The 56,981-nt window shown below is 73.0% G+C and carries 49 protein-coding genes (2 of these 49 cut by a window edge); 38 read left to right on the forward strand and 11 right to left on the reverse strand.

Going from position 1 to position 56,981, the window contains the following annotated elements; all coding sequences use genetic code 11:
* Positions 1 to 402: the final stretch of a YafY family protein gene (locus tag TNCT1_RS24415; RefSeq protein ID WP_143635800.1), read on the forward strand. 600 nt of this gene lie to the left of the window's left edge; only the last 402 of its 1,002 coding nucleotides appear in the window; its start codon lies beyond the left edge, outside the window; the stop codon is at positions 400 to 402.
* Positions 403 to 413: 11 nt separating this feature from the next.
* Here TNCT1_RS24415 and TNCT1_RS24420 read toward each other — a convergent pair whose 3' ends face one another.
* Positions 414 to 1,040: a TetR family transcriptional regulator gene (locus TNCT1_RS24420; protein ID WP_143635802.1), complete on the reverse strand. Its 627-nt coding sequence runs from the start codon at positions 1,038 to 1,040 to the stop codon at positions 414 to 416.
* Positions 1,041 to 1,185: 145 nt separating this feature from the next.
* Between TNCT1_RS24420 and TNCT1_RS24425 the strand changes: the two genes are divergently transcribed.
* The 3 genes from TNCT1_RS24425 (at position 1,186) to TNCT1_RS24435 (ending at position 2,952) form a co-directional block, all read left to right on the forward strand.
* A complete protein-coding gene (locus TNCT1_RS24425; RefSeq protein ID WP_143635804.1) occupies positions 1,186 to 1,380 on the forward strand; it encodes a hypothetical protein in 195 nt (64 codons plus the stop codon).
* A gap of 5 nt (positions 1,381 to 1,385) precedes the next feature.
* Positions 1,386 to 1,664: a DUF4190 domain-containing protein gene (locus tag TNCT1_RS24430; protein WP_143635806.1), complete on the forward strand. Its 279-nt coding sequence runs from the start codon at positions 1,386 to 1,388 to the stop codon at positions 1,662 to 1,664.
* A 118-nt stretch (positions 1,665 to 1,782) separates the two neighbouring features.
* Complete coding sequence (locus tag TNCT1_RS24435) at positions 1,783 to 2,952, forward strand: cysteine desulfurase family protein (RefSeq protein WP_143635808.1); 1,170 nt, start codon at positions 1,783 to 1,785, stop codon at positions 2,950 to 2,952.
* 263 nt (positions 2,953 to 3,215) lie between these two features.
* Here the strand turns inward: TNCT1_RS24435 and TNCT1_RS24440 are convergent, their stop codons facing one another.
* Positions 3,216 to 3,869 (reverse strand): N-acetylmuramoyl-L-alanine amidase, encoded by a 654-nt coding sequence (locus tag TNCT1_RS24440; protein WP_143635810.1) that lies wholly within the window; start codon positions 3,867 to 3,869, stop codon positions 3,216 to 3,218.
* 93 nt (positions 3,870 to 3,962) lie between these two features.
* On the opposite strand from TNCT1_RS24440, the gene mnmA reads away from it, so the two are divergent.
* Positions 3,963 to 5,087 carry a tRNA 2-thiouridine(34) synthase MnmA gene (gene mnmA, locus TNCT1_RS24445; protein ID WP_143635812.1) on the forward strand — a complete coding sequence of 375 codons (1,125 nt, stop codon included), beginning with the start codon at positions 3,963 to 3,965 and terminating at the stop codon, positions 5,085 to 5,087.
* A gap of 51 nt (positions 5,088 to 5,138) precedes the next feature.
* On the opposite strand, the gene TNCT1_RS24450 is transcribed toward mnmA, so the two are convergent.
* From TNCT1_RS24450 to TNCT1_RS24460, 3 genes are all read right to left on the reverse strand, one after another.
* Positions 5,139 to 6,074, reverse strand: a complete 936-nt coding sequence (locus tag TNCT1_RS24450) for a hypothetical protein (RefSeq protein ID WP_235902876.1) — start codon at positions 6,072 to 6,074, stop codon at positions 5,139 to 5,141.
* Between the two features lie 979 nt (positions 6,075 to 7,053).
* Positions 7,054 to 7,833, reverse strand: a complete 780-nt coding sequence (locus tag TNCT1_RS24455) for an alpha/beta fold hydrolase (RefSeq protein ID WP_143635814.1) — start codon at positions 7,831 to 7,833, stop codon at positions 7,054 to 7,056.
* Between the two features lie 63 nt (positions 7,834 to 7,896).
* Positions 7,897 to 8,229 carry a DUF427 domain-containing protein gene (locus TNCT1_RS24460; RefSeq protein WP_143635816.1) on the reverse strand — a complete coding sequence of 111 codons (333 nt, stop codon included), beginning with the start codon at positions 8,227 to 8,229 and terminating at the stop codon, positions 7,897 to 7,899.
* Between the two features lie 50 nt (positions 8,230 to 8,279).
* Here TNCT1_RS24460 and TNCT1_RS24465 point away from each other — a divergent pair, with 50 nt between their 5' ends.
* From TNCT1_RS24465 to TNCT1_RS24530, 14 genes are all read left to right on the forward strand, one after another.
* Entirely contained in the window at positions 8,280 to 8,819 is a 540-nt protein-coding gene (locus tag TNCT1_RS24465) for a TIGR00730 family Rossman fold protein (protein WP_143635818.1), read from the forward strand.
* A 7-nt stretch (positions 8,820 to 8,826) separates the two neighbouring features.
* Positions 8,827 to 9,525 (forward strand): SDR family oxidoreductase, encoded by a 699-nt coding sequence (locus TNCT1_RS24470; RefSeq protein WP_143635820.1) that lies wholly within the window; start codon positions 8,827 to 8,829, stop codon positions 9,523 to 9,525.
* A gap of 44 nt (positions 9,526 to 9,569) precedes the next feature.
* A complete protein-coding gene (locus TNCT1_RS24475; protein ID WP_143635822.1) occupies positions 9,570 to 10,571 on the forward strand; it encodes a methionine synthase in 1,002 nt (333 codons plus the stop codon).
* A 15-nt stretch (positions 10,572 to 10,586) separates the two neighbouring features.
* Positions 10,587 to 12,782 (forward strand): NAD-dependent DNA ligase LigA, encoded by a 2,196-nt coding sequence (gene ligA, locus TNCT1_RS24480; protein WP_143635824.1) that lies wholly within the window; start codon positions 10,587 to 10,589, stop codon positions 12,780 to 12,782.
* A gap of 259 nt (positions 12,783 to 13,041) precedes the next feature.
* A complete protein-coding gene (locus tag TNCT1_RS24485) occupies positions 13,042 to 15,267 on the forward strand; it encodes a bifunctional diguanylate cyclase/phosphodiesterase (protein ID WP_143635826.1) in 2,226 nt (741 codons plus the stop codon).
* A gap of 306 nt (positions 15,268 to 15,573) precedes the next feature.
* Entirely contained in the window at positions 15,574 to 15,870 is a 297-nt protein-coding gene (gene gatC / locus TNCT1_RS24490) for an Asp-tRNA(Asn)/Glu-tRNA(Gln) amidotransferase subunit GatC (protein WP_018531282.1), read from the forward strand.
* Positions 15,871 to 15,875: 5 nt separating this feature from the next.
* Positions 15,876 to 17,375: an Asp-tRNA(Asn)/Glu-tRNA(Gln) amidotransferase subunit GatA gene (gene gatA / locus TNCT1_RS24495; protein WP_143635828.1), complete on the forward strand. Its 1,500-nt coding sequence runs from the start codon at positions 15,876 to 15,878 to the stop codon at positions 17,373 to 17,375.
* The gene (locus tag TNCT1_RS24500) at positions 17,372 to 17,611 is read left to right on the forward strand and encodes a hypothetical protein (protein WP_143635829.1); all 240 of its coding nucleotides are present in this window, start codon (positions 17,372 to 17,374) and stop codon (positions 17,609 to 17,611) included. The genes gatA and TNCT1_RS24500 overlap by 4 nt, the downstream gene beginning before the upstream one ends.
* 16 nt (positions 17,612 to 17,627) lie before the next feature.
* A complete protein-coding gene (gatB, locus tag TNCT1_RS24505) occupies positions 17,628 to 19,142 on the forward strand; it encodes an Asp-tRNA(Asn)/Glu-tRNA(Gln) amidotransferase subunit GatB (RefSeq protein WP_143635831.1) in 1,515 nt (504 codons plus the stop codon).
* 244 nt (positions 19,143 to 19,386) lie between these two features.
* Positions 19,387 to 19,863 carry a hypothetical protein gene (locus TNCT1_RS36835; protein ID WP_373920504.1) on the forward strand — a complete coding sequence of 159 codons (477 nt, stop codon included), beginning with the start codon at positions 19,387 to 19,389 and terminating at the stop codon, positions 19,861 to 19,863.
* A gap of 69 nt (positions 19,864 to 19,932) precedes the next feature.
* Entirely contained in the window at positions 19,933 to 20,508 is a 576-nt protein-coding gene (locus TNCT1_RS24515) for a GNAT family N-acetyltransferase (RefSeq protein WP_143635833.1), read from the forward strand.
* A 35-nt stretch (positions 20,509 to 20,543) separates the two neighbouring features.
* A complete protein-coding gene (locus tag TNCT1_RS24520; RefSeq protein WP_143635835.1) occupies positions 20,544 to 21,224 on the forward strand; it encodes a hypothetical protein in 681 nt (226 codons plus the stop codon).
* A 195-nt stretch (positions 21,225 to 21,419) separates the two neighbouring features.
* Positions 21,420 to 21,611, forward strand: coding sequence for a hypothetical protein (locus TNCT1_RS24525; RefSeq protein WP_143635837.1), 192 nt, complete (start codon positions 21,420 to 21,422; stop codon positions 21,609 to 21,611).
* 125 nt (positions 21,612 to 21,736) lie between these two features.
* Positions 21,737 to 24,781: a helix-turn-helix transcriptional regulator gene (locus tag TNCT1_RS24530; RefSeq protein ID WP_143635839.1), complete on the forward strand. Its 3,045-nt coding sequence runs from the start codon at positions 21,737 to 21,739 to the stop codon at positions 24,779 to 24,781.
* Between the two features lie 123 nt (positions 24,782 to 24,904).
* On the opposite strand, the gene TNCT1_RS24535 is transcribed toward TNCT1_RS24530, so the two are convergent.
* Both TNCT1_RS24535 and TNCT1_RS24540 read right to left on the reverse strand, forming a co-directional pair.
* A complete protein-coding gene (locus tag TNCT1_RS24535) occupies positions 24,905 to 26,077 on the reverse strand; it encodes a sorbosone dehydrogenase family protein (RefSeq protein ID WP_143635840.1) in 1,173 nt (390 codons plus the stop codon).
* A gap of 98 nt (positions 26,078 to 26,175) precedes the next feature.
* Positions 26,176 to 27,174, reverse strand: coding sequence for an aldo/keto reductase (locus tag TNCT1_RS24540; protein WP_143635846.1), 999 nt, complete (start codon positions 27,172 to 27,174; stop codon positions 26,176 to 26,178).
* Between the two features lie 73 nt (positions 27,175 to 27,247).
* Between TNCT1_RS24540 and TNCT1_RS24545 the strand changes: the two genes are divergently transcribed.
* The 6 genes from TNCT1_RS24545 to serA all read left to right on the forward strand — a co-directional run bounded on the left by TNCT1_RS24545 (position 27,248) and on the right by serA (position 37,180).
* Positions 27,248 to 28,201, forward strand: a complete 954-nt coding sequence (locus TNCT1_RS24545) for a 2-hydroxyacid dehydrogenase (RefSeq protein WP_143635848.1) — start codon at positions 27,248 to 27,250, stop codon at positions 28,199 to 28,201.
* A gap of 372 nt (positions 28,202 to 28,573) precedes the next feature.
* Positions 28,574 to 31,600 (forward strand): EAL domain-containing protein, encoded by a 3,027-nt coding sequence (locus TNCT1_RS24550; protein ID WP_174266434.1) that lies wholly within the window; start codon positions 28,574 to 28,576, stop codon positions 31,598 to 31,600.
* 243 nt (positions 31,601 to 31,843) lie between these two features.
* Positions 31,844 to 33,691, forward strand: a complete 1,848-nt coding sequence (locus TNCT1_RS24560) for an acetolactate synthase large subunit (RefSeq protein ID WP_174266435.1) — start codon at positions 31,844 to 31,846, stop codon at positions 33,689 to 33,691.
* Between the two features lie 28 nt (positions 33,692 to 33,719).
* Positions 33,720 to 34,244 carry an acetolactate synthase small subunit gene (gene ilvN, locus TNCT1_RS24565; protein WP_030216544.1) on the forward strand — a complete coding sequence of 175 codons (525 nt, stop codon included), beginning with the start codon at positions 33,720 to 33,722 and terminating at the stop codon, positions 34,242 to 34,244.
* 118 nt (positions 34,245 to 34,362) lie between these two features.
* Positions 34,363 to 35,361 carry a ketol-acid reductoisomerase gene (gene ilvC, locus TNCT1_RS24570; RefSeq protein WP_143635857.1) on the forward strand — a complete coding sequence of 333 codons (999 nt, stop codon included), beginning with the start codon at positions 34,363 to 34,365 and terminating at the stop codon, positions 35,359 to 35,361.
* 229 nt (positions 35,362 to 35,590) lie between these two features.
* Positions 35,591 to 37,180: a phosphoglycerate dehydrogenase gene (serA, locus tag TNCT1_RS24575; RefSeq protein WP_143635859.1), complete on the forward strand. Its 1,590-nt coding sequence runs from the start codon at positions 35,591 to 35,593 to the stop codon at positions 37,178 to 37,180.
* An 89-nt stretch (positions 37,181 to 37,269) separates the two neighbouring features.
* Here the strand turns inward: serA and TNCT1_RS24580 are convergent, their stop codons facing one another.
* Entirely contained in the window at positions 37,270 to 38,817 is a 1,548-nt protein-coding gene (locus tag TNCT1_RS24580; protein WP_143635861.1) for an MFS transporter, read from the reverse strand.
* A 98-nt stretch (positions 38,818 to 38,915) separates the two neighbouring features.
* Between TNCT1_RS24580 and TNCT1_RS24585 the strand changes: the two genes are divergently transcribed.
* Positions 38,916 to 39,488, forward strand: coding sequence for a TetR/AcrR family transcriptional regulator (locus TNCT1_RS24585; RefSeq protein WP_143635863.1), 573 nt, complete (start codon positions 38,916 to 38,918; stop codon positions 39,486 to 39,488).
* A gap of 4 nt (positions 39,489 to 39,492) precedes the next feature.
* Here TNCT1_RS24585 and TNCT1_RS24590 read toward each other — a convergent pair whose 3' ends face one another.
* Positions 39,493 to 40,710: a PucR family transcriptional regulator gene (locus tag TNCT1_RS24590; RefSeq protein WP_373920502.1), complete on the reverse strand. Its 1,218-nt coding sequence runs from the start codon at positions 40,708 to 40,710 to the stop codon at positions 39,493 to 39,495.
* A 165-nt stretch (positions 40,711 to 40,875) separates the two neighbouring features.
* On the opposite strand from TNCT1_RS24590, the gene TNCT1_RS24595 reads away from it, so the two are divergent.
* From TNCT1_RS24595 to cimA, 11 genes are all read left to right on the forward strand, one after another.
* On the forward strand, positions 40,876 to 41,802 hold the full coding sequence (locus tag TNCT1_RS24595; RefSeq protein WP_143635867.1) for a proline dehydrogenase family protein: 927 nt from the start codon (positions 40,876 to 40,878) through the stop codon (positions 41,800 to 41,802).
* 39 nt (positions 41,803 to 41,841) lie between these two features.
* Positions 41,842 to 43,473 (forward strand): L-glutamate gamma-semialdehyde dehydrogenase, encoded by a 1,632-nt coding sequence (gene pruA / locus TNCT1_RS24600; RefSeq protein WP_143635869.1) that lies wholly within the window; start codon positions 41,842 to 41,844, stop codon positions 43,471 to 43,473.
* Between the two features lie 111 nt (positions 43,474 to 43,584).
* Positions 43,585 to 44,127: a GNAT family N-acetyltransferase gene (locus TNCT1_RS24605; RefSeq protein ID WP_143635871.1), complete on the forward strand. Its 543-nt coding sequence runs from the start codon at positions 43,585 to 43,587 to the stop codon at positions 44,125 to 44,127.
* 316 nt (positions 44,128 to 44,443) lie between these two features.
* Complete coding sequence (locus TNCT1_RS36710; RefSeq protein ID WP_143635873.1) at positions 44,444 to 44,575, forward strand: hypothetical protein; 132 nt, start codon at positions 44,444 to 44,446, stop codon at positions 44,573 to 44,575.
* A 142-nt stretch (positions 44,576 to 44,717) separates the two neighbouring features.
* On the forward strand, positions 44,718 to 45,761 hold the full coding sequence (locus tag TNCT1_RS24615) for a 3-isopropylmalate dehydrogenase (RefSeq protein WP_143635876.1): 1,044 nt from the start codon (positions 44,718 to 44,720) through the stop codon (positions 45,759 to 45,761).
* Between the two features lie 247 nt (positions 45,762 to 46,008).
* A complete protein-coding gene (locus tag TNCT1_RS24620; RefSeq protein WP_143635878.1) occupies positions 46,009 to 47,097 on the forward strand; it encodes a branched-chain amino acid aminotransferase in 1,089 nt (362 codons plus the stop codon).
* A 238-nt stretch (positions 47,098 to 47,335) separates the two neighbouring features.
* Entirely contained in the window at positions 47,336 to 48,046 is a 711-nt protein-coding gene (ureA, locus tag TNCT1_RS24625) for an urease subunit gamma (RefSeq protein WP_143635880.1), read from the forward strand.
* Positions 48,043 to 49,767: an urease subunit alpha gene (locus TNCT1_RS24630; RefSeq protein ID WP_143635882.1), complete on the forward strand. Its 1,725-nt coding sequence runs from the start codon at positions 48,043 to 48,045 to the stop codon at positions 49,765 to 49,767. The genes ureA and TNCT1_RS24630 overlap by 4 nt, the downstream gene beginning before the upstream one ends.
* A gap of 15 nt (positions 49,768 to 49,782) precedes the next feature.
* Complete coding sequence (locus TNCT1_RS24635; protein WP_143635884.1) at positions 49,783 to 50,802, forward strand: agmatine/peptidylarginine deiminase; 1,020 nt, start codon at positions 49,783 to 49,785, stop codon at positions 50,800 to 50,802.
* Positions 50,803 to 50,811: 9 nt separating this feature from the next.
* Positions 50,812 to 51,417, forward strand: coding sequence for a TetR/AcrR family transcriptional regulator (locus tag TNCT1_RS24640; protein ID WP_143635886.1), 606 nt, complete (start codon positions 50,812 to 50,814; stop codon positions 51,415 to 51,417).
* Between the two features lie 367 nt (positions 51,418 to 51,784).
* On the forward strand, positions 51,785 to 53,395 hold the full coding sequence (cimA, locus tag TNCT1_RS24645) for a citramalate synthase (protein WP_143635888.1): 1,611 nt from the start codon (positions 51,785 to 51,787) through the stop codon (positions 53,393 to 53,395).
* Positions 53,396 to 53,566: 171 nt separating this feature from the next.
* On the opposite strand, the gene TNCT1_RS24650 is transcribed toward cimA, so the two are convergent.
* Positions 53,567 to 54,169 (reverse strand): GPP34 family phosphoprotein, encoded by a 603-nt coding sequence (locus TNCT1_RS24650; protein ID WP_143635890.1) that lies wholly within the window; start codon positions 54,167 to 54,169, stop codon positions 53,567 to 53,569.
* Between the two features lie 297 nt (positions 54,170 to 54,466).
* Complete coding sequence (locus TNCT1_RS24655; protein ID WP_143635892.1) at positions 54,467 to 56,335, reverse strand: ricin-type beta-trefoil lectin domain protein; 1,869 nt, start codon at positions 56,333 to 56,335, stop codon at positions 54,467 to 54,469.
* Positions 56,336 to 56,571: 236 nt separating this feature from the next.
* Between TNCT1_RS24655 and TNCT1_RS24660 the strand changes: the two genes are divergently transcribed.
* Positions 56,572 to 56,981 carry the start of a glycoside hydrolase family 3 N-terminal domain-containing protein gene (locus TNCT1_RS24660; protein WP_143635894.1) on the forward strand. The gene runs 2,599 nt beyond the window's last position, so the window shows 410 of its 3,009 coding nt (coding positions 1-410); it begins with the start codon at positions 56,572 to 56,574; the stop codon falls past the right edge of the window.

Genomic DNA, 56,981 nt, shown 5'->3' on the forward strand with positions numbered 1-56,981 from the left:
GTGCGCTCGGCCCGGCTGCTCGACGATCCCGTGCGGCGGCGGCCCGGGGTCGAACTCGCCGACGCCTGGGAGGTGCTGCGCCGTCAGGTGGAGGACCGGCCGGGGGACGGCGTGGACGTCACCGTACGGGTCCGGCGCGAGCGCCTCGACATGTTCCGGCGCATGGCCGCCGCCCAGCTCACCGAGGTCTGCGACGACGACGGGGCGAGCGACTGGGTCACCGCCCGGCTGACGTACCCGGTGCTGCGCGCGGTGCGCCAACTGCTCGGGTTCTCCGACCAGGTGGAGCTCGTGGGACCGCCCGAGGCGCGCGCGGAACTGCTCCGGGCGGTCCGCTCCGTGACGGCCCTGTACCAGCAGCCCCGGCAGGACGGCCCGGACGGCGGCCCGGCCGCCGGGTGAGGCCGGGCGGGTCAGTCCAGCCAGTGGCGGCGGCCGACGCTGATGAGCCGCAACTGCCGCCGGGCGAGCGCGGTGACGCGCTCCCGCTCGTCCGCCGGGGCCTCCTGCGCCTCCAGGAAGAGGGAGGCGGTCAGCAGCATCTGGTCGACGTAGAGGTGCGCGAGCATCCCCAGGTCCTCGTCGTTCCAGCCGTGCGCCTGCGGGTCGTCGGCCAGCTCGGCCTTCACCTCCTCGGCGAAGCGGGCCAGTTGGTCGCGGATGGCCTCGCGCACCGGCTGGACTCCGCCATGCCGTTCACGGGCGATGAAACGGACGTGCGCGGGGTACCCGTCGACGTGGCGGGCGATCAGTTCGACGGCGCGCTTGATGCGTTCCTCGCTGTCGCCGGCCGCGGACACCGTCGTCCGCACCATCGGATGCAGGCTGCCCAGCGCCTCGTCGACCAGGGCCACACCGAGGTCGGCGGTGGAGCGGAAGTGCCGGTAGAAGGCGGTCGGAGCGACCCCGACGGCACGGGTGACCTCGCGCAGGCCGAGGCTGCTCAGGCTCTGCTCCTCCAGCAGCGCGAGCGCCGCGTCCAGGAACGCCTGCCGGGTCTTCTGCTTCTGGGCCTGCCGGACGCCGAGGGTGTGACTCATGTCATCCAGTTAACAACTGTTCTCCGGAATTGGAAAGCCGCGGGAAGCGCTAGACTCGAAGTCGGTGAACAACTGTTACTACAACTGTTCACCGAAAGTTCACAAGAGGACAACACGAGGCATCTCGGAGGGGGGATCTGATCCCATGCTGTTCCTCGTCGCCGCACTCATGCTGCTCGGTGTCGTGCTGGGCACCGTCGCTCACGCGCCGCTGACCGTCACCGCCGCGGCGGCCGCCGTCATCGCCGTCTGGCTCGGCGTCTTCGCGATCCGCGAGCGCCACGGCCGCCGCCGCCACACCTCGGCCGACTGGCCGTCCGCACCGACTTCCAGGAGCTGAGCACCATGCAACTCACCGCGCCGGCCTCGGGTCGCACGGAGAACCGCCCGCGCACCCGGGACGCCGACGGCATGGCCGTGGCGTCCTTCATCCTCGGCCTGCTCGGGCTGCTCGTCCTCAACATCGTCCTCGGCCCGGTCGCCATCGTCCTGGCCGCCGTCGCCCTGTGGCGCGGCACGTCCCGCCGCGGCCGCGCCTTCCTGGGCCTGGCCCTGGGCGTCGCCGACCTGGCGGTCCTGGGCCTCGCGATGGACCTGTCCCACACGGTGTCCTGGAGCCTGTGAGGCGTCCGGCCCGCCGCCGGCGCCGGCGTGTCGCCGCCCGGCGCGGACCCGGTGGGCGCTGGGGCGCACCCGGTGGCAGCCGAGGGAGCCGTACGGGAGCCGTAGAATCGGCGTCACCATGGCTTACCTCGACCACGCCGCGACGACCCCGATGCTCCCGGAGGCGGCAGAGGCACTGACCGCCCAGCTGAGCATCACGGGCAACGCCTCCTCCCTCCACGCGTCCGGCCGCAGGGCCCGCCGCACGGTGGAGGAGTCCCGCGAGACCCTCGCGGAGGCGCTGGGCGCCCGCCCCAGCGAGGTGGTGTTCACCTCGGGCGGCACCGAGGCCGACAACCTCGCGGTGAAGGGCCTGTACTGGGCCCGCCGCGCCGCCGACCCGGCCCGCACCCGGATCCTCGCCAGCCCCGTCGAGCACCACGCCGTCCTCGACGCCGTGCACTGGCTCGGCGAGCAGGAGGGCGCCACCGTCGAGTACCTGCCCGTCGACTCCCACGGCCGCGTCCACGCCGAGGCGCTGCGCGAGGCCATCGCCCGCGATCCCCGGGACGTCGCCCTGGCCACCGTGATGTGGGCCAACAACGAGATCGGCACCATCATGCCGGTGCGTGAACTGGCGGACGTCGCGGCCGAGTTCGACGTCCCGCTGCACGCGGACGCGGTGCAGGCCTTCGGCCAGGTGCCGGTCGGCTTCTCCGCCTCCGGACTCGCCGCGCTCACCGTGTCGGGCCACAAGATCGGCGGCCCGTACGGCATCGGCGCGCTGCTCCTCGGCCGCGAGTACACCCCGGTGCCCGTCCTGCACGGCGGCGGTCAGGAACGCCATGTGCGCTCCGGCACCCTCGACGTGCCCGCCGTGGCCTCCTTCGCGGTGGCCGGCCGGCTCGCCGCCGAGCGGCGCGAGTGGTTCGCCCGGGAGATCGGCGCCCTGCGGGACCAGTTGGTGGACGCCGTCCGTACGGCCGTGCCGGACGCGATCCTCGGCGGCGACCCGGCACCCGGCGGCCGCCTCCCGGCCAACGCCCACTTCACCTTCCCCGGCTGCGAGGGCGACTCCCTGCTGCTGCTGCTCGACGCCCAGGGCATCGAGTGCTCCACCGGCTCCGCCTGCACCGCCGGCGTCGCCCAGCCCAGCCACGTCCTGCTCGCCACCGGAACCGACCCGGACCTGGCGCGCGGCACCCTGCGCTTCTCCCTCGGGCACACGTCCACGGAGGCGGACGTGGAAGCGGTCGCCGAGGCCATCGGCCCCGCGGTGAAACGCGCCCGGGCGGCCGGACTCAGCTGAGGGGCGGGGCCCCGGCCCGGCGCACGCGAAAGACCTACGAAACGGGTTCCCTTCGCCGGCATTGTCCGGATCAGGTGGCTGGGGGTCGCCTTCCGGTCCAGTCCCTGCGACCTTCAGGCCTCTCAGTCCTAGCGCCGACGTCGGCCCCGGCGGAAGCATCCTGCCTCTCGCGGAAGTCGGCTACGCCGCTGTGACTCCCTCACTCGTTCCGTAGGCCTCTCTCAGGATAGAACCTCACCTGCCGGGCGAAAAAGGGGGCGAACCTAGATTTTTCCGGACGTCTGCCGCGCCCGTTCCACCAGCCCCATATAGCGCCGCCAGTCCCAGTGCGGCCCCGGATCCGTGTGGTCCGTCCCCGGCACCTGCGCGTGCCCGATGACGTGCTCACGGTCGGCGGACATGCCGTACCGGGCGCAGATCGCGGCCGTCAGCCGCGCCGACGCCGCGTACATCGCGTCCGTGAAGGACGAGGCGTCCTCCACGAAGCCCTCGTGCTCGATGCCGACGCTGCGCTCGTTGTACTCACGGTTGCCGGCGTGGAACGCCACGTCCAGCTCCCGTATGAGCTGGGTGACCCGCCCGTCCCGGCGCACGATGTAGTGCGCCGCCGCACCGTGCGCCGGGTCCTGGAAGGCCCGCACCGCGCTCTGATAACCGCCCTGCGTGACATGGACGACGACCCGGTCGACGGGGTAGTCGTCGGGGCGGTCCGCGCCGCGGTAGTTCGCCGGGGAGGCCGCCGCCCAGCGCGCGCCCCGGAAGTCCACCGCACCCGCTACCCGCGGCTTCTCCACCCCGGGCAGCCGCCACCACGCGTGGGACAGCTCCTGCCGGGCCAGCGCGGCGGTGCCCACGGCGGCCGCCAGCCCGCCGATCAGCAGCGCCCGCCGCCCCGGCCGCCGGTCCGTGTCGGTCATGGCCACCCCCGCCTCGTGCCTGTCCCGTCCGCTGTGATCGTCAACGGATGCGCGACGGCCGGGGTTCCCGCGGCCCCTTACCCTGGAAGGGTTATGACTGAGACCTCGCAGCGCCCCCTCCGCGTCCTCGCCGCCATGTCCGGCGGCGTCGACTCCGCCGTCGCCGCCGCGCGCGCCGCGGAAGCCGGGCACGACGTCACCGGCGTCCACCTCGCGCTCTCCGCGAACCCGCAATCCTTCCGCACCGGCGCGCGGGGCTGTTGCACCATCGAGGACTCGCGCGACGCCCGCCGCGCCGCCGACGTCATCGGCATCCCGTTCTACGTCTGGGACCTCGCCGACCGTTTCCGCGAGGACGTCGTCGAGGACTTCGTCGCCGAGTACGAGGCCGGCCGCACGCCCAACCCCTGCCTGCGCTGCAACGAGAAGATCAAGTTCGCCGCGCTGCTGGACAAGGCGCTCGCCCTCGGCTTCGACGCCGTCTGCACCGGTCACTACGCCCAGGTGATCACGCGCGCGGACGGCTCGCGCGAGCTGCACCGCGCCTCCGACATGGCCAAGGACCAGTCGTACGTCCTCGGTGTGCTGGACGAGCGGCAGCTCGCCCACGCGCTGTTCCCGCTCGGCGACACCGTCACCACCAAGGACGAGATCCGCGCCGAGGCCGAGCGGCGGGGCCTCGCCGTCGCCAAGAAGCCCGACTCGCACGACATCTGCTTCATCGCCGACGGCGACACCCAGGGCTTCCTGGCGGGCCGGCTCGGTAAGGCCGAGGGGGACATCGTCGACGAGTCCGGCGCGGTCGTCGGCACCCACGAGGGCGCGTACGGCTTCACCATCGGCCAGCGCAAGGGCCTGCGCCTCGGCACCCCGGCCCCCGACGGCAAGCCGCGGTACGTCCTCGACATCTCCCCGGTGAACAACACGGTGACCGTCGGCCCGGCCGCCGCCCTGGACGTCACCGCGCTCACCGCGGTCAAGCCGCGCTGGTGCGGCACCGCCCCGGCCGGCCCCGGCACCTACACCGCGCAGCTCCGCGCCCACGGCGGCGAGACCGAGGTGACGGCGGAACTCGCCGACGGCGCCCTGGAGGTGTCGTTCACCGAGCCGGTACGCGGCGTCGCCCCCGGCCAGGCGATCGTGCTGTACGACGGCACCCGCGTGGTCGGCTCGGCGACGATCGCCTCGACGGTGCGGGCGAAGGCCCCGGTGGCCTGAGCCCGCACGCCCCCGGGCGCCCGGCGGCGTGTCGGGCCGGCCCCGCCGGCCCTACTCCCAGTCCCAGGTCACGCCCACGTGCCCGGGGCGGATCTCGGGCTCCACGATGTGCACCGTGCCGTGCGCGTTCAGCGTGAGGTCGCCGAGGAACTCGGGCGGCGCCTGCACGCTGGTCCGCCCGGACCGCCGGCACCGCACCGGCAGGGCCGCCCGGTCGAAGGCGACCTGCAGCACGTAGGCGCCGCCCGCGTAGGTGAAGCCCCGGTAGTACTCGTTGCTCGGCCCGCCCGTGCCGTCCTCGAAGCGGTACCGCAGCACCGCCGTCTCACCCGCCGCGAGCCGTGCGTCGAACAGCAGCTCCACGGCCAGCATTCCGGCGTCCGGCGCCCGCCGAACCCGCCCGACCCGGCAGTTCTCCAGACCCACCGCCCGCATCCGCGCGGTGTCGCAGCCCCGCTCGCCGCAGTGGATGGCGACGTAGCGGTCCATGCCGTCGCGGTGCGCCCGCACCACGTGCTCGGCCTCGCGGCTGGCCAGCCGCCGGTCGGCGCCGATCCGCACCCGCTCGTACTGCAGCACGGTGTGCAAGCCGCCGTCGCTCGGCGCCTCCAGCTCGGCGAGCAGCCGTTCCAGCGCCGAGTCGGGGCCGAGCAGCATCCGGAACGGCCGGGCCACCGGCTGGTCGGCCGGGGCTCGCGGTCCGAGCAGCCGGGTCAGGGCGTGCTCCGGCAGTTCCAGCACCTCTTCCAGCGCGGTCACCGCGCGCAGCGACTCGGGCCGTTCCGGCCGGCGGACGCCGCGCTGCCAGTAACTGAGGCTGGTGACGCCCACGCTGACGCCGCGTTGCTCCAGCCGGTGGCGCACCCGGTGCAGCGCCAGCCCGCGGGCCGCCAGCGCCGCCCGCAGGGCCACCGCGAAGGGGCCGGTGCGCAGCGCCTCGGCGAGCCGTGCCTCCGCGTCCGATCCGGCGGGCTGTGCCTTCACCAAGGGAGCCTCCCTCCGCTCCGTCGTGAACGTTCACTTCCCGGACCGCGGCCGGGCCGAGGGCGCCGCGATGTTACCAGCGGCGAGAGCCGTGCCGTTCACAGTCGTACGCGGTCCGTTCACACGGGGGTCCGGAGGGAGACGGCGGGCGTTGACCATGGGCCGGTGCTCCCCGATGCTCGTCGGCGAGCGCCAGGACGGGCTCCCTCCGCCCGCCCCGACCTCTCAGCAGGGAGGAAACGCCGTGCACCGGTTCCACGTCCTGATCCGCCCGGTCGCCGCCGGATCGCTCGCCGCCGCCGTGCTCCTGCTGAGCGGCGCCGGCACCGCCAAGGCCGCCCCGGCCGGACCCCATGCCCGCGGCGACGGCCGGACCGCCGCCGCCCGCGGCATGGCCGACGGCGCTGGCGGCCCGTCCGGCCGGTTCTCCGCCGGCGCCCCGGACCGTGCGAACCGGGGAGCGGCTCTCCCGCGATCGAGGCCGTGCCGCACCTCGACGGCGGGGACGCCGACGAAGACCCCGGAGCGCGGTGACCTGGCCGCCCGCGTTCCGACGGGTGCGCGCGGGCGACGGCCCCACACGTCGCCCTCCACGCACCGGGGAGTGGGCCCGGGGAACGGCCCCCACGGGGTCCGGACCCGCTCCGAAGCTGCCCGGACCCACCTCGGGGGGTGGGTCCGGGCAGCGACCCCGAAGACGGGGACGGGCCCGGTACACCGCCCCACCGGGCCGGGCCCGTTCTCACGCTCATCGGGTCGGACCTGTCCTCGCGTCACCGGGCAGGATCCGTCCTCGCGTCACCGGGTCGGGCCCTTCCTCACGTCGCTGGTCCGGGTCCGTCCCCACGCTCACCGGGCCGGACCTGTCCTCGTGTCACCGGGCAGGATCTGTCCTCGCGCCACGGGGTCGGACCCGTCCTCCCGCCACCCTGCCGGGCCCGTTCTCACGCCATAGGGGCGGTACCGGCTCAACCCCGGTCGGTCAGCCGGTGAAGAAGTCCGCGAGGACCGGGGCGAGTACCTCCGGCTCCACCGCGTGGGTCTGGCCCTCCAGGGCTCGGTAGGCGCCCTGCGGCACGGTCCGGGCGATCGCCTCGGCCGCCTCGCGCAGCCACCCCGGGCTTGCCCCGCCCGCGACCGACAGGACCGGCACGGAGATCCCGGCCAGCCGTTCCCGGGGCAGCACCCCGTCGCCCATGACCGAGTCGTCGTACGCGAGACTGGGCGCGACGGACTCCATGCCGGCCCACATCGGTGACTGGCGCGCGCTGCTGATCGTCTCCTCGCCGAGGCCCGTCAGCCGCAGGAACAGTTCCACCGCGTCACCCCGCCGGCCCTCGGACAGCGCCTTCTCCAGCCGCTCCGTGTACGCCCGCTTCCCGGCTCCGCCGTCCAGGGAGTCCGCGAACGGCACCTCGTACACGGCGGCCTGACGGACCGGCAGGCCGCTCGCCACCGCCTCCAGCACCAGCGCGCCGCCCGAGGAGACCCCGTACAGGCCCGCCGCGCCGTCCACCGCGTCGACCAGCGCGGCCAGGTCCTCGACCTCGCGCTCCACCGCGTACGGCGCCGTGTCGCCGCTCTCGCCGCGGCCCCGGCGGTCGTAGACGACGGCCGTGCACCGGTCGGCCAGCCGGTGCGCGAGGGGCGCCACGGTGCCGCCCGTGGACATCGCGCCGCTCACCAGGATCACCGTCGGCCCCTGGCCGGTCACTCGGTACGCAATGGGGGTGCCGTCGCGGGAAGTCGTCTTCTTGTCCATGTCCGTGCAGACTGCCGCACGGCGCGGGACTCATCGGTCACGACACGTCGGCGGCGCGGAGACTCACGCCTCTTCGACCTCCTCCACCTCGTAGAAGCATACGTGGTCCTTGATCGCGGCCACGTCCGGCTTCGGGTCCGGGTACGCCCATGCCAGGTCGGGCGCGTCCGGCAGCGACCAGTAGGAGGCGGTGCCCTTGAACGGGCAGACGGTGTGGGTGCCGGACGGCGTGAGCAGATCGAGCCTGACGTCCTCGGCGGGGATGTAGTACCGCACCGGACAGCCCGTCTCGCGCAGCAGCAGGGGCCGGTCGGTCTCCGCCAGCACCTGGCCTTCGCGCACCGCACGCACGCGCCGCTCGCCCTGTTCGATGGTGATCGTGTGTCCTCGGCTCATACCAGGACAGCGCCTGAGGGCCCGGACTTCTTCCCGCGTACCGTTGGGGCATGAACATCTGCGTCTTCCTCTCCGCCGCCGACCTCGACGAGCGCTACACCCGGCCCGCCCGCGAGTTCGCGGAACTGCTCGGCAAGGCGGGCCACACCCTGGTCTGGGGCGGATCCAACGTCGGTCTGATGAAGGTCGTCGCCGACGGGGTCCAGGAGGCGGGCGGCAGGCTGCTGGGCGTCTCGGTGGAGTTCCTCGCCGCGAAGGCGCGCCCCGGCGCCGACGAGATGGTGATCGCCGCAGACCTCGCCGAGCGCAAGAGGCTGCTGCTGGAGAAGGCCGACGCCGTGGTGATCATGGTGGGCGGCACCGGGACGCTGGACGAGGCCACCGAGATCCTGGAGCTGAAGAAGCACGGCCGCACCGAGAAGCCGGTGGTGCTGCTGAACACGGCCGGTTTCTACGACGGGCTCCAGGAGCAGTTCCGCCGCATGGAGGCCGAGGGCTTCCTGCCGCGCCCGCTCGCCGAGCTGATGTTCTTCGCCGAGGAGCCGGCGGCCGCCCTGGCCCACCTCGAGGAGTCACTCGCGGCCGGCTGATGCGAGCATGGCGGACATGGCTACTCATGTGATCACCGGCGCGGGTTCCGGCATCGGCGCGGCCGTCGCCCGCCGGCTGCACGCGCGCGGGGACGACGTCGTCCTGCACGCGCGCGACGCGGGCCGCGCCAAGGAACTGGCGGCCGAGTTCCCCGGGGCGCGCACCCTGGTGGGCGACCTCGCCGACCCCGACAAGCTCTCCTGGGCCTTCTCCCACCAGGCGCTCCCGGAGCGGGTCGACTCGCTGCTGCACATCGCGGGCGTCGTGGACCTCGGCGAGGTCGGCGAGCTGACCCCCAGGTCGTGGCGCCACCAGCTCAACGTCAACCTGATCGCGCCCGCCGAGCTGACCCGGCACTTCCTGCCCCAGCTCCGCGCCGCCCGCGGCCATGTGATCTTCGTCAATTCCGGCTCCGGCCTGAACGCCCACGCCGGCTGGTCCGCGTACGCCGCGTCCAAGCACGGCCTGAAGGCGCTGGCCGACTCCCTGCGCGAGGAGGAGCACGCCAACGGGGTCCGCGTCACCTCCGTCTACCCCGGACGTACGGCCAGCCCCATGCAGGCCAAGGTGCACCAGCAGGAGGGCAAGGAGTACGACGCCGCCCGGTGGATCGACCCCGAGTCGGTGGCGACCACCGTCCTGACCGCCCTCGACCTGCCGAGGGACGCGGAGATCAACGACCTGACGGTGCGCCCGGGCCGCTGACCGCCGTCACACCCGGGGCCCGCGGGCTACGTAGGCTTCACCCCGTGGACGACAACATTCGCTTCGGCGCGGCCACCGGGATCGGGTCGATGCCCGGTGGGGACGCCCGGGAGGCCGCCAAGACCGTCACCGGCAGTTTCGAGGACTTCCCCTTCCTGCCCGAGCTGCCCGCGCGCGGGCCCGGCGCCGACATGATCGGGCGCACCGCCGGGATGCTGGTCGAGCTGTACGCGCGCGTGGAGCCCAGCGGCTGGCGGATCGGCGACCGGCCGGGCCGGGACACCAAGCGGGCCCGGTCCTGGCTGGGGGAGGACCTCGACGCGCTGGAGGAGTTCACCCAGGGCCACGAGGGCGACCTCAAGGTGCAGGCCGTCGGACCGTGGACGCTGGCCGCCGCGCTGGAGCTGAGGAACGGCGAGGCCGCGCTGTCCGACCCGGGCGCCTGCCGCGACCTCGCCGCCTCGCTGGCGGAGGGGCTGCGGCTGCACCTCGCGGAGGTACGGCGCCGGATCCCCGGCGCCCGCCTCGTGCTCCAGCTCGACGAGCCCTCGCTCACCGCCGTGCTGCGCGGCCGGGTGCGGACCGCCAGCGGCTACCGCACCCACCGGGCCGTCGACCGGCAGCTGGTCGAGGCCACGCTCCGCGACGTGATCGGGGTGCACGCGGACGGCCCGGTCGCCGTCCACTCCTGCGCCCCCGACGTGCCCTTCGCCCTGCTGCGCCGGGCCGGCGCCGACGCCGTCTCCTTCGACTTCTCGCTCCTCACCGAGCGTGACGACGACGCCATCGGGGAGGCCGTGGAGGACGGCGTCCGGCTGTTCGCCGGTGTCGTGCCGGGCACGGACGGCCCATTGTCAGACCCTGCCGGTAGCGTCATGGGTGTCAGGACGCTGTGGCGCAGGCTGGGGCTGCGTCCCGGGCTGCTCGCCGAAGCGGTCACGGTCACCCCGGCATGCGGTCTCGCGGGTGCTTCTCCCGCGTACGCACGCCAGGTGCTCGCGCACTGCGTCCGGGCGGCGAGATCCCTCGCGGACAACCCAGAGTAACGGGAGGACGACACGGTGGCCGGCGACAAGCAGCAGGCGGAGACGGCAGTGCCCGCCGAGGCACGGGAGAAGCACGCGCAGCTCGCTGAGCAGATCGAGGAGCACCGCTTCCGGTACTACGTGAAGGACGCCCCCGTCGTCAGCGACGCGGAGTTCGACCAGCTCCTGAAGAGCCTGGAGGCGCTGGAGGAGCGGTACCCGGAGCTGCGCACGCCCGACTCGCCGACCCAGAAGGTCGCCGGGGCCTACGCCACGGAGTTCTCCGCGGTCGAGCACCGCGAGCGGATGCTGTCCCTGGACAACACCTTCAACGACGACGAGCTCGCCGCCTGGGCCGACCGCATCGCGAGGGAACTCGGCGAGCAGGAGTACCACTTCCTGTGCGAGCTGAAGGTGGACGGACTCGCCGTCAACCTCACCTACGAGAACGGCCGCCTCACGCGCGCGGCCACCCGCGGCGACGGCCGTACCGGCGAGGACATCACCCCCAACGTCCGCACCATCGCGGAGATCCCGGACCGGCTGAAGGGCGACGAGGTCCCCGCCCTGGTGGAGATCCGCGGCGAGGTCTACTTCCCGATGGAGAAGTTCCTCGAACTCAACGAGCGCCTGGTCGCCGCCGGGGACAAGCCCTTCGCCAACCCCCGCAACGCCGCCGCCGGTTCGCTGCGCCAGAAGGACCCGCGCGTCACCGCCACCCGCCCGCTGCACATGGTCGTCCACGGCATCGGCGCCCTGGAGGGCTTCACGGGCATGACCCGCCTCTCCCAGGCCTACGACCTGCTGAAGACCTGGGGCCTGCCCACCTCGCGGCACAACCGGGTGGTCGACGACCTCGACGGCGTACGGGAGTTCATCGCCTACTACGGCGAGAACCGCCACTCCGTGGAACACGAGATCGACGGCGTCGTGGTCAAGCTGGACGAGCTGCGCCTCCAGGGGCGCCTCGGCTCCACCGCGCGGGCGCCGCGCTGGGCGATCGCCTACAAGTACGCCCCGGAAGAGGTCAACACCCGGCTCATCGACATCAAGGTGGGTGTCGGCCGCACCGGCCGGGTCACGCCGTACGCCCAGGTCGAGCCGGTCACGGTGGCGGGCAGCGAGGTCGAGTTCGCCACCCTGCACAACCAGGAGGTCGTCAAGGCCAAGGGCGTGCTCATCGGCGACACCGTCGTCCTGCGCAAGGCCGGTGACGTCATCCCGGAGATCCTCGGTCCGGTGGCCGACCTGCGGGACGGCAGCGAGCGGGAGTTCGTGATGCCGGGCGAGTGCCCGGAGTGCGGCACCCCGCTGCGGGCCATGAAGGAGGGCGACATCGATCTGCGCTGCCCGAACGCCCGTACCTGCCCGGCCCAGTTGCGCGGGCGCGTGTCCTATCTCGCGGGCCGCGAGTGCCTGGACATCGAGCACTTCGGCGACGTGGCCGCCGCCGCGCTGACCCAGCCGCTGGAGCCGTCCGACCCGCCGCTGGTCGACGAGGGCGACCTGTTCGACCTGACGGTGGAGAAGCTGCTGCCCATCAGGGCCTACGTGCTGGACCCGGACAGCGGCCTGCCCAAGCGGGACCCGAAGACCGGCGAGGACAAGGTCGTCGCGGTCTTCGCCAACCAGAAGGGCGAGCCGAAGAAGAACACCCTGGCGCTGCTGGAGAACATCGAGGCCGCGAAGTCCCGTCCGCTCGCCCGCTTCCTGAACGGGCTCTCCATCCGGCACGTCGGCCCGGTCGCGGCCCAGGCGCTCGCCCGCGAGTTCCGCTCGATGGACCGCATCGAACAGGCCACCGAGGAGGAGCTGGCCACCACCGACGGCGTCGGCCCCATCATCGCCGCCGCCCTCAAGGAGTGGTTCGCCGAGGAGTGGCACCGCGAGATCGTCCGCAAGTGGAAGGCGGCCGGGGTCCCGCTGGAGGACGAGGCCTCCGGCGAGGACGAGGGCCCGCGTCCGCTGGAGGGGCTCACCGTCGTCGTCACCGGCACCCTGGAAAACTTCACCCGGGACGGCGCCAAGGAGGCGCTGCAGAGCCGCGGCGCCAAGGTGACCGGTTCGGTCTCGAAGAAGACCTCGTTCGTGGTCGTCGGCGACAACCCGGGTTCCAAGTACGACAAGGCGATGCAGCTCAAGGTCCCCGTGCTGAACGAGGACGGTTTTGGCGTCCTGTTGGAGCGGGGACCCGAAGCGGCGGCCGAAGTCGCGCTTCCGGCCGGGGAGTAGCGGTTGAAGGCCACCCGATCGGTGCATATCAGATGCATACGGGTGGCCCGGGCGCATTCGGGCAACCGTCGACGACCGCTGCCCGAGGAAGCCTTCCGCGGCCTACTGTTGAGGTGTGCGCCCGCCGTGCCCCCAAGCGGTCGGGGCATCCCCCCTGCCCGTCAGGGCCGGGGATCGGGTTGTTCGACGCGGAGCCGCTGAGGGTTGTCGGGCATCGGGCCGCGTGGCGTGGGCACCGCCGGCTGTGAGAGGGACGGGAATGGAACCGACCGAGAGCGCCGCCCCGCACTCACGGCTGCGCCTGCGCGGCCGTGCGGGCGCGTGGCGGGGGACCCGGTGGACGGGGCGCGGCGCCGTACGGCCCCGCCCGGCCGGGCCGGGCACCGCGTCCCCGCCGAACCTCACGGTCCCGGCCGTCGAGGCCGCCCGGACCCGGCCCGGACCCGAGGCCGAACGGCCCACGCCCTGGCCCGCGTTGCGCGCGGCCGTCGTGTCCGCCGCCGCACTCGCCCTGGCCGCCGGCTTCTACCGCGCCTTCGCCGGCCACCACGCCCTCTTCCCGTGCGACACGCCCGGCTGGTCGCTGGCCCTGCTCACCGGGGTCATCGTCGGCCACCTCGTGATGCTCGGCCGCGCCCGCTGGTGGGGCGGCACGGGCTCCGGCGCGGCCCTCACGCTGGCCGTCCTGCTGCTGTACGGCTGGATGCCGGCCGGGATGGTCAGCCTCACCGTCGTCGTGCTGGTCGGCGTGGCCAGACGCCAGCGCTGGCGGCAGGGCGTGCTGCACGGCGCGGTGGACATCCTCGGGATCAGCGCCGGCGCCCTGGTGCTCGGCTTCTTCGGGCGCGTGCCCAGTGTCGAGGAGCCCTGGCGGCCCGACAGCTGGGGCGTCACCACCGCACCGGAGGTGGTGCTCGTCGCGGCCGCCTACCTCGCGGTCAGCCGCGGCCTGCTGTGGTACGTGCACGCCCCGCGCGGCGGCCCGCTGCCCACCGTCGCCCGCACCGCCCTGGTCCGGCAGGGCCTGCTCGCCGTGGCGCTGCTCGGCATCGCCCCGCTGGTGTGCGTGGTCGCCGACGCACGGCCGGTGCTGCTGCCGCTCTTCGCCATCCCGCTGATCGCCCTCGACTCCACGCTGTGGATGGCCCGGGCCCGCGCCGAGGAGCAGTTGCGCGACCCGCTGACCGGGCTGCCCAACCGGCAGTGGCTGCTGGAGCGGATCTGGACCGCCCTCGACGACGCCGAGCGGATCGGCGCCCGGGCCGCGCTCATGCTGATCGACCTCGACCGGTTCCGTTCGGTGAACGACACCCTCGGCCATCTCGCCGGCGACCGGCTGCTGCTGCAGATCGCCGACCGGCTCCGGCAGGCCCTGCCGCGCGGCGCGGAGGCCGCCCGGCTCGGCGGGGACGAGTTCGCCGTCTTACTGCCCGTCGCGGACTCCACCACTTCCGCCACCCGCGTCGCCCGCGGCCTCGTCGCGGAACTCAGCTCCCCGCTCGACCTCGACGGGCTCACCCTCGTGCTGGAGGCCAGCGCCGGGGTCGCCGTCTTCCCCGACCACGCGCTGGACGCCGAGGGGCTGCTGCGGCGGGCCGACGTGGCGATGTACCAGGCGAAGCGGGACCGTACCGGCGTCGAGGTCTACGAGTCCAAGCGGGACTCCAACACGCCCGACCGGCTTGGCCTGCTGGGCGATCTGCGCCGGGCGCTGGACGCCCACGAGGTGCAGCTCCACTACCAGCCGAAGGTCCGCTTCGACGGGCAGGTCGCGGGCCTGGAGGCGCTGGTGCGCTGGGTGCACCCCGAGCGCGGGAAGGTTCCGCCGGACGAGTTCATAGCGATCGCCGAGTCCTCCGGGCTGATGCCCCACCTCACGGAGTACGTGCTGGAGACCGCGCTCGGCCAGGTCGCCGCCTGGCGGGCGCAGGGGCTCCGGGTGCCGGTGGCGGTCAACGTCTCCCCGCGCGACGTGCACACCCCCGGCTTCGCCGGCTCGGTCGCCGCCCGCCTGGCGCGGCACGGGGTCCCGGCCGGGGCGCTCCAGCTCGAGATAACCGAGCACGTCCTGCTGGAGGACCCGCAGCGGGCCGCCGACACCCTGGCCGCGCTCACCGGGCACGGCGTGAAGATGTCCCTGGACGACTTCGGCACCGGGTACTCCTCGCTGGTGCACCTGCGCCGGCTGCCGGTCAGCGAGCTGAAGATCGACCGCTCCTTCGTGGCCCGGCTGGCCGTGGACACCGAGGACGCGGAGATCGTGCGCTGCACGGTCGACCTGGCGCACTCCCTCGGGCTGCTCGTCGTGGCCGAGGGAGTGGAGGACGACGAGACCTGGGAGCGGCTGCGCGACCTCGGCTGCGACGCGGTCCAGGGCTGGCTGGTCGCCGCCGCGATGCCGCCGGACGAGACGACCGCGTGGCTGCTGGCCCGCGGCTCACGCGGCTGGCAGCGGCCACGGGCGGCCCTGCCGGCCGCCGAGTAGCACCCGGCCGAGGGTGCGGTCGGCTCCCGGGAGTGCGGTCGGCTCGTGGTGGGGCGGTGGGCCGGTGGGGCGGGCGTGTGCTGTGGCGCCCGGTCGGCTCGCCGTGAGGCGCGGGACCAGCCAGGGTGAGCCCGCGCCCGTGCGCCTGCTCCGGCGGCCGTCCGCCGCGCGGCCGCGTGACCGGTCCGTGCGGTGCGGTCCGGAACGTCTCCGCGGGCGGCCCCGGGTCGTCCGTTTCACGGGCACCGCCCCCGGCCCCATAGGATTGGCCCCAAACCGCACGCACTCACCCCAGAGGATCGCTGCATGCCTGGCATCACGCGCGAGGAGGTCGCCCACCTCGCCCGGCTGGCGCGTCTGGAGCTGAAGCCCGAAGAACTCGATCACTTCGCGGGCCAGCTGGACGACATCATCGGCGCGGTCGCCCGCGTCAGCGAGGTCGCCGACCAAGACGTTCCGCCGACCTCCCACCCGCTGCCGCTGACGAACGTCATGCGCGCGGACGAGGTCCGTCCCTCGCTCACCCCCGAGCAGGCGCTCTCCGGCGCCCCGGCCCAGGAGCAGCAGCGTTTCAAGGTGCCGCAGATCCTGGGGGAGGACTGAACCGCATGACCGACAGCAACATCATCAAGCTCACGGCCGCCGAGACCGCCGAGAAGATCGCCTCCGGCGAGCTGACGGCCGTCCAGGTCACCGAGGCCCACCTCGCCCGCATCGAGGCCGTCGACGAGAAGGTGCACGCCTTCCTGCACGTCGACCGCGAGGGCGCCCTCGCCCAGGCCCGCGCCGTGGACGAGAAGCGGGCCCGCGGCGAGAAGCTCGGCCCGCTGGCCGGCGTCCCGCTCGCGCTGAAGGACATCTTCACCACCGAGGGCGTGCCGACCACCGTCGGTTCGAAGATCCTCGAGGGCTGGATCCCGCCGTACGACGCGACGCTCACCAAGCGGCTGAAGGCCGCCGACGTCGTCATCCTCGGCAAGACCAACATGGACGAGTTCGCCATGGGCTCCTCCACCGAGAACAGCGCCTACGGCCCCACCGGCAACCCCTGGGACCTCACCAGGATCCCCGGCGGCTCCGGCGGCGGTTCGTCCGCCGCGCTCGCCTCCTTCCAGGCGCCGCTCGCCATCGGCACCGACACCGGCGGCTCCATCCGCCAGCCGGCCGCCGTCACCGGCACGGTCGGCGTGAAGCCGACGTACGGCGCGGTCTCCCGGTACGGCATGGTCGCCTTCTCCTCCTCCCTGGACCAGGGCGGCCCCTGCGCCCGCACGGTGCTGGACGCGGCCCTGCTGCACGAGGTCATCGCCGGGCACGACCCGCTCGACTCCACCTCCATCGACGCCCCGGTCCCGCCGGTGGTCGAGGCCGCGCGCAACGGCAGCGTCGAGGGCATGCGGGTCGGCGTCGTCAAGCAGTTCCGCGGCGAGGGCTACCAGGCCGGCGTCGTGCAGCGCTTCGACGAGTCGGTGGAGCTGCTGAAGGAGCTGGGCGCCGAGATCGTCGAGCTGGACTGCCCGTCCTTCGACCTCGCGCTGTCCGCGTACTACCTGATCGCGCCGTCCGAGTGCTCCTCCAACCTCGCCCGCTTCGACGGCCTGCGCTACGGCCTGCGGACCGGCGACGACGGCGGCCACTCCGCCGAGGAGGTCACCTCCCTCACCCGTGAGGCGGGCTTCGGCCCCGAGGTGAAGCGGCGCGTCATGCTCGGCACCTACGCCCTGTCGAGCGGCTACTACGACGCCTACTACGGCTCCGCGCAGAAGGTCCGCACGCTCATCACGCGCGACTTCGAGAAGGCCTTCGAGCAGGTCGACGTCATCGTCTCGCCGACCACGCCGACCACCGCCTTCGCGATCGGCGAGCGCGCCGACGACCCGATGGCGATGTACCTGGCCGACCTGTGCACCATCCCGACCAACCTGGCGGGCAACGCGGCCATGTCGCTGCCCTGCGGCCTCGCCCCGGAGGACAACCTCCCGGTGGGCCTGCAGATCATCGCCCCGGCGCTCAAGGACGACAGGCTGTACAAGGTCGGAGCCGCCGTCGAGGCCGCCTTCGTGGAAAGGTGGGGGCACCCGTTGCTCGAGGAGGCTCCGTCGCTGTGAGTGCACTGAACAAGGCCAAGGGCTTCAAGAAGTCGAAGTCCGGCACGTACCTGTCGATGGCCGGGACCGCGTTCGGCGCGTTCGGCGTGGCCAAGCAGATCAAGAAGGCGCGCGCCGAGCAGGACACACTGCGGCTGATCGACGCCGCCGTGTCCGCCGTCGCGATCGTCACCGGCCTCGCCATCCTCTACCGCGAGCTGAAGCGGCTGGGCGACGACGACGTCCTGCTGGGCTGAGAGGGAAGTTTTCACCGTGACCACCACGACCGACCTGGTGCCGTACGAGGACGCGCTGGCGTCGTACGACCCCGTCATGGGCCTCGAGGTCCATGTCGAACTCGGCACCAACACCAAGATGTTCTGCGGGTGCTCCACCGCGCTGGGCGCCGATCCCAACTCGCAGACCTGCCCGGTCTGCCTCGGCCTGCCCGGCGCGCTGCCGGTCGTCAACGCGACCGGCGTGGAGTCCGCGATCAAGATCGGCCTCGCGCTGAACTGCGAGATCGCCGAGTGGTGCCGCTTCGCCCGGAAGAACTACTTCTATCCGGACATGCCGAAGAACTTCCAGACCTCCCAGTACGACGAGCCGATCGCCTTCAACGGCTACCTCGACGTGCAGCTCGAGGACGGCGAGAGCTTCCGCGTGGAGATCGAGCGCGCCCACATGGAGGAGGACACCGGCAAGTCGACGCACGTCGGCGGCGCCACCGGCCGCATCCACGGCGCGTCCCACTCGCTGCTGGACTACAACCGCGCGGGCATCCCGCTCATCGAGATCGTCACCAGGCCGATCGTCGGCGCCGGCGAGCGGGCCCCCGAGGTCGCGCGCGCCTACGTCCGCGAGCTGCGCGAGGTCATCCGTGCCCTCGGCGTTTCCGAGGCCCGCATGGAGATGGGCCAGATGCGCTGCGACGTCAACCTGTCGCTGATGCCCAAGGGCGCGGACAAGTTCGGCACCCGCTCGGAGACGAAGAACGTCAACTCGCTGCGCTCGGTGGAGCGCGCGGCCCGGTTCGAGATCATGCGGCACGCGGCCGTGCTGTCGTCCGGCGGCACGATCGTGCAGGAGACCCGGCACTTCCACGAGGACACCGGGTCCACCACCTCCGGCCGCGTCAAGGAGGAGGCCGAGGACTACCGGTACTTCCCGGAGCCCGACCTCGTCCCGGTCGCCCCGTCCCGTGAGTGGGTCGAGGAGATCCGCGCCGCGCTGCCGGAGATGCCGCTGGCCCGCCGCACCCGGCTGCTCGCCGACTGGGGCATCTCGGCCACCGACATGCAGGCGATCCTGAACGCCGGCGCGCTGGACCCGATCGTCGCCACCATCGACGCCGGTGCCGACGCGGCCTCCGCCCGCAAGTGGTGGATGGGCGAACTGGCGCGCAGCGCCAACGAGTCGGGCAAGTCGCTGGACGAGCTGGCCATCACGCCGGAGCAGGTCGCCCGGGTCACCGAGCTGGTGAACTCCGGTGACCTGAACGACAAGCTGGCCCGCCAGGTCATCGAGGGCGTCCTCGCGGGCGAGGGCACCCCGGACGAGGTGGTCGACAAGCGCGGTCTGAAGGTCGTCTCCGACGAGGGCGCGCTGACCACCGCCGTCGACGAGGCCATCGCCGGCAACCCGGGCATCGCGGAGAAGATCCGCGGCGGCAAGGTGGCCGCGGCCGGCGCCCTGGTCGGCGCGGTCATGAAGGCGACCCGGGGTCAGGCCGACGCGGCCCGCGTCAAGGAACTGATCCTCGAGAAGCTGGGCGTCAGCGAGGGCTGAGCCGGTAGCGCGACGGCCCCGGAGACAGCGTCCTCCGGGGCCGTCGCGCGTCTCCGGCCGCTCCCCGCGGGCCGCCGAACGCGGCGCGGGCACCGGCGACGGCGCGTGCGGGCCCGTCAGGTCCCCGGCCGTCCCGGCCCCGCACCCGGCTCGGGGAGCGGACGTTATACGCTCACCCGCCATGAGTGGACGCACCGATTCCGACGCCGCACCCGCCATATCCCGGGCGGCCGAGGCGGCCGAGGTGGACGCGGCGGAGGACCACGACGAGTCGGACCCTCACGGCGAGCCGGGTGCTCGTGACGAGTCGGGCGATCACGACGGGCCCGATGCTCCCGACGAGTCGGATGCTCACCACGAGTCGGATGCTCACCACGAGTCGGACGCTCACGATGAGCCCGACGCTCCCGACGAGCCGGGCGGTCAGCACGAGTCGGACGCTCCCGACGAGCGGTACGACCACGGCGAGCACGTCGGGGAGGCCCGCCGGGCGCGGTGGGCCGCGGCCGGCGCCGGCGGCCTGCTCTGCCTCGCCGGCTGCGCCGCCGCACTGCTCCGGCTGACCGGCCCGGCCCCGGCCGTCGTCCCCGCCGCCTACGCCCTCGGCGCCGCCGTGTGCGCCCTGGCCGCCGTCCTCGGCTCCCGCGGCCGCACCCGCCGCGCCCTGTGGCTGCTGGTCGCCGGTACGGCGGTCATGGCCGTCGGAGACCAGTTCGACTGAACGCGGCACGGGTGCAAGTAGGGTGTGCGACGTCCGGAAAGCGGTACGGCGGGAAGGAGCCGCGACGCGATGTACGCGAGGTCCCTGGGTGACGACGGCGCCGAACTGCGGCCCCTGGAGGTCTGGCACGCGGCCGAGCTGCTCGCCAACATCGACCGCGGACGTGAGTTCATCGGTCGGCACGTCGGCCTGCCGGACGTGGTGACCGACCTGGACGCCGCCCGCGCCTACCTCGCCTCGTACGCCGGCAAGCGCAGCGCCGACACCGGAAGCCTGCACGGCGTGTGGCTGGACGGGAGGCTGGCCGGTGGCCTGCTGTTCCGGGTGTGGGACACCCCCAGCGGGGTCTGCGAGGCCGGCTGCTGGCTGGAACCCGCCGCGGCCGGGCGCGGGCTGGTCACGCGCGGCATGCGGGTGCTGCTGGACTGGGCGTTCGAGGAGCGCGGCATGCACCGGGTGGAGTGGCACGTGTCGTCGGCCAACGAGCCCAGCATCGGCGTGGCCCGGCGGCTGGGCATGACCCGGGAGGGCGTGCTGCGGGAGAACTACCCGTACCGGGGGGTGCGCACGGACACCGAGATCTGGTCGGTGCTGGAGCCCGAGTGGCGCGCGGCACGCGCGCGTACCGCCCGCGACGATCATTAAGGGACCTCTCAGACGGCATCCGTACGGTGCCGGACATGGCAACGAAGACACAGGACGTCAACAGGACCGACGACGAGCGGGCACCGCAGGAGGCGGCCGCCGCGGGAGCGGACACCGCGAACGGGACGGACGGCACCACCGGCCCGTCCGGGAAGCCGGCCGGGAACGGCAAGGAGACGCGGGGGACCGAGGGCACGCCGGAGACCGGGGAGCGAGCGGAGACCGGGGAGCGGACCGCGGCCGGGGAGCGGGCGGAGGCCGGGGGCCCGGGAGGGTCCGAGGAGGCCGACGCGCTCGCTGAGGAGCCCGCGGAGCGGGCGCCCTCCGGGGTCGGCCTCGGAGCCGGGGCCGTGGTCTCCGCCGGGCTGGGCCTGGTCTCGCTCACCGGTGGCTGGATCGGCACGGTCGCCGCCGCCCGCGAGACCCTGGTCGGCCAGCTCCAGACCTCCTCCGGCGCGAGCGTCGGCAAGCAGCTCAAGGAGGTCTACGGCGACGCGTGGCACACCACCGCGCTCTGGGCGGGCCTGTTCGCGCTGGCCGCGCTGATCACCGGCGTGGTCGTGCTCGTGCGGCCCGCGTTCGGCGCCCCCGGCCGCCCGCAGGCCGCGTGGATCAGGTCGGTCGCGTGGGCGGGCGTCTCGCTCGGCGTCATCGGCCTGCTGCTGGCCGTCCTGAAGTACTCCGACGCGCTGCTCGGACTGCCCGCCGCGGGCTGAGGAAGCACAGGTCCGCGGGGGCCTTAGGGAATCCCTGAGCGCCTTAGGGAGCCCCTGGGGCCCCTTACCCGCGTCCGGGCCCGGCCGCGGCTCCGAAGATGCGGAACTCGCCCGATGTGGCGCACCCCCCTGGGGGACGAGTGTGGAGGCATCGCAAGGAGCGACGCACCCACCGAGTCCCCGGAGGACCACGCCATGTACGAGTTCGAAGCCCACCGGCTCCGTCACGCCGAGCTGCGCCGCGCGGCCGCCCTGGAACGCCTGGCCCGCGAGGCCGTCGGCGCCCGGCGCGCCGCGCGTCGCGAGGAGTCGGCCCCGTTCGGCGCCACGGGCGCCGAGCCCCATACCGACCGCCCGCGCCGGCACCGGCTCCCGCGCACCGCGTGAGCGCCGGACCGGCGGGCCCCGGCACCAGCGGCGGCGCCGGGGCCGGCACGGTCACACCCACTGTTCGTACGACCATCGCACCGGGGCTGTGGAAAAGCGGTGCCGCACCCCTCGGGCCTCGTGCGATGCTCGGGCCCGTGGAGAACAGGTCCGTCAGTCCCGTGTTCGTCGGCCGAGCCGACGAGTTGGACACCTTGAACGACGCGCTCGCCCGTGCCGCCGCGGGCGAGCCGCAGGCGCTGCTGCTCGGCGGCGAGGCCGGGGTCGGCAAGACCCGCCTCGTCGAGGAGTTCGCCGCCGTCGCCTGCCGCCGGTCCGCGGTCGTCGCCGTGGGCGGCTGCGTGGAGATCGGCGCCGACGGGCTGCCCTTCGCCCCCTTCTCCAGCGCCCTGCGCGCCCTGCGCGACACCCTGCCCGGGGAGTTCGTCGCCGCCGCGGCCGGACAGGAGGAGGAGCTGGCCCGGCTGCTGCCCGAACTGGGCGAGGCCGCCTCGAGCCGCCACGACGAGCAGGGCACGGCCCGCCTGTTCGAACTCACCGCCCGGCTGCTGGAGCGGGCCGCCGCCGAGCGCACGGTCGTCCTCGTCCTGGAGGACCTGCACTGGGCCGACGCCTCCACCCGCCACCTGCTCGCCTACCTCTTCCGCACCCTGCGCACCGGCCGCCTCCTGGTGCTGGCCACCTACCGCGCCGACGACATCCACCGCCGCCACCCGCTGCGCCCCCTGCTCGCCGAACTCGACCGGCTGCGCACCGTCCGCCGCCTGGAACTCGCCCGGTTCACCCGAGAGGAGGTGGCCCGCCAGATCGCCGGCATCCTCGCCGCCGAGCCCGACCCGGCCCAGGTCGACGCGATCTTCGAACGCTCCGACGGCAACGCCTTCTTCGTCGAGGAACTGGCCGTCGCCGACTGCGAGGGCTGCTGCCCCGGTCTCTCCGACTCCCTGCGCGACCTGCTGCTGGTCAAGGTCGAGAAGCTGCCCGAGAGCGCCCAGCGGGTCGCCCGGATCGTCGCCGAGGGCGGCTCCACCGTGGAGTACCGGCTGATCGCCGCGGTCGCCCGGTTCTCCGAGGACGACCTGATCGAGGCGCTCCGGGCCGCCGTGGGCGCCAACATCCTCACCGCCACCCCGGACGGCGACGGCTACCGCTTCCGGCACGCCCTGGTCCGCGAGGCCGTCGCCGACGACCTGCTGCCCGGGGAACGCTCCCGCCTGAACCGCCGCTACGCCGAGGCCCTGGAGGCCGACCCCTCGCTCGTCCCGGCCGGCGCCCGCGTGATGCGCCTGGCCAGCTACTGGTACCACGCCCACGACCCGGCCAAGGCCCTCCCGGCGGTCCTGGAGGCCTCCGTCGTGGCCCGGCGCCGGCACGCCTACACCGAGCAACTGCGGCTCCTGGAGCGGGCGATGGAGCTGTGGGACACCGCGCCCTGGGAGGTCCGCGCCGCCCTGCGCCCGGTCGACTACACCGGCATGTACCCCCCGTGCGGCCGCGACCCGGCCACCACCCCGCTGCGCTACCTCGACCTCATGGCCGAGGCGGCGGTCGCCGGCCGCTTCGGCGGCGAACGCGAACGCGCCCTGAAGATCGTCAGACGGGCGCTGCAACTGCTGGAGGACGACCCGGACCCACTGCGCGCCGCCTGGTTCTGGGTCCAGCGCTCCCGCCTCGTCCAGGCCCTGGCCCGCGGCGACGGATGGCCGGAACTGGCCACCGCGCAGGAGCTGGTGCGGGGCCTGCCGCCCTCCGAGGTGCACGCCGAGGTGCTGACGGAGTCCGCCGGCTGGTCCATGCTGCACCGGCCCGGGCCCGAGGCACTCGCGGACGCCGAGCAGGCCGTCGAGTACGCGCGGATGGTCAACGCCCGCGAGATCGAGCTCAACGCCCGCCTCACCCTCGGCGGCCTCATGGTCGACGCCGGCGACATCGAGGCCGGGCTCGCGGAGATGTCCCGGGTCAAGGAGGAGGCGATCGCCGAGGGCGTGTCCCAGGTGGCGGGCCGCGCCCATGTGAACCTGCCGGGCTCGCTGCAGTCCGTCGGCCGGGACCGGGACGCCGAGCCCATCCTGCGCGAGGGCATCGACTTCACCCGCCGCTACGGGCTGCCCGACTCCCAGGCCTGGGTGTGGGGCAACCTCTCCGACGCGCTGTACTCGCTGGGCCGGTGGGAGGAGGCCGCCGAGGCGGCCGGTCAGGCGATCCGCATCGGGCGCAGCGCCAAGCCGCGCGGCGCGGCCGCCCTGCGCCTGGCCCACCTCGCCCTGGCCCAGGGCGACGGCGCGGAGGCCGCGCGCCAGCTCGCCACCGCCCGCGCCCACTACGGCACCCGCGACCCGATGCCCCAGAACGGACTGCCCCTGGCCCGCATCGCCGTGGGCGTCGCCACCTGCGAGGGGAGACTCCTCGACGCCCGCGCCGAGTTCCTGACCGCCCTGGAGGCCGGTTTCCCGCCCGGCACCCAGCGCTACGCCTGGCCCCTGCTGCTGGCCATGGCCACCGCCGAGGCCGACGCCGGCACACTGCCCGCCGCCGAAGCGGGCCGGGCCGGCATGCTCGGCCGGCTCTCCGAGGCGGCCCGCGGGCTCATCGCCGACGCCCCCCTGTGGCGCGCCTACGACCAGTGGACCCGCGCCGAACTGCGCCGGGCCGAGGGCCGGGACACCGACGGCACCTGGTCGCCGGTGGTCACGGCCTTCGAGAGCCTGGACCGCCCCTACGACCTGGCCCGGGTCCGCCACCGCCTCGCCCAGGCGCTGCTGACCCAGGGCGGCGACGAGCACCGGGAACGGGCCGTGGAACTGCTGAGACTGTCCGCAGCGGTCGCCGGTCACCTCGGCGCCCGCCCGCTCGCCGAGGCGGTCGCCCGGCTGGCCCAGCGGGCCCGCCTCATCCTCGGCCACCCCCCGCACCGGGCCCTCGCCTCCGCCGATCCGGCGGCGTCCCTCGGTCTCACCAGCCGGGAGCGTGACGTCCTGCGGCTGGTCTCCGCCGGCCGCACCAACCGCCAGATAGCCGAGGAGCTGTTCATCTCCCCGAAGACCGCGAGCGTGCACGTCTCCAACATCCTGGCCAAGCTGGGCGTCTCCGGCCGCGGCGAGGCGGCGGCGGTGGCGCACCGGCTCGGGCTGTTCCCGCCGGAGACCGAGGACCGGCTGGTGGCGGGATAGGGAACGCGGGGCGGCGGCGCCGGGCGCCCGCCGCGCCCGGCCGAGCCGCGCCGTCCTCCTCGCCCCGGCTTACCGGCCGGGACCCGGGGACCGGCCGGCCCCCGGGTCCCGGCCGGCGGCCGGTCACCGCACCGAGACCTCCAGCACCCGGTCGTCCCCCTTCTTCGGTGTGCCCCGGCCGTCGGTGTTGCTCGTGACCAGCCAGAGCCTGCCGTCGCCCGCCGGGACGACGGTGCGCAGCCGGCCGTACTCGCCGGTGAGGAAGGCCTGGGGGGCGGCCGAGGCGGAGGTGCCGCGCAGCGGGATGCGCCACAGCCGTTGGCCCTTCAGGGCGGCCATCCAGATCACCCCGTCGACGTAGGCGATCCCGCTCGGAGAGGCCTCGTCGGTGTGCCATTCGGCCACCGGGTTACGGAAGCGGCGGTCGGAGGAGCGTCCCTCGGCGTCCGGCCAGCCGTAGTTGCCGCCCGGCACGATCGCGTTCAGCTCGTCCCAGGTGTCCTGGCCGAACTCCGAGGCGAACAGACGCTGCCGGGAGTCCCAGGCCAGGCCCTGGACGTTGCGGTGGCCGTACGAGTACACGGGGGAGCCGGGGAACGGGTTGCCGGGGGCCGGTTCGCCCTCCGGGGTCAGGCGGAGGATCTTGCCGCCCAGCGACTTCCTGTCCTGCGCCAGACCGCGGTCGCCGCTCTCGCCCGTGCCCGCGTACAGCATCCCGTCCGGGCCGAAGGCGATGCGGCCGCCGTTGTGGATGACCCCCTTGGGGATGCCCTTGAAGATCGTGTCCGGGGCGCCCAGTTGCTCACCGGCCGGCTTCGCCGCGTCGTACCGCATCCGGACGATGCGGTTGTCCGAGGCCGAGGTGAAGTAGGCGTAGATCATGTGGTCCGAGGCGAAGCCGGGGGAGAGGGCGATGCCGAGCAGACCGCCCTCGCCGGCGGGCGAGACCCCGGAGACCGTGCCCAGTTCGGTCTTGCGGCCCGTCTTCTCGTCGACGCGGGTGATCGTGGCGTCGTCCCGGGAGGAGACCAGCAGTCCGCCGCCGGGGAGCGCGGCCAGGCCCCACGGCGTCTTCAGGCCGTCGGCGACGGTGCGCAGCACCTTCACCGAGCCCCTGGCCGGCGGCGCCGGCTCGGCGGCCCGGCCGGACGGGGCGGTGACCGTCGCCGGCGCGCGGGCCGTGCCGCTCCCGTCGTCACCCGGGAAGCCCTGGCCGTCGCCGGAGGAGCAGCCCGCCGTCAGCAGGAGCGCGGTCGCGGCCAACACGGCCGTCACAACTCGGCGTTGCACGATCATGGTCCCTTCGCAGCGGCGGACGTACCGGAGTCTCTCCCTCTCATACTCCGCCGGTCCGGCCCGGGTTCCCGTCCGGCGCGCACGGCATGCCGGGCCGCTCAGTCCCAGGAGCCCTGCGCCGCGGGCAGCCGGGACACCTCGGCCAGGTCCTCCGCGGTCAGGCGCAGCGCGGCCGCCGCCGCGTTCTCCCCGGCCCAGCGCTCCCGCTTGGTGCCGGGCAGCGCGATCACCTGACGGCCCTGCGCCAGCACCCAGGCCAGCGCCACCTGCGCCGCGGTGACGTCCGCGCCGTGCCGGCGGGCGACCCGGCGCAGACCGGCCACGATCGGCTGGTTGGCCGCCATCATCTCGGCGGTGAAGCGGGGGTGCCTGGCGCGCACGTCGTCCGGTTCGAAGCCCTCGCCCGGCGTGAGCGTGCCGGTCAGGAAGCCGTTGCCCAGCGGCATCGCGGCCAGGAAGCCCACGCCCCGCGCCGCGCACCACGGCAGCAGCGTGTCCAGCGCCTCCGGGGACCACACCGAGAGCTCCGCCTGCACCGCGCTCACCGGGAAGACCTGCTGCACCCGGTGGAGCTGGCGCAGCGTGGTGTCGTGGATCCGGCCGCCGGAGCGGCGCCCGGCGCGCGCGCCCACCGCGCACAGACCCAGCGCCCGCACCTTCCCGGCCCGCACCAGGTCGGCCATGGCGCCCCAGGTCTCCTCCACGGGGACCTCGGGGTCGGCGCGGTGGAGCTGGTAGAGGTCGATCACGTCCGTCTGCAGCCGCCGCAGCGAGGCGTCGCAGGCCCGCTTGACGTAGCCGGGGCGGCCGTTGGCCACGATGTGCTGCTCGCCGACGAGGAGCCCCACCTTCGTCGACACGAAGGCGTCCCCGCGCCGCTCCCTGAGTACCCGCCCCAGCAGCAGCTCGTTGGTGAACGGGCCGTACATGTCGGCGGTGTCCAGCAGGCTCGAACCCGCGTCCAGCGCCCGGTGCACGGCTCTGACCGACTCCTCGCCCCGCTGCCGGGAGGCGGTGTACGCCCAGCTCATCGGCATGCATCCGAGTCCGACGGCCCCCACCGCGAGCGCACTCGCGCCGATCGTCCTGCGCTCCACCTGCTCGCGAACCTCCCTCGTCCGGTCCCCAACCTAACGCCCCGCGCCCGCGGGCCTGACATAGCCTCCTGCCATGACACATGACGTGTGGCTTCCCATCGCGCCGGAGGAGATCGAGGGGCTGCCCCAGGGACCCCGCTACCTGTTCTGGGACGGGGGCGACGACGGCGAACGGGAGTTTCCGGGCGACCCCGCCGACTGCGCCTTCTACGTCGTGCCGTACATGCGCCCGGGCGGCGTCGGCCTGCGCCCGATGGCCGGCATGAGCACCGTGCGGGTCGTGCAGACGCTGTCGGCCGGCGTCGACCACCTGGAACCCGGGCTGCGGCACCTGCCCGCGGGCGTCCGGTTGTGCAACGCGCGCGGAGTCCACGAGGCCAGCACGGCAGAGCTGGCCCTCGCGCTCGTCCTCGCCTCGCTGCGCGGCATCCCCGACTTCGTCCGGGCCCAGGACCGGGGCGAGTGGCGCGGGGGCTTCCACCCCGCCCTCGCCGACCGGACCGCCCTCATCGTCGGCTACGGCGCCATCGGCGCCGCCATCGAGGACCGGCTCGCGCCCTTCGAACTCGCGCGGGTGGCGCGCGTTGCGCGCTCGGAGCGCACCACAGCGCGCGGTCCCGTGCATCCGCTCACCGAATTGCCCTCACTGCTTCCGAAAGCCGACGTGGTGATCCTCTCCACGCCCTTGACGGAGGCGACCAGGGGGCTGGTGAACGCGGACTTCCTGGGCCTGATGAAGGACGGGGCGCTGCTCGTCAACGTCTCCCGCGGGCCCGTCGTGGACACAGAGGCGCTGCTCACCGAGGTGGAGAAGGGGCGCATCACCGCCGCCCTCGACGTCACGGACCCCGAGCCGCTGCCGCCGGGGCACCCCCTGTGGACGGCGCCCGGCGTGCTCATCAGCCCGCACGTCGGCGGGCCGACCTCGGCCTTCCTGCCGCGCGCGAAACGGCTGCTCGTGGACCAGTTGCACCGGTTCGTGAACCACGAGCCGCTGCGGAACGTGATCCTCACTACGGGGACCTGACCCGCCCTCGGCACCCTCCGCAATCTTTCGAACGCGTTACGTGTTGACATCTTGGCTGATCGTCACGGAGCGTAGAGAAGCTATGTCCCTGAGTGACGACACTGGTGTATCGTCCCGACAGGGGCAGCGCCGCCGACCGTGGGCGCCGGGGACGGACAGATCGGACTTGTGAGGGGGGCGACGGGCGATGCACGGCCTATGGACGAACGATCCGACGCGGCGGAGCCGCCGGCGGAGGCCCTGGCGCACGGCCGCGCGCAGACGCGGCCGTCACACGAGCCATCACTGCCACCGCAAACCGGCCGGCCGCAGGAGGCACACGGCGCACCGGGACACCGGGGAGCCGGGAGCGGCGCTCACCGGGAGGCCCCGGTGAACGCCCCGCCCGCCCTGACGGGCACCCTCGACGGTGCGCCGCTCGCCGCCGCCGCCGCGCCGCCGGCCCCGGCGGCCGCCCGGCCGCCGTCCGCCGCGCAGGGCTCGCGGCTGGTACCCCAGCTCGTCCTGGCCCTGGTCTGCGGGGCCTACGCGATCGGCTCCATGTGTGACTGGGGTTCGCGGGAAGTCGCCCTCGTCATGGGTGACTTCGGGCTGAGCGCCGCGGCCGGCGCCGCCGCCGTCTCCTGCTTCCGCCATGCCCGCGCGCCCCGGATCCGCTTCCGGCCCGCCTGGCTGCTCTTCGCGCTCTCCTCCGCGATGGCGTCCCTCGGCAACGCGGTCTGGGGGTGGTACGAGGTCGTCCTGGACCGGCCCGTGCCCAGCCCGAGCTACGCCGACCTGTTCTTCCTGTGCTTCGCCCCGCCCGCCATCGTGGGCCTGCTGGTGCTGGCCCAGCGGCCGGCGAACCGGGCCGGCTGGATCTGTCTCACGCTGGACGCCTGGCTGATCGGCGGCTCGCTGCTGACCCTGTCCTGGAGCCTCGCGCTCGCCCAGGCCGCCCGGTTCGACGGGCCGAGCGTGGCGCACACCGCGCTGTCGCTGGCGTACCCGCTGCTGGACATCGTGCTGGTCAGCATGGTGCTCGCACTGCACTTCCGCCGGTCCACGGGCAACCGCACGGCGGTCAACACCGCGATCGGCGCGCTCGCGCTGACCGTGATGTGCGACGCGCTGTTCACCTCACCGCTGCTGCACAGCAGTTACCACTCCGGGCAGTTGCTGGACGCGGGCTGGTTCGCCGGCTCGCTGCTGCTCGCCTACGCCCCCTGGGCCGCGCCCCGCCGCCCCGGGCCGCCGGACACCGAACGGCACGCGTCCGACGGCCACTCGCGCGTCGTCCACGAACACCTGCCGGGACAGCGCGGCCCCGGCCGGCCGCACGCCGCCCCGCCCGCACCGGACGGCGGCGAGCACCCGCGGTACCTGCCCGGCCGGCCGATCACCGGCTCCCTGGCCGCGCTCACCCCCTACCTGGCCGCCGCCGTGTGCACCCTGGGCATCCTCTACAACGTCCTCAACGGCCGCCGGCCGGACCACGTCGTCCTGGTCACCGCAGGCGCCGTCGTGCTGGCGCTCGTCATGCGGCAGGGCATCATGCTGCTGGACAACATCACCCTCACCCAGGAACTGGCGCAGAAGGAGAACCACTTCCGCTCCCTGGTGCAGGGCTCCAGCGACGTCATCATGATCGCCGCGCCCAACGGCATCCTGCGCTACGTATCCCCGGCCGCCGCCGGGGTCTACGGCCGGCCCGCCGAGGACCTGGTGGGCACCGAACTGGCCGCGCTCATCCACCCGGAGGACCTCGGCTGTGTCGTGCACGAGGTGCGCCGCTTCCTCGCCGCGAGCCCGCCCGACGAACCCACCACCCGCATCGAGTGCCGCTTCCGGTCGGGCGGGGGCGGCTGGCTCAACGTCGAGTCCACCGTCAACCGCCACCACGGCGGTCTGATCTTCAACAGCCGGGACGTGACCGAAAGAGTGCGGCTGCAGGCCCAGTTGCAGCACAACGCCGAGCACGACCCGCTCACCGACCTGCCCAACCGCGCGCTGTTCACCCGGCGCGTGCAGCAGGCCCTGTCCGGTCGCCGCGCCACCGACCGGGGCGCCGCCCTGCGGGGCACGGCGGTGCTCTTCATCGACCTGGACGGCTTCAAGGCCGTCAACGACACGATCGGGCACCAGGCCGGGGACGAACTGCTCGTCCAGGCCGCCCGCAGACTCCAGGACGCGGTCCGGCAGGGGGACACCGCCTCCCGGCTGGGCGGCGACGAGTTCGCGGCCCTGATCGCCGGGGACGGCTCGCGCGACCGGGCCGCCCGGGAGCGGAACATCCTGGAGCTCGCCGACCGCCTCAGGACCACCCTCTCCCAGCCCTACGCCATCGACGGCAACGATGTCCGGGTCAACGCCTCCATCGGCGTCGCCTTCGCCGAGCCGGGCCTCGGCGCGGGCGAGCTGCTGCGCAACGCCGACCTCGCGATGTACCGCGCGAAGTCGGCCGGAAAGGGCCGCGTCGAGCTGTACCGGCCCCAGATGCAGCAGGACGTCGTACGCAAGGCGGAGCTGGCCACCAGGCTGCGCGCCGCCCTGCACGACGGCGAGTTCACGCTGCTCCACCAGCCGGTGGTGAGCCTCGGCAACGGCCGGATCACGGCCGTCTCGGCGCTGGCGCGCTGGCGCTCCTCCCAGGGGGTGCTGTTCACCCCGGCCGAGTTCCTGCGCGTGGCCGAGGACGGCGACAAGACCGCCGAGCTGGACCGCTGGATCCTGCGGGAGGCGGTCGACCAGGCCGCGGAGCGGGCGGCCGCCGGGCAGGTCGTACCGGTCGCGGTGCGGCTGAGCGCCCGGCGGCTGCTGGACCGCTCGATGCCGCTGGGCACCCTGGAGGCGCTGCTGACCCGGCACGGGCTGCCGCCCGGCGCGCTGGTGCTGGAGCTGTCCGACACCGGCCACCGGGCCTCGCTGGAGGAGCTGGAGCGGCGGCTGACCGCGCTCAGCCGGATGGGCGTGCGCATCGCGCTGGACGGCTTCGGCAGCGGCCACGCGGCCATCACGGCGCTCAGACGGCTGCCCGTGGACATCCTCAAGCTGGACCGCAGCCTGGTCGAGGGAGTCGTGGAGTCCACACAGCTGTACAAGATCACCAGCGGGCTGCTCAGGATCGCCGGCGATCTCGGGCTCCAGTCCGTCGCCGAGGGCGTGGATCTGCCGGAGCAGGTGGCCGCGCTGCGCGCGATGGGCTGCACCCACGGCCAGGGCAGCGCGTTCGCGGGCCCGCTGGACGAGTACCGGCTGCGCCAGGCGCTCGGCGCCGGCCACTACCCGGTGCCGCACGCCCCCGCGGAGCCGGCGTTCGCCGCCGGGGCGGCCGGGGTCTACGCCGGAGGAATGACCGCCGTCATCGGAGGTGGCAGCGGCCTTCGCTCACATAATGAGACGCCCGTCCCACCCACTTGACACGTGGTGCGTGCCGGGGGGAGGGTCAGTCCCATGCGCACCCGAATTCTCGTACTTGGACAGCGCGTCGGCTGAGCTGGGAACCACCGGAGGACGATCCGGAACACCCAGCGACCTCCCCGGCGCGCTCCCCTCGCTTGCCTTCCGGCACGAGGGGTTTTTTGTTGCACGAGCGCCTTTCGTGCAGCGCCACGACTCCGCCCAAATCTCGCATAAGACCTCAGCATCGAGAAGAGAATGCCGATGACCGAGCAGGCCACCGGGGCCCATCCGCAGCCGCGGCCCCGATCCGGAGGACAGCAGTCCGCCCCCGTCGAGCACGTCACGGGTGCGCAGTCCCTCATCCGCTCCCTCGAGGAGGTCGGCGCGGACACGGTATTCGGCATCCCCGGCGGTGCGATCCTGCCCGCCTACGACCCGCTGATGGACTCGACGAGGGTCCGGCACGTGCTGGTCCGGCACGAGCAGGGCGCCGGCCACGCGGCCACCGGCTACGCGCAGGCCACCGGCAAGGTCGGCGTCTGCATGGCGACGTCGGGCCCGGGCGCGACCAACCTGGTCACCCCGATCGCCGACGCGCACATGGACTCGGTGCCGCTCGTGGCGATCACCGGGCAGGTCGCGTCCAAGGCGATCGGCACGGACGCCTTCCAGGAGGCGGACATCGTCGGCATCACCATGCCGATCACCAAGCACAACTTCCTGGTCACCAAGGCCGAGGACATCCCGCGGACCATCGCGGAGGCCTTCCACATCGCCTCCACCGGCCGCCCCGGCCCGGTCCTGGTGGACATCGCCAAGGACGCCCTCCAGGCGCGGACCACCTTCTCCTGGCCCCCCGTCACGGACCTGCCCGGCTACCGCCCGGTCACCAAGCCGCACGCCAAGCAGATCCGCGAGGCCGCCAAGCTGATCACCGCGGCGAAGCGTCCCGTCCTCTACGTCGGCGGCGGCGTGATCAAGGCGAAGGCCACCGCCGAGCTGAAGGTCCTCGCCGAACTCACCGGAGCGCCCGTCACCACCACCCTGATGGCGCTCGGCGCGTTCCCCGACAGCCACCCGCTGCACGTGGGAATGCCGGGCATGCACGGTGCGGTCACCGCCGTCACCGCGCTGCAGAAGGCCGACCTGATCGTCGCCCTCGGAGCCCGCTTCGACGACCGCGTCACCGGCAAGCTGGACAGCTTCGCCCCGTACGCCAAGATCGTCCACGCCGACATCGACCCCGCCGAGATCGGCAAGAACCGCGCCGCGGACGTGCCGATCGTCGGGGACGCCCGCGAGGTCATCGCCGACCTGGTCCAGGCCGTGCAGAAGGAGCACAGCGAGGGCCACGAGGGCGATTACACCGCCTGGTGGAGCGACCTGAGCCGCTGGCGCGAGACCTACCCGCTCGGCTACGACCAGCCCGCGGACGGCTCGCTGTCCCCGCAGGCGGTCATCGAGCGCATCGGGCGGCTCGCGCCGGAGGGCACGATCTTCGCGGCCGGCGTCGGCCAGCACCAGATGTGGTCCGCGCACTTCATCCAGTACGAGCAGCCCGCCACCTGGCTGAACTCCGGCGGCGCCGGGACGATGGGGTACGCCGTCCCGGCCGCGATGGGCGCCAAGGCCGGGCAGCCCGGGCGCACGGTCTGGGCGATCGACGGCGACGGCTGCTTCCAGATGACCAATCAGGAGCTGACCACCTGCGCCCTGAACAACATCCCGATCAAGGTCGCCGTCATCAACAACGGCGCCCTCGGGATGGTCCGCCAGTGGCAGACCCTGTTCTACAACCAGCGGTACTCCAACACCGTCCTGCACTCCGGTCCGGACGACGTCAACCCGGAGGCCAGGGGCACCCGGGTCCCCGACTTCGTGAAGCTGTCGGAGGCCATGGGCTGCTACGCGATCCGCTGCGAGCGTCCGGAGGACCTGGACAAGGTCATCGAGGAGGCGAACTCGGTCAACGACCGCCCGGTCGTCGTCGACTTCATCGTCCACGAGGACGCGATGGTGTGGCCGATGGTCGCCGCCGGCACCTCCAACGACGAGATCATGGCCGCCCGGGACGTCCGCCCCGACTTCGGCGACAGCGAAGACGACTGAGCCGGAAGAGCGAAGAGGAAGACCACACATGTCCAAGCACACGCTCTCCGTCCTGGTGGAGAACACGCCCGGCATCCTCGCCCGGATCGCCGCCCTCTTCTCCCGCCGCGGCTTCAACATCGACTCGCTCGCCGTCGGTGTCACCGAGCACCCCGACATCTCCCGGATCACCATCGTGGTCAGCGTCGAGGAGTTCCCGCTGGAGCAGGTCACCAAGCAGCTCAACAAGCTCGTCAACGTGCTGAAGATCGTGGAGCTGGAGCCCGGCCAGGCCGTTCAGCGCGAACTCGTCCTGGTGAAGGTCCGCGCCGACAACGAGACCCGCTCGCAGATCGTGGAGATCGTCCAGCTCTTCCGCGCCAAGACGGTGGACGTCTCCCCGGAGGCGGTGACCATCGAGGCCACCGGATCGAGCGACAAGCTGTCCGCCATGCTCAAGATGCTCGAGCCGTTCGGCATCAAGGAGCTGGTCCAGTCCGGCACGATCGCGATCGGCCGCGGCGCCCGTTCGATCACGGACCGGTCGCTTCGCGCTCTGGACCGATCCGCGTAACGCTGAGTACGGGCGGCCGGCGCGCACCGTCCGCCCGTATGCCGAGACCCCGAGACTTCCTTCCCCCTCACCGGCATACGGTGAGAGCACAAACTGCACACCAAGGAGAGAACCCAAAGTGGCCGAGCTGTTCTACGACGCTGACGCCGACCTGTCCATCATCCAGGGCCGCAAGGTCGCGGTCATCGGCTACGGCAGCCAGGGCCACGCCCACGCGCTGTCGCTGCGCGACTCCGGTGTCGACGTCCGCGTCGGTCTGCACGAGGGCTCCAAGTCCAAGGCCAAGGCCGAGGAGGAGGGCCTGCGCGTGGTGACGCCGGCCGAGGCCGCCGCCGAGGCGGACGTCATCATGATCCTCGTCCCGGACCCGATCCAGGGCCAGGTCTACGAGGAGTCCATCGCCCCGAACCTGAAGGACGGCGACGCGCTGTTCTTCGGCCACGGCTTCAACATCCGCTTCGGCTTCATCAAGCCCCCGGCCGGCGTGGACGTCTGCATGGTCGCCCCGAAGGGCCCGGGCCACCTGGTCCGCCGTCAGTACGAGGAGGGCCGCGGCGTTCCCTGCATCGCCGCCGTCGAGCAGGACGCCTCCGGCAACGCCTTCGCGCTGGCCCTGTCCTACGCCAAGGGCATCGGCGGCACCCGGGCCGGCGTCATCAAGACGACCTTCACCGAGGAGACCGAGACCGACCTGTTCGGCGAGCAGGCCGTCCTGTGCGGTGGCACGGCCGCGCTGGTGAAGGCGGGCTTCGAGACCCTGACCGAGGCCGGGTACCAGCCCGAGATCGCCTACTTCGAGTGCCTGCACGAGCTGAAGCTGATCGTGGACCTCATGTACGAGGGCGGCCTGGAGAAGATGCGCTGGTCCATCTCCGAGACCGCCGAGTGGGGCGACTACGTCACCGGCCCGCGCATCATCACCGACGCCACCAAGGCCGAGATGAAGAAGGTCCTCGCCGAGATCCAGGACGGCTCCTTCGCCAAGAACTGGATGGACGAGTACCACGGCGGTCTGAAGAAGTACAACGAGTACAAGCAGCAGGACTCCGAGCACCTGCTGGAGACCACCGGCAAGCAGCTCCGCAAGCTGATGAGCTGGGTGAACGAGGAGGCGTAAGCCCCACGTCAGGGGGTCGGGGCAGACTGCTCCGGCCCCCTTTGTCCACCCCGTCCAGCCACGGACGGGTGATCCTTCCGAAGAGGCGCAAGACGGCCTCCTGCACGCCACTAGACTGCTGCACAACATACGCGTCAGGCCCACAGCGTCGTGCGTCTTCCGCGGTAGCCCCCCTCCACCGCCAGCGGCCGTCGGGACGGCCGTCCGCATGGGACTTGTGAGGACTCACGTGAGCTCGAAACCCGTCGTACTCATCGCTGAAGAGCTGTCGCCCGCCACCGTCGACGCGCTTGGCCCCGACTTCGAGATCCGGCACTGCAACGGCGCGGACCGCGCCGAGCTGATCCCCGCCATCGCCGACGTCGACGCGATCCTGATCCGGTCCGCCACCAAGGTCGACGCGGAGGCCATCGCCGCCGCCAAGCAGCTCAAGGTCGTCGCACGAGCCGGCGTCGGCCTGGACAACGTCGACGTCTCCGCCTCCACCAAGGCCGGCGTGATGGTCGTCAACGCCCCGACCTCCAACATCGTGACCGCCGCCGAGCTGGCCTGCGGCCTGCTCCTCGCCACCGCCCGCAACATCCCGCAGGCCAACGCCGCGCTGAAGAACGGCGAGTGGAAGCGCAGCAAGTACACCGGCGTCGAGCTGGCCGAGAAGACCCTCGGCGTGGTGGGCCTGGGCCGCATCGGCGCCCTCGTCGCGCAGCGCATGTCCGCCTTCGGCATGAAGGTCGTCGCCTACGACCCCTACGTGCAGCCCGCGCGGGCCGCGCAGATGGGCGTCAAGGTGCTGTCCCTCGACGAGCTGCTCGAGGTCTCCGACTTCATCACCGTCCACCTGCCGAAGACGCCCGAGACACTCGGCCTGATCGGCGACGAGGCGCTGCGCAAGGTCAAGCCCGGCGTGCGCATCGTCAACGCGGCCCGCGGCGGCATCGTCGACGAGGCGGCGCTGTACGCGGCGCTGAAGGAGGGCCGGGTGGCCGGCGCCGGCCTCGACGTGTACGCCAAGGAGCCCTGCACGGACTCCCCGCTGTTCGAGCTGGACCAGGTCGTCTGCACCCCGCACCTCGGCGCCTCCACGGACGAGGCCCAGGAGAAGGCGGGCATCGCCGTCGCCAGGTCGGTGCGCCTGGCGCTCGCCGGTGAGCTGGTGCCGGACGCGGTGAACGTCCAGGGCGGTGTCATCGCCGAGGACGTCAAGCCGGGCCTGCCGCTCGCCGAGCGCCTCGGCCGCATCTTCACCGCCCTCGCGGGCGAGGTCGCGGTCCGCCTCGACGTCGAGGTGTACGGCGAGATCACCCAGCACGACGTGAAGGTGCTCGAGCTCTCCGCGCTGAAGGGCGTCTTCGAGGACGTCGTCGACGAGACGGTGTCGTACGTCAACGCCCCGCTGTTCGCGCAGGAGCGCGGCGTCGAGGTGCGCCTGACCACCAGCTCCGAGTCCGCCGAGCACCGCAACGTGGTGACCGTGCGCGGCACGCTGGCGGACGGCGAGGAGGTGTCGGTCTCCGGCACCCTGGCCGGCCCCAAGCACCTGCAGAAGATCGTCGCGGTCGGCGAGTACGACGTCGACCTCGCGCTCGCCGACCACATGGTCGTCCTGCGCTACGAGGACCGCCCGGGCGTCGTCGGCACCGTGGGCCGCATCCTCGGCGAGGCCGGCCTCAACATCGCCGGCATGCAGGTCGCCCGCGCGGCCGCGGGCGGCGAGGCGCTGGCCGTCCTGACCGTCGACGACACGGTGGCCGCCGGCGTGCTGGCCGAGGTCGCGGAGGAGATCGGCGCGACGTCCGCCCGCTCGGTGAACCTGGTCTGATCCGGACCGTGGACCGAAAGGCGCCGGACGGGTCGTGGACCCGTCCGGCGCTTCTTCGTGTCGCGGTGGCCTCGTGCGCCCCGGCGGTCTCAGGCCGCGGCCTCCACCTCGGCCGTCTCCGCGGGCGTCCGTCGTGCGTCGATCCCGCGCAGGGTCGCCGCCGCCGCGACCGCGGCGAGCACCAGCACCGCCGCCCCCGTGACCGCCGCCCCGTGCATCCCGGTGGTGAACGCCTCCCGGGCCGCGGCCGCCAGGGCGTCACCCGTGCGCCCCGGCAGCCGGCCGGCGACCGCGAGCGCGCCGCCCAGGGTCTCGTGCGCCTCGGCCGGCGCCGAGGCCGGCATTCCGTGGCGGTACAGCGCCGTGCCGATGGAGCCGAGGACCGCCATGCCCAGCGCGCCGCCGAACTCCTGGCCGGTCTCCAGCAGTGACGAGGCCGCGCCCGCCTGCTCCACCGGAGCGGTGCCCATCGCCAGGTCCGTCATCTGGGACATCACCATGACGATGCCGGACGCCAGCACGCCGCAGGCGGCGAGGACGAGCCAGAGCGAGTCCGTGCCGGTCAGGGCCAGCATCCCGTAGCCCGCCGCGGCGACGGCGAAGCCCGCGGTGACCACGTGGGCGCGGTCCACGCCCCGTTGGACCAGCGCGGTCGAGGCCGGGGCCGCCAGGCCGATCGGCACCGACGGCAGCAGCGCCCACAGGGCCGCCTCCATCGCGCTCTTGCCCAGCACCGACTGCAGGTACTGCGTGGTGAAGAAGGCCGAGCCCATCATGGCCAGCGAGGAGACGAGGTTCAGGACGACCGCGGGGGCGAAACCGCGGCCGCGGAAGAGGGCGGGGGAGATCATCGGTGAGGCGGCCGTGCGCTGGCGGTGGACGAACAGCGCCGCGAAGAGCAGGCCCACGGTGACCGGGACGACGTACCGCGGGTGCCAGCCCTCGGACGGGATCTCCTTGAGGCCGTAGACCACGGGGAGCACCGCGGCCATCGACAGCGGCACGCTCAGCAGGTCGAAGCGGCCGGGCGCCGGATTCCTGGACTCGGGCAGCAGCACCGGGCCGAGGAGCAGCAGCAGCGCCATCGCGGGCAGGTTGACCAGGAAGACCGAGCCCCACCAGAAGTACTGGACCAGGACGCCGCTGAGCACCGAGCCGAGCGCGATGCCGCCGGTCATCACGCCGGACCAGATGCCGATCGCCTTCGCCCGCTCGGCGGGGTCGGTGAACATCGTGCGGACCAGCGCCATGGTCGACGGCATCAGGGTGGCGCCGCCGACGCCGAGGACCGCGCGGGCCGCGATCAGGGTCTCCGCGCTGTCGGCGTAGGCCGCCACCAGGGACGCGGCGCCGAAGGCGGCGGCGCCGGCCAGGAGCAGCCGGCGCCGGCCGATGCGGTCGCCCAGCGCGCCCATGGTCATCAGCAGCCCGGCCAGGACGAAGGCGTAGATGTCGAAGATCCAGAGCTGCTGGGTGCCGCTCGGCTCCAGATCCGCGCTGATCGCCGGGATGGCGAAGTACAGGACGGAGACGTCCATCGAGACCAGCAGCAGTGGAAGCATCAGCACGCAGAGCGCGGTCCATTCGCGGCGCCCGGCACGGCCGCCGGGGGAGTCGTTGCGCGTCGGGTTCGTCATGACGGTGACTGTACGAGCGTCTTAAACGCTTGTCTAGAACGCTTGTATAAGTCACGCGTCTAGGACGGATGTATGGATCCGGCGCTAGGCTGGCCCGCATGGGACACCGCGAGGATCTGCTGGAAGGCGCCAAGAGCTGCCTGCTGGAGAAGGGCTTCGCGCGCACCACGGCGCGCGACATCGTCAAGGCGTCGGGGACCAACCTGGCCTCGATCGGCTACCACTACGGCTCGAAGGACGCCCTGCTCGCGGAGGCCTACGTCGCCCTCGTGGAAGGCATGTCCGGCGCCTTCGACGGCCCGAACGCCGAGCCCGCCGGCGCGCCCGGATCGCTGGAGCGCTTCCGGTGGGTGTGGTCGGGCATCGTCGGCACCATGCGGGAACCGGGCTCGTTGTGGCGGCTGAGCATGGAGGTCATGACCCTCGACATGCCGGAGCTGCGCGACCACCTGGCCGCCGCGCAGCGCGAGGGCGGCCGCGGCCTGGTCGCCCTGATGACGGACGCCCCCGAGGAGGAGGTGTCCGACGAGACGGCGGACACCCTCGGCCGGTTCTACCTGACCCTGATGACCGGGCTCATCGCCCAGTGGACCTTCGACCCGAAGACCGCCCCCGACGGGGAGGCGCTGACCGAGGGCCTGCGCCGGATCATCGAGGCCGCCGGCGGCTGACCGCTCAGGCCAGCCGCGCCCGCTTCAGCGCCATGTGCAGCAGCAGCCGGTCCTCGCCGTCGTCCAGGTCGAGGCCGGTGAGCTGCTCGACGCGGGACAGGCGGTAGTACAGGGTCTGCCGGTGGACGCCCAGCTCGGCCGCGGTGCGGCCGGCCTGCCCGGCGCAGTCGAGGTAGACCTCCGCGGTACGGGCCAGCTCCCGGTGGGCCGGGGCCAGCAGCGGGCCGACCGCGGGGTCGTGCGCGGTCTGCGGGGGCAGCGAGGTCAGCAGCCGGTACGGCCCGACGTGCCGCCACTCGGCGACCGGCCCGAACCGCGGCTCGGCCAGCGCGGCGCGCGCGGCGGCGGACGCCTCCTGCCACACCTCGCCGAGCTCGGCGAGCCCGATCCGGGGCTCGCCGACCCCCGCGGCCACCGCCTCCCGGGGCCGGCGGCCGCCGCGCGCCCCCGCCGGCTCCTTCAGCACCCGCGACGCCGCCGTCAGCGCCGGTGTCGTCACGTCCGCCGAGCGCAGCCGCACCAGCACCGCCAGGCTCTGCGCGGTGGCCCCCCACGGGACCGTGCACAACGCCGTGGCGTGCGGCACCGTGCGGACGGACGGCGCGTCGTCCGGGTCGGGCGACGGCCAGGGGGCGACGCAGACCAGGGTGTGCGGGCCGTCCGCGCGCACCCCCAGGGCGGTGCGCAGCTCGGCCACCGCCATGTCCTGCTGCCAGCCGCGCTCCGCGGTCAGCACCGCCCGCAGCTCCCGGCCGAGCCCCGCGCCCGCCCGCTGCTCGTCCGCTAGCAGCGCGCCGATCCGGCCCGTCACCTGCATGGCCGCACCCAGTTGCGCCTCCGTCGGGCCGGGGTCGTCGTCCAGCAGCCAGACGTAGCCGAGCACCACGCCCCGGTGGCGTACCGGCAGGCAGATGCGCCCGCGGTAGACGCCGGCCTCCGGGGTCGGCGGGATGCGCACCGGAGCGCTGGCACGGGTGATGCCGAAGCCCTCGAACCACTCCCGCACCGCCGCGGTGGAACGCCGGGTCAGGATCGAGCGGGTGCGCACCGGGTCCAGGGCCGACGGATCCAGGTCGCCCTCGCTGTCGTAGGCGCCGAACGCGATCAGCTCGAAGTCCCGGTTCTCCAGGGTCGCCGGGACGCCCAGCAGCTCCGAGATCTCGTCCACCAGCTCCTGGTAGTCAGCCTTGTAGTCCGACGTCACCCCCGCATTCTCCCGCATTCTCCCGCCCTCTTCATACATCTGTCTGAGATCGCGGCCGCGGATGCGTGACAGCTGTCGATGGCAGACGATCGGAGAAATCCCTAGGTTTCACGGTGGTTCTCCGTGCCGTACCCGAATCGTCGGGACCGGCCTGTCTTCGGTGCTTTGTAGTGGAGGTGCCCCGTGCTGGGTCCCGTGATTCTCGCCGCGTCGCGCAGCGACCGGATGCGACGCCTGATCTCGGCGGCCCCGGTGACAAAGCAGGTCGTGGACCGCTTCATCCCCGGCGAGACCGTGACCGACATCGTCCCGATCGTCAGGGACCTGACGTCCAGGGGCCTGGAGCTGACGATGGACGTCGTCGGCGAGGACATCACCACCCCCGAGCAGGCCTGCGCCGCCCGGGACGCCTACCTCGAGCTGATCGGCCGGCTCAAGGAGCTGGACCTGGGCGAGAAGGTCGAGATGTCCGTCAAGCTGTCCATGTTCGGCCAGGCGCTGGAGGGCGGGCACGAGCTGGCGCTGTCCAACGTCCGCCCGGTCGTCGAGGCCGCCGCCGCCATCGGCACCACCGTCACGCTCGACGCCGAGGACCACACCACCCTGGACTCGATGTTCGCCATCCACGAGGAGCTGCGGACGGACTTCCCGCAGACCGGCTGCGTCATCCAGGCCTACCTCTTCCGCACCGAGGCCGACGCCCGCCGTCTCGCCGAGTCCGGCAGCCGCGTGCGCCTGGTGAAGGGCGCCTACAAGGAGCCCGCCGAGGTCGCGTACCAGCAGAAGCACGAGATCGACAAGGCGTACGTCCGTATCCTGAAGACGCTGATGGAGGGCGAGGGCTACCCGATGATCGGGTCCCACGACCCGCGTCTGATCTCCATAGCCCAGGAGCTGGCCCACCGGGCCGGCCGCAAGCTGGACGAGTACGAGTTCCAGATGCTGTACGGCATCCGCGGCGACGAGCACCTGCGACTGGCCGCCGAGGGCCACCGCATGCGCGTCTACACCGCCTACGGCACCGACTGGTACGGCTACTTCATGCGCCGTCTCGCGGAGAAGCCGGCGAACCTGCGCTTCTTCCTGCGCAGCATGGTCAGCAAGGGCTGAGCCCGAACACCCGCTCACGCACAAGGAGTCAAGGAACCCATGGACGCTGTGACCCAGGTCCCCACCCCGGTCAACGAGCCGGTGCACGGCTACGCCCCCGGCTCGCCCGAGCGCTCCCGCCTGGAGGCCAAGCTCAAGGAGCTGGCCGAGAACCCGATCGAGCTGCCGATGACCATCGGCGGCGAGAAGCGCCTCGGCGGCGGTGAGCCCTTCCAGGTCGTCCAGCCGCACAACCACAAGGCCGTCCTCGGCACCGGGCGGCACGCCACCCAGCAGGACGCCCGGGACGCCGTCGACGCCGCCCTCGCCGCCGCCCCGGCCTGGCGTGCGATGTCCTTCGACGACCGCGCCGCGATCATCCTGCGCGCCGCCGAGCTGCTGTCCGGCCCCTGGCGCGAGACCATCGCCGCCTCCACCATGCTCGGCCAGTCCAAGACCGCCCAGCAGGCCGAGATCGACAGCCCCTGCGAGCTCGTCGACTTCTGGCGCTTCAACGTCCACTACGCCCGCCAGATCCTCGCCGAGCAGCCCCCGGCGAACTCCCCGGGCGTCTGGAACCGCATGGACCACCGCCCGCTGGAGGGCTTCGTCTACGCGATCACGCCCTTCAACTTCAGCGCCATCGCCGCGAACCTGCCCACCGCCCCCGCGCTCATGGGCAACGTCGTGGTGTGGAAGCCGTCCCCGACGCAGACCCACGCCGCCGTGCTGCTCATGCAGCTCCTGGAGGAGGCGGGCCTGCCCAAGGGCGTCATCAACCTCGTCACCGGCGACGGCATCGAGGTCTCCAAGGTCGCCCTAGAGCACCGGGACCTCGCGGGCATCCACTTCACCGGTTCGACCAAGACCTTCCAGTACCTGTGGAAGACGGTCGGCAACAACATCGAGAAGTACCGCTCCTACCCGCGTCTGGTCGGCGAGACCGGCGGCAAGGACTTCGTGGTCGCCCACCCGAGCGCCGACCGCGCGATCCTGAAGACCGCCCTGACCCGCGGCGCCTTCGAGTACCAGGGCCAGAAGTGCTCGGCCACCTCCCGCGCCTACATCCCGACGTCCATCTGGAACTCCGGTTTCAAGGAGGAGTTCGCGGCCGAGGTCGACGGCCTGACCATGGGTGACGTCACCGACCTGTCGAACTTCATCGGCGCCGTCATCGACGAGCGCTCCTTCGCCAAGAACAAGGCCGCCATCGACCGCGCCAAGGCGGACGAGACCTGCACCATCGTCGCGGGCGGCACCTACGACGACTCGGTCGGCTACTTCGTCCGCCCGACCGTCGTCGAGTGCACCGACCCGGAGAACGAGGTCTTCACGACCGAGTACTTCGGCCCGTTCCTCGCCGTGCACGTCTACGAGGACGAGCGGTACGACGAGATGCTGACCCAGATGGAGTCGGTCTCCGACTACGCCCTCACCGGGTCGGTCATCGCGGGCGACCGCGCCGCGGCGGCGTACACGATGGACAAGCTCCGCTACGCCGCGGGCAACTTCTACATCAACGACAAGTCGACCGGCGCCGTGGTCGGCCAGCAGCCCTTCGGCGGCGGCCGCGCCTCCGGCACCAACGACAAGGCGGGCGCCCCGCAGAACCTGATGCGCTGGACCCTGACCCGCGCCATCAAGGAGACCCTGGTCCCGCCGACCGACTACTCCTACCCGCACATGGGCTGACCTCCGCCCGCCCCGTGAACCCGGGCCGGGAAGCCTGACCCCCGAGCAGGCTTCCCGGCCCGATGCCATTTCCGGGCGACGAGCACGGCGGCCGCGTCGGATGCTGGTGCCATGACCCCTCGTCTGCGCACCGCCCACACCTCCGCTCTGGCGTCCGCCGAACTCCGCTCCGTCCGGGCCCTCTTGGACGACGCCTTCGACGGCGACTTCAGCGACGAGGACTGGGACCACGGCCTCGGCGGCATGCACGCCCTCGTCCACGACGGCGCCGGGCTCGCCGCGCACGGCTCGGTCGTGATGCGCCGGACGCTGCACCGCGGCCGCTGGCTGCGCACCGGATACGTGGAGGCCGTCGCCGTACGCGCCGACGTGCGCCGGACCGGGCTCGGCGGGCGCGTGATGGCGGCCCTGGAGCACATCGTCGACCGGGCCTACGACCTCGGCGCGCTCTGCGCGAGCGAGGACGGCGCCCCGCTGTACGCGGCCCGGGGCTGGCAGCGGTGGGACGGACGGGTGTGCGCCCTCTCGCCCGGCGGCGTCGTCCGGCTGCCGGAGGAGGAGGGAAGCGTCCTGCTGCGGCCGGCCGGCACCGGGCGGCCGCTCGACCCGGCTCATGACCTGGTCTTCGACTGGCGGGACGGGGATGTCGTCTGACCTCCCCGCGGTGCGTCCGTCCGCCGCGTCCGGGGCCATGGACAAAGCGCAGGTCATGGCCGTGTGACGGGATCCGCCGTCTCAGATAGTAGGAAGTCCGAGTAATTGTGCAGACAGGCGCGGCGGCCTCGCTTAGTTTTGTAGCAGCCGAACGTCTCGCTCGATCCAGCGAACGGCGGTCGTGAGCCGGGCCCGTGCAGGCAACCCCTGCGGCGCCGCTCGCCGCCATCGGGGGCCCCGCCCGCGCCCATTAGGCAGTGCGGGAGTCTCGCAACCCCCTTGCCGCACTCCGGTTTCCCGAAGGAGTCGATTCATCATGGCCGAGACGACCATCCGCCGCCGCGTCCGCCACGTGTCCCGCTCGACCGAGTCCGAGCGCAAGAACGCAGCCGCCGCCCTCCAGCGCGCCCTCGACCGCCGCGACAACGGCGGCGAGACCGGCCACTGAGCCGGCGCCGATCCGGGAGCCGCACCCGCCCGGGGTGCGGCGCGGCCCGCGCCGCGCCGTACCCCGGAGGCGGTCGGCGGCCCGCATGTCCGCATCGCGGACAGGGCATGTCATCCTCTGGGACGAGGAGTAGGGTGCCGACATGTCTCGCAGCATCAGTCTCGCAGTGATCCCCGGTGACGGCATCGGCCAGGAGGTCGTGGCCGAGGGTCTGAAGGTCCTCTCCGCCGTCCTGCCGCAGGATGTGAAGCTGGAGACCGAGGAGTACGACTTCGGCGCCCGGCGCTACCACGCCACCGGTGAGACCCTCACCGACGCCGACCTCGACGCCCTGAAGCGGCACGACGCCATCCTGCTCGGCGCCATCGGCGACCCGTCGGTGCCCTCCGGCGTCCTGGAGCGCGGCTTCCTGCTCAAGCTCCGCTTCGCCTTCGACCACCATGTGAACCTGCGTCCGTCGAAGCTGCTGCCCGGCGTCTCCACCCCGCTGGCCGGCCAGCCGGAGATCGACTTCGTGGTCGTCCGCGAGGGCACCGAGGGCCCCTACACGGGCAACGGCGGCACCATCCGCAAGGGCACCGAGCACGAGGTCGCCACCGAGGTCTCCGTCAACACGGCCTACGGTGTCGAGCGCGTGGTCCGCGACGCCTTCGCCCGCGCCCAGGCCCGCCCGCGCAAGAAGCTCACGCTGGTGCACAAGAACAACGTGCTGACCTTCGCCGGGCACCTGTGGACGAACGTCTTCAACAAGGTGGCCGAGGAGTACCCCGAGGTCACCACCGACTACATCCACGTGGACGCGGCGACCATCTACCTGGTCACCGACCCCGCCCGCTTCGACGTGATCGTCACCGACAACCTCTTCGGCGACATCATCACCGACCTCGCCGCGGCCGTCTCCGGCGGCATCGGCGTGGCCGCCTCCGGCAACATCAACCCCGGCCGCGAGTTCCCGTCCATGTTCGAGCCGGTCCACGGCTCGGCCCCGGACATCGCCGGCCAGGGCAAGGCCGACCCCAGCGCCACGGTGCTGTCCGTCGCGCTGCTGCTGCGCCACCTCGGCTACGACGCCGAGGCCGACCGCATCGACGCCGCGGTCGCCGCCGACCTCACCGAGCGGGCGGGCAAGCCGGCCCGCAGCACCTCCGAGATCGGCGACGCCCTCGCCGTACGCGTAGCCGGCTGACCCGCCGCGCCACGCACGAAGCCGTCGGGTCGCACACGCACCCGGCGGCTTCTTTTGTGCCTCGCCGGGTGCCACCATCAACCCCTGGGCCGCTTTCACCCCGATTCCGTCCGTCGTGGCCCGCGCGCGATAATCGAACGCGGAGCCGCGACATGAGGGAAAGCTCGGACGTCCTAGCACCGGCCGCCGGCCGGTGACGGGCATGAGCGCGGCCCGGTCACTACTCACCGGTGAAGGACAACCACTCATGACGACGCCCACGATCGAGCTCAAGCCCTCCGCCCACCCGCTCGCCGCCGCCGAGCGCGAGGCGATCCTGTCCAGCCCCGGCTTCGGCCGCCACTTCACCGACCACATGGTGACGATCAAGTGGACCGAGGGCCGCGGCTGGCACGACGGCCAGCTCGTTCCGTACGCGCCGATCCCGCTCGACCCGGCCACCAACGTCCTGCACTACGCCCAGGAGATCTTCGAGGGCCTGAAGGCGTACCGCCAGCCCGACGGCTCGGTCGCCACCTTCCGCCCGGACCAGAACGCCAAGCGCTTCCAGCGCTCCGCGCGCCGGCTCGCCATGCCCGAGCTGCCGGTCGAGACCTTCGTCGAGGCCTGTGACCTCCTGGTCCAGCAGGACAAGGACTGGGTGCCCGCGCACGGCGGCGAGGAGTCCCTCTACCTGCGCCCGTTCATGATCGCCACCGAGGTCGGGCTGGGCGTCAAGCCCGCCAACGAGTACCTGTTCATCGTCATCGCCTCCCCGGCCGGCGCGTACTTCCCGGGTGGGGTGCGGCCGGTGTCGATCTGGGTCTCCGAGGACCGTGTCCGCGCCGTCCCCGGCGGCATGGGCGACGCCAAGACCGGCGGCAACTACGCCGCTTCCCTGCTCGCCCAGGCCGAGGCCGCCGCCAAGGGCTGCGACCAGGTCTGCTACCTCGACGCCGTGGACCACAAGTGGGTCGAGGAACTGGGCGGCATGAACCTCTACTTCGTGTACGGCGACAGGATCGTCACGCCCAGCCTGTCCGGCTCCATCCTGGAGGGCGTCACCCGTGACTCCCTGCTGGCCGTCGCCCGCGACCTCGGCTACAAGTCCGAGGAGGGCCGGGTCTCGGTCGAGCAGTGGCAGCGCGACTCCGAGAACGGCACCCTCACCGAGGTCTTCGCCTGCGGCACCGCGGCCGTGATCACCCCGGTCGGCACGGTCAAGCGGGCCGGCGCCGAGTGGCGGCAGAGCGGCGGCGAGCCCGGCGAGGTCACCCTCCGTCTGCGCCAGGCGCTGCTCGACATCCAGCGCGGCAAGGCCGAGGACCGGCACGGCTGGATGCACAAGCTGGGCTGACACCAGGACGGCACATCCAGGGGCCGCCCCGGACTCCGCGTCCGGGGCGGCCCCTGTGCGTCCGGGCACCGCCTTGCCGCCGCCTCGCCGGCGTCGCTTCGAGCGGTGCTCAATGTGACGTCGACCCGCGTAGGCATGCCGATCCTTCTCTTGTCGTAAGCCTCCGTTTAGAGTGGTGCTCTAAACGCTCCGCACGACGGACAGATGACGGGCGAGGACGACAAGGAGGTGCCGGGTCGTGAGACTCACCCCCACCGAGCGGGACCGGCTGCTGCTCTTCGGGGCCGCCGAACTGGCCCGGGCCCGCCGGGCGCGCGGTCTGCGGCTGAACGTGCCGGAGGCCACCGCATTGATCGCGGACACGGTCTGCGAGGCGGCCCGCGACGGCCGGCGGCTCGCTGAGGCCGTGGAGGCGGCCCGCTCGGTGCTCGGACCCGACGACGTCCTGCCGGGCGTCGCCGACGTCGTCACCGAGGTGATGGTCGAGGCCGTCTTCGACGACGGCTCCCGGCTGGCGGTGGTCTCCGACCCCATCGGCGGCGGTCTGGGGGAGCGGGCGCCGGGTGCGCTGCTGCCGGGGCCCGAGCACGCCGATCCCGAGCCGGCCGTCCGGCTCCGGGTCACCAACACCGCCGCCGTGCCGGTCTCCGTCACCTCCCACTTCCACTTCTTCGAGGCCAACCCGCGGCTCGACTTCGACCGCGAGAGGTCCTACGGCATGCGGCTCGCCGTGCCCGCCGGCTCCTCGGTGCGGTTCGGGCCCGGTCAGAGCGAGGAGGTCGGCCTGGTGCCGATCGGCGGCGAGCGCGTCGCGATCGGGTTCGCCGGCCTGGTCGACGGGCCGCTGGACGCGCCCGGCGCGAAGCGGGAGGCGCTGCGCAGGGCCGCGGCCTGCGGATACCTGGGCGTCACGGAGCAGGACTCGAGGGACGGAGGCGAGGAGCGATGAGCCGCTCGAAGGGACGCGAGGTGAGCCGGTCGATCCACGTCGACCCGCACGCCTACGCGGCCACCCACGGACCGCGCGCCGGTGACCGGGTCCGCCTGGGCGACTCCGGGCTGACCGTCCGGATCGAGTCGGACGCCCAGCGGTACGGCGACGAGTTCCTCGCCGGGTTCGGCAAGACCGCGCGCGACGGGCTGCACCTGAAGGCCGCCGCCGTCCGCGACACCTGCGACGTCGTGATCAGCAACGTCGTCGTGATCGACGCGGTGCAGGGCATCCGCAAGGTGTCCATCGGCATCCGCGAGGGGCGCATCCACGCCATCGGGCGGGCCGGCAACCCCGACACCCTGGACGGCGTCGACGTCGTCGTCGGCACCGGCACGTCCATCGTGTCCGGGGAGGGCCTGATCGCCACCGCCGGCGCCGTCGACACCCATGTGCACCTGCTGTCCCCGCGGATCATGGAGGCGTCCCTCGCCTCCGGCGTGACCACGATCATCGGCCAGGAGTTCGGCCCGGTGTGGGGCGTGGGCGTCAACTCGCCCTGGGCGCTGCGGCACGCGTTCGGCGCCTTCGACGCATGGCCGGTCAACATCGGCTTCCTCGGCCGGGGTTCGTCGTCCCACGAGGCGCCGCTCGTCGAGGCGCTGGCCGAGGGCGGGGCCAGCGGCTTCAAGGTGCACGAGGACATGGGCGCCCACACGCGCGCGCTCGACACGGCCCTGCGGGTGGCCGAGGAGCACGACGTCCAGGTCGCGCTGCACAGCGACGGGCTGAACGAGTGCCTCTCGGTCGAGGACACCCTGCGGGTGCTGGAGGGCCGGACGATCCACGCCTTCCACATCGAGGGCTGCGGCGGCGGCCACGTGCCCAACGTGCTCAAGATGGCCGGCGTCCCGAACGTCATCGGCTCCTCGACCAACCCCACCCTGCCCTTCGGCCGGGACGCGGTCGCCGAGCACTACGGCATGATCGTCTCCGTCCACGACCTGAAGACCGACCTGCCCGGCGACGCCGCCATGGCCCGCGACCGCATCCGGGCCGGCACCATGGGCGCCGAGGACGTCCTGCACGACCTGGGCGCGATCGGCATCACCTCGTCCGACGCGCAGGGCATGGGCCGGGCCGGTGAGACGGTCCGCCGGACCTTCGCCATGGCCGGCAAGATGAAGGCGGAGCTGGGCCCGCTGGAGGGCGACGGCGAGGGCGACGACAACGCCCGCGTCCTGCGCTACATCGCCAAGCTGACGATCAACCCCGCCATCGCGCACGGGCTCTCGCACGAGGTGGGCTCGATCGAGGCCGGCAAGCTCGCCGACATCGTGCTGTGGCGCCCGGAGTACTTCGGCGCCAAGCCGCAGCTCGTCCTCAAGGCGGGCTTCCCCGCCTACGGGGTGACCGGCGACCCCAACGCGGCCACCGACACCTGCGAACCCCTGGTGCTGGGACCGCAGTTCGGCTCGTACGGCGCCACCGCCGCCGACCTCTCGGTCGCCTTCGTCGCCCGCGCCGCCGCCGAGCAGGGGGGCGACACGATGCCCACCCGGCGCCGCCGGGTCGCCGTGCGCGGCACCCGCGGCATCGGCCCGGCCGATCTGCGCCTCAACTCCCGCACCGGGGCGGTCGACGTCGACGGGAACACCGGCCTGGTCACCCTCGACGGCGACCCGCTGCGCTCCGAACCCGCCGAGTCCGTGTCCCTCAACCGGCTCTACTTCCTCTGATCCAAGGACCTGTTCATGACCTACCGCATGCCCCCGGAGTGGGCCCCGCACGAGCGCACCTGGATGGCCTGGCCGGGTCCCAACCCGACCTTCGCCGACGACGAGGAGCTGGCCGCGGCCCGCGCCGCCTGGGCGGCCGTGGCCCGCGCGGTGCGCCGCTTCGAGCCGGTGACGATGGTGCACGGCCCCGGCCAGGGCGAGTCGGCGCGCGCGCTGCTCGGCCCGGACGCCGAGCTGGTGGAGCGCGAGCTGGACGACGCGTGGATGCGCGACATCGGCCCGACCTTCGTGCTCGACGCGGAGGGCCGGCCGGCCGCCGTGGACTGGGTGTTCAACGGCTGGGGCGGCCAGGACTGGGCCCGCTGGGAGCACGACTCCAAGATCGCCCGGCAGGTCGCGGACCTGGCCGGGGTGCCGGTGCTGAGCAGCGCGCTCGTCAACGAGGGCGGCGCGATCCACGTCGACGGCGAGGGCACGGTGCTGCTCACCGAGACCGTCCAGCTCGGCGCCGGCCGCAATCCCGGCTGGAGCCGTGAGCGGGTCGAGGCGGAGATCCACGCCCGGCTCGGCACCACCAAGGCGATCTGGCTGCCGCACGGGCTGACCGGCGACTACGGCAGGTACGGCACCCAGGGGCACGTCGACATCGTCGCCGCCTTCGCCCGGCCCGGCACCGTCCTCGTGCACAGCCAGCGGGACCCCGCCCACCCCGACCACGCCCGCTCCAGGACCTACCTGGAGATCCTGCGCGGCGAGACCGACGCCCAGGGGCGCCCCCTCGAGGTCGTCGAGGTGCCCGCCCCCACCGTCCTGAAGGACGAGGAGGGCGACTGGGTCGACTACTCCTACATCAACCACTACCTCTGCAACGGCGGCGTCGTGCTGTGCGCCTTCGACGACCCGAACGACGAGGTCGCGGCCGGCGTCTTCCGCCGCCTCTTCCCCGACCGGGAGGTGACGCAGGTGGACGCACGTACGATCTTCGCCGGCGGTGGGGGCATCCACTGCATCACCCAGCAGCAGCCGAAGAGCTAGGAGCAGCCGATGGCCGGTGCGCGCAGGAACGCGCCGCCGCGCGAGGACGTCCTCGCCGCCGCCATGGACATGATCGCCGAGCGCGGTCTGGAGAAGCTCACCATGGCGGCGCTCGGCCGTGAGGTCGGGATGAGCAGCGGCCACCTGCTCTACTACTTCCGCTCCAAGGACGAGCTGCTGCTGCGCACCCTGGAGTGGAGCGAGGGCCGGCTCGGGGCCGAGCGCGGCCGGCTGCTCGCCCGCCCGGGCCCGGCCCGCGAACGGCTGGCGGCGTACGTCGAGCTGTACGTCCCCGACGGCCACCGGGACCCGCACTGGACCCTGTGGCTCGAGGTGTGGAACCGCTCGCAGAACGCCGCCGACGACGCCCGCGAGCGGCAGGCCGCGATCGAGGGCGCCTGGCATCGCGATCTGGTCGCGCTGATCGCCGAGGGCGTCTCGCGCGGCGAGTTCCGGCCGGTCGACGCGGACCGCTTCGCCACCCGGCTGCGCGCCCTGCTCGACGGCTTCTCCATCCATGTCGCCATCGGCCTGCGCGGCACCGGCCGCGAGCAGGTGATGTCCCATGTGCGGGAGTTCCTCGCCGACGCGCTGCACGCGCCGGACACCACCTGACAGCGCCTGGCACCGCGCGGCCGGGCGCCGCGCGGCGCGCCCGCGGTTCGGACGCCGTCCACCACGGCGACCGCATGCTGAGACGGCCGGCCGGGAGGGGCCCGGACTGTGCGAAACTTCCTCCGTGCCCTCGTTCGCCATGATTATCGGCAGCAGGCGCGCCGGTCCGCAGTGACCACCTCTCACGACCAGGTGCGGGTGGCCATCGTCGCCTCAGACCCGCGCGCAGACCTCTCGCACCCGCGAGGGGTCTTTTCGTTTTCCGGCTCACCCACGGCCGGAAGGCGCGGCGCGAGGAGTATCGCAGGGGCGGTGGAGCCGGACATTCCGGTAAGACCGAAGATTCACAATCAGGAGCCTTGAACTCATGACCGAGACGGTAACCAGCGAGCTCGACGACTCGTTCCACGTCTTCGACACCACGCTGCGCGACGGCGCGCAGCGCGAGGGCATCAATCTCACGGTCGCGGACAAGCTCGCCATCGCCCGGCACCTGGACGACTTCGGCGTGGGCTTCATCGAGGGCGGCTGGCCCGGCGCCAACCCGCGGGACACCGAGTTCTTCGCGCGGGCGCAGGCGGAGATCGACTTCCGGCACGCCCAGCTCGTCGCCTTCGGCGCCACCCGCCGCGCCGGCTCCAAGGCGGCGGACGACCCCCAGGTCAAGGCGCTGCTGGACTCCGGCGCCCCGGTGATCACGCTGGTCGCCAAGTCGCACGACCGGCACGTCGAGCTGGCACTGCGCACCACGCTGGACGAGAACCTGGAGATGGTCCGGGACACCGTGTCCTACCTGTGCGAACAGGGCCGCCGGGTCTTCGTGGACTGCGAGCACTTCTTCGACGGCTACCGCGCGAACCCGGAGTACGCGAAGGCGGTCGTGCGCACGGCCGCGCGGGCCGGCGCCGACGTCGTCATCCTCTGCGACACCAACGGCGGCATGCTGCCCGCCCAGGTCAACGCGGTCGTCTCCACCGTCCTCGCCGACACCGGCGCCCGGCTCGGCATCCACGCCCAGGACGACACCGGCTGCGCGGTCGCCAACACCCTCGCCGCCGTCGACGCCGGCGCCACCCACGTGCAGTGCACGGCCAACGGCTACGGCGAGCGCGTCGGCAACGCCAACCTGTTCCCGGTGGTCGCGGCCCTGGAGCTGAAGTACGGCAAGAAGGTGCTGCCGGAGGGCCGGCTGCGCGAGACGACCCGGATCTCGCACGCGATCGCCGAGGTCGTCAACCTCACGCCGTCCACGCACCAGCCGTACGTCGGCGTCTCCGCCTTCGCGCACAAGGCCGGGCTGCACGCCTCCGCGATCAAGGTCGACCCCGACCTGTACCAGCACATCGACCCCGAGCTGGTCGGCAACACCATGCGCATGCTGGTCTCCGACATGGCCGGCCGGGCATCCGTCGAGCTGAAGGGCAAGGAGCTCGGCGTCGACCTCGGCGGCGACCGCGAGCTGGTCGGCCGGGTGGTCGAGCGGGTGAAGGAGCGCGAGCTGCGGGGCTACACCTACGAGGCCGCCGACGCCTCCTTCGAGCTGCTGCTCAGGGCCGAGGTCGAGGGCAGGCCGCTGAGGTACTTCCAGGTCGAGTCCTGGCGGGCCATCGTGGAGGACCGCCCCGACGGCACCCACGCCAACGAGGCCACGGTCAAGCTGTGGGCCAAGAGCGAGCGGATCGTCGCCACCGCGGAGGGCAACGGCCCGGTCAACGCCCTCGACCGCGCCCTGCGGGTGGCGCTGGAGAAGATCTACCCGCAGCTCGCCAAGCTGGAGCTGGTGGACTACAAGGTCCGCATCCTGGAGGGCGTGCACGGCACCTCCTCCACCACCCGCGTCCTGATCTCCACCTCCGACGGCGGCGGCGAGTGGTCCACGGTCGGCGTGGCGGAGAACGTCATCGCCGCGTCCTGGCAGGCCCTGGAGGACGCCTACACCTTCGGGCTGCTCCGGGCGGGCGTGGAGCCGGCCGAGTAGGTTCGCTCTGGTCTCGGGGAGGCCCCGGCGCGGCCGGGTTCCGGACCTGGGACGGTGCTCGCCGGGGTCGAGGGCGCCCGCCCGGGCGTGGGCGCCCGCGGCGGGGAGCGCGGCGCCGGTTCCGGGACGGCGGGGGCCACCCGCCGGGCAGCGGGCAGCCGGTGCGCTCGGTCAGGGCGCCCGCCAGATGTTGTCGAAGGCCGCGTTCTCGATCTCCCGGCGCTGCCGCACGGCGGTCAGCTCGGTCACCGCGTCGCCGACCGCGGCGAGCACGGCCACGACCGGCTCGTCGGTGAAGTCCTCCCCGGCCCGCTCCCCGCCCTGGATGCCCAGGGACGCCGCGAGCGTAGACAGGACCGGCTCGCGGGACTCCCAGCGGTCGGTGGCCTGCCGCCGGGCCGCGGTGTCGGCGGCCGCCGCGCCGCGCGGCCGGCGCGGGAACCAGGGCCGGGGTTCACCGGTGAGCTGCCCCTCGGTGTCCAGGACGTCGAAGTAGGCCGAGGCCAGCCCCTCGCCCCGGCGCCACAGCCAGTCGTCGACCTTCTCGTACGGCTCCTGCCGGACCAGCGCCGAGCCGGCCTCGTCCAGCATCCGGTCGCCCAGGGTCATCGGCGGACCGGGCACGACGCGGTCGCCCTGCAGGGTCGCCGCGCGGGCGCCGAGCAGATCGACCAGCTCGGCCCCCGCGAGCGCCAGCGACAGGTCGCCCTGTTCCACGGGGCGGTCACCGGGGACGTCGGTGCCGACGATGAACAGATCCCGTGCTGTGGTCATGTGTCGCACTCCTGGTACCGGACGGCTTTCCCTACGACCACCATGAAGCGTGAAAAGCGTCCGCGCGACAAGGCGGCGCGACTCAGCAGGATCGGGCGTACGGGAGTCGCCGGTGACGTAGTGCGCGAAACCCGGCACGTACCGGTGACGGGGGAGCAGCCGCTGCTCCCCCCGGAGTGCCGGGCCCGGCACCGATCGACCGCCGCACCGCCGCCGGGCGGCAGACACCCGGCGGCCGCCGCCAGCACGGCAGCCCCGCGCGTGTCCCGCCCGCTCACCGGCGGGACACGGCCCGCCCTACTGCAGTTTCCACTTCTGGTTCGCCGCGCCCGTGCAGGACCAGATCTGGGCCCGGGCCCCGTTCGCCGACGAGTTGTCGGTGACGTCCAGGCACTTGCCGGCCGCCGTGTTCACCACATCACCCGTGGCCGCGTTGTACGACCACCGCTGGGCACCGGTCCCGTTGCAGTCGTACAACTGCACCTTCGCCCCGTCGGCCGTCGAGGCGGACGTCACGTCGAGGCACTTGCCGAGCGCCTGCACGGAGCCGTCGGCCGCGACCGTCCACTTCTGCGCCGCGCTGCCGTTGCAGTCGTAGAGCTGGACCGCCGTGCCGTTCGCGCTCGAACCGCCCGCCACGTCGAGGCACTTGCCGGCCAGCCCGACGAAGGACCCGCTCTGCGCGGAGCCGCCGGACTGGGTGCCGGCCCAGGTGAAGGTGGCCGAGGTCCGGCCGGGCAGCGAGTAGGTGGCGTGCTGCCCGCCCCAGTCGACGGTGACCGTCTTCGCCGACGCCGAGTCGTTGTAGGCGATCAGCGCCTTGCTCCCGTCCGGGTTGCGCCACGCCACGTTCGGCACGGCGCTCGACGCGGTCGAGGCGATGCGCTGGGCGCCCGGCCGGACGAACTTGGTCAGGTGGCCCATCGTGTAGTACTCGACGGTGTAGTCGACCGTGCCGCTCGCCCCGTCGCCGTTGTGCACGGTGACCAGCCCGGTGCAGGTGCCGCAACCGCCGTTGTGCGGGCCCATGTTCTGGTCCACCGCCAGGGACCACTTGGTCACCGACTTGGCCCAGTTGCGGGTGTAGTCGATGATGTTGTTCATGTCCTCGCGCTGCTGGTTGGCGATCCAGGTGCCGCCGGAGTGCTCGGTGCCGAACGCGTCCAGGTCCGGGTACTGGTTGTGGACGGCGGTCTGCCTGGACACGTCGCCCCCGTAGCCGTGCCAGGCGATGCCGCCGAAGTTGGGGTGGTTGCGGATCGCCGCGTCGTCGACGCTCTGCGCCGCGTAGGAGTCGTAGACGTCCCAGTTCCAGTCGTGCGCCAGGACCTTGGTGGTCAGGCCCGCCGACTGCAGCTTGGGCAGCAGCTCGCTCTTGAGGAAGTACTGGATGCCGGAGGCGTTCCAGCTCATCGACGGGTAGCCCGAGCAGCACGTCGGCTCGTTCTGCGGGGTCACGTACGAGACGTCGACGCCCTGGTTCCGGTACGCCTGCAGGTACTTCACGAAGTACGAGGCGTAGGCCCCGTAGTCCTCGGCCTTCAGCCAGCCGCCGTTGAGCGAGCCGCTGTCCTTCATCCACGCCGGGGCGGTCCAGGGCGAGGCCATGACGGTCAGGGCGGGGTTGAGCTGCAGGGCCTGCTTGGTCAGCGGGACGACGTCGGCGAGATCGTGCGCGATGGAGAAGCTGTTCAGGTTCGGGTCCGTCTGCCCGGCCGGCACGTCGTCGTAGGTGTACCCGTACCGCGCCAGGTCCGAGGCGCCCATCGGGTTGCGCAGGAACGACAGCCCGATGCCGTCCGTCGGCGAGAACAGCTTCCGCATGGCCGCGTCCCGCGTGGCCGGGGAGAGCGCGCCGCTGCTGTTCATCAGCCAGGCCGCGGTGTCGGTGAAGGACGCGCCGCCGCCGGTGAAGGTCTGGTAGCGGGTGTTCTCGTCGACCGTGATGTTCTCGCCGGCGCCGCCGGCCCCGGACTGGAAGGCGAACGGTGTCTGGGCCTGCAGCCCGCGCACGACGTGCCGCCCGCCGGAGTCGTCGGTGGTGGTGAGCCAGGCCGTGACCTGCTCGCCGGCCGCGTGCGCCGAGGGCATGCCGAGGGCCGTGAGCCCGGCGGTGGTGAGCAGGCCGGCGAGCAGCAGCCGGGCCGTGCGCAGGGGTCGTCTCATGGAGCGCCGCCCTTCGGGAGGTGGGGGTGGGGAGGCGTGCGAGCCGTGAGTAAATGACGGCTTCGGGGAGGCGTCAAGGGGTCGCGCATTCAGCTCCCGAACGCACAACCGCCTTGATCCGGCCGCTCGTTGCCCCCGCACCACTTCTGACGTGAAGTATTGACGGCGCCGTGTGGGCCGCGTTAACTCACGACGTGATCTAAGTCATGAGTGAATCAAGAGCCGAGGGAAGGTACATGCGAAGAACCGCCCTGCTCGTCTCCGCCGCACTCCTCACCGGGCTGCTCCCCTGGGCGACCGCGCGAGCCGCCGACGACCCCGCCCCCGTGTCCGTGGACCGCTTCGAGGGGGAGGTCCCCTTCGCCGCCCAGCCCGCCGAGGGCATCTTCACCTGGGGCGGCGACACGGACGACCCGCCCGCCCTGGAACTGGCCGCCCGCCCCGACGCCCCCGAGGGCGCCAAGGTGCTCACCGGCACCTACGACATCAGCGGCTACGGCGGCTTCACCCACGACTTCGCCGCCGGCGAGCCGGGCCACGACTGGTCCGTCCACCGGGGCATCCGGTTCTGGTGGGAGGGCCAGGACAACGGCCGCAAGGTCGCCTTCGAGATCAAGGACGGCGGCGCCCACGGCGAGGCCTCCGA

The sequence above is a fragment of the Streptomyces sp. 1-11 genome, from assembly GCF_007176755.1.
GTDB lineage: Bacteria > Actinomycetota > Actinomycetes > Streptomycetales > Streptomycetaceae > Streptomyces.

What these genes read in the sequence shown, in the direction of transcription:
- TNCT1_RS24460 (WP_143635816.1), bottom strand. Translation starts at nt 8,229, where the DNA reads ATGAGCCGAGGACACACGATCACCATCGAACAGGGCGAGCGGCGCGTG.
- TNCT1_RS24525 (WP_143635837.1), top strand. Translation starts at nt 21,420, where the DNA reads ATGTACGAGTTCGAAGCCCACCGGCTCCGTCACGCCGAGCTGCGCCGC.
- TNCT1_RS24420 (WP_143635802.1), bottom strand. Translation starts at nt 1,040, where the DNA reads ATGAGTCACACCCTCGGCGTCCGGCAGGCCCAGAAGCAGAAGACCCGG.
- TNCT1_RS24455 (WP_143635814.1), bottom strand. Translation starts at nt 7,833, where the DNA reads ATGGACAAGAAGACGACTTCCCGCGACGGCACCCCCATTGCGTACCGA.
- TNCT1_RS24630 (WP_143635882.1), top strand. Translation starts at nt 48,043, where the DNA reads ATGAGCCGCTCGAAGGGACGCGAGGTGAGCCGGTCGATCCACGTCGAC.
- TNCT1_RS24590 (WP_373920502.1), bottom strand. Translation starts at nt 40,710, where the DNA reads ATGCGGGAGAATGCGGGGGTGACGTCGGACTACAAGGCTGACTACCAG.
- TNCT1_RS24515 (WP_143635833.1), top strand. Translation starts at nt 19,933, where the DNA reads ATGTACGCGAGGTCCCTGGGTGACGACGGCGCCGAACTGCGGCCCCTG.
- ilvN (WP_030216544.1), top strand. Translation starts at nt 33,720, where the DNA reads ATGTCCAAGCACACGCTCTCCGTCCTGGTGGAGAACACGCCCGGCATC.
- TNCT1_RS36710 (WP_143635873.1), top strand. Translation starts at nt 44,444, where the DNA reads ATGGCCGAGACGACCATCCGCCGCCGCGTCCGCCACGTGTCCCGCTCG.
- TNCT1_RS24535 (WP_143635840.1), bottom strand. Translation starts at nt 26,077, where the DNA reads ATGATCGTGCAACGCCGAGTTGTGACGGCCGTGTTGGCCGCGACCGCG.
- TNCT1_RS24465 (WP_143635818.1), top strand. Translation starts at nt 8,280, where the DNA reads ATGAACATCTGCGTCTTCCTCTCCGCCGCCGACCTCGACGAGCGCTAC.
- mnmA (WP_143635812.1), top strand. Translation starts at nt 3,963, where the DNA reads ATGACTGAGACCTCGCAGCGCCCCCTCCGCGTCCTCGCCGCCATGTCC.
- TNCT1_RS24580 (WP_143635861.1), bottom strand. Translation starts at nt 38,817, where the DNA reads ATGACGAACCCGACGCGCAACGACTCCCCCGGCGGCCGTGCCGGGCGC.
- TNCT1_RS24520 (WP_143635835.1), top strand. Translation starts at nt 20,544, where the DNA reads ATGGCAACGAAGACACAGGACGTCAACAGGACCGACGACGAGCGGGCA.
- TNCT1_RS24530 (WP_143635839.1), top strand. Translation starts at nt 21,737, where the DNA reads ATGCTCGGGCCCGTGGAGAACAGGTCCGTCAGTCCCGTGTTCGTCGGC.
- TNCT1_RS24430 (WP_143635806.1), top strand. Translation starts at nt 1,386, where the DNA reads ATGCAACTCACCGCGCCGGCCTCGGGTCGCACGGAGAACCGCCCGCGC.
- TNCT1_RS24470 (WP_143635820.1), top strand. Translation starts at nt 8,827, where the DNA reads ATGGCGGACATGGCTACTCATGTGATCACCGGCGCGGGTTCCGGCATC.
- TNCT1_RS24435 (WP_143635808.1), top strand. Translation starts at nt 1,783, where the DNA reads ATGGCTTACCTCGACCACGCCGCGACGACCCCGATGCTCCCGGAGGCG.
- gatC (WP_018531282.1), top strand. Translation starts at nt 15,574, where the DNA reads ATGCCTGGCATCACGCGCGAGGAGGTCGCCCACCTCGCCCGGCTGGCG.
- TNCT1_RS24545 (WP_143635848.1), top strand. Translation starts at nt 27,248, where the DNA reads ATGACACATGACGTGTGGCTTCCCATCGCGCCGGAGGAGATCGAGGGG.
- TNCT1_RS24640 (WP_143635886.1), top strand. Translation starts at nt 50,812, where the DNA reads ATGGCCGGTGCGCGCAGGAACGCGCCGCCGCGCGAGGACGTCCTCGCC.
- TNCT1_RS24485 (WP_143635826.1), top strand. Translation starts at nt 13,042, where the DNA reads ATGGAACCGACCGAGAGCGCCGCCCCGCACTCACGGCTGCGCCTGCGC.
- TNCT1_RS24615 (WP_143635876.1), top strand. Translation starts at nt 44,718, where the DNA reads ATGTCTCGCAGCATCAGTCTCGCAGTGATCCCCGGTGACGGCATCGGC.
- TNCT1_RS24585 (WP_143635863.1), top strand. Translation starts at nt 38,916, where the DNA reads ATGGGACACCGCGAGGATCTGCTGGAAGGCGCCAAGAGCTGCCTGCTG.
- gatA (WP_143635828.1), top strand. Translation starts at nt 15,876, where the DNA reads ATGACCGACAGCAACATCATCAAGCTCACGGCCGCCGAGACCGCCGAG.
- cimA (WP_143635888.1), top strand. Translation starts at nt 51,785, where the DNA reads ATGACCGAGACGGTAACCAGCGAGCTCGACGACTCGTTCCACGTCTTC.
- TNCT1_RS24635 (WP_143635884.1), top strand. Translation starts at nt 49,783, where the DNA reads ATGACCTACCGCATGCCCCCGGAGTGGGCCCCGCACGAGCGCACCTGG.
- TNCT1_RS24655 (WP_143635892.1), bottom strand. Translation starts at nt 56,335, where the DNA reads ATGAGACGACCCCTGCGCACGGCCCGGCTGCTGCTCGCCGGCCTGCTC.
- TNCT1_RS24425 (WP_143635804.1), top strand. Translation starts at nt 1,186, where the DNA reads ATGCTGTTCCTCGTCGCCGCACTCATGCTGCTCGGTGTCGTGCTGGGC.
- TNCT1_RS24605 (WP_143635871.1), top strand. Translation starts at nt 43,585, where the DNA reads ATGACCCCTCGTCTGCGCACCGCCCACACCTCCGCTCTGGCGTCCGCC.
- TNCT1_RS24650 (WP_143635890.1), bottom strand. Translation starts at nt 54,169, where the DNA reads ATGACCACAGCACGGGATCTGTTCATCGTCGGCACCGACGTCCCCGGT.
- pruA (WP_143635869.1), top strand. Translation starts at nt 41,842, where the DNA reads ATGGACGCTGTGACCCAGGTCCCCACCCCGGTCAACGAGCCGGTGCAC.
- TNCT1_RS24440 (WP_143635810.1), bottom strand. Translation starts at nt 3,869, where the DNA reads ATGACCGACACGGACCGGCGGCCGGGGCGGCGGGCGCTGCTGATCGGC.
- TNCT1_RS24560 (WP_174266435.1), top strand. Translation starts at nt 31,844, where the DNA reads ATGACCGAGCAGGCCACCGGGGCCCATCCGCAGCCGCGGCCCCGATCC.
- TNCT1_RS24620 (WP_143635878.1), top strand. Translation starts at nt 46,009, where the DNA reads ATGACGACGCCCACGATCGAGCTCAAGCCCTCCGCCCACCCGCTCGCC.